Origin of the sequence: Cryobacterium sp. Sr8, from assembly GCF_004403225.1 — a bacterium.
GTDB classification, from domain to species: domain Bacteria; phylum Actinomycetota; class Actinomycetes; order Actinomycetales; family Microbacteriaceae; genus Cryobacterium; species Cryobacterium psychrotolerans.
Genome location: NZ_SOHO01000041.1, coordinates 56,599 through 114,269 on the forward strand (window position 1 = coordinate 56,599; position 57,671 = coordinate 114,269).

Below are 57,671 nucleotides of genomic sequence, written 5' to 3' on the forward strand. Positions count from 1 at the left end.
CTTTCACCCGGCCAGATGTGCAGCGGCTTCGCTGCGCCCTGGGCCTGCTGCAGCGAGGTGCGCTCCGGCAGCTGGGGGCTGAGCACGAGCGGGCCGAACATGTCGCGCAGTTCCTTGATCCGGAACTGGTGCTCCATGGACGCCGTGCGGGCACGGTTGACGATGATGCCCAGCGGCTGGAGGCGCGGGCTCAGACCGCGGCGGATCTCTTCGATTGCGCGCAGGGCGCGGTCGGCGGCGGCCACGGAGAACAGGCCGGGCTCGGTGACGACGGCGACGCGGTCACTGGCGGCCCAGGCCGTGCGGGTGAGGGCGTTGAGTGACGGGGCGCAGTCGATGAGCACGAGGTCGTACTCCTTTTCGACGGTCGACAACGCTTCTTCGAGCTTCCAGATATCGCGGATGCTGGGGTGCGGGCCGTCGAAGTTGATCGCCGAGGGACTGCCGATCATGACGTCGATCGTGCCCTGGCGGCCGCGCGTCCACCCGCTCGGGGCGATCGCGGCGCGCACGGTCTTCTCCTTGGGGGAGGCCAGCACGTCGGCGACGTTGAGGTGCCCGGCGACCTGGATGTCCATCCCGGTCGACACATCCGACTGGGGATCGAGATCCACGACGAGGGTGCGCACACCGCGGGCGAAGGCAGCAGAAGCCAGACCAAGGGTCACCGTGGTCTTTCCTACGCCTCCCTTGAGGGAGCTGACGCTGAGTACATGCACAATCGACAACGTTACCTTCACTAGTCTTAGAGAACCTAACCGTCAGCTGTGTGCCGCGCCACGCTCGAAAGGTCTGAATGTTCTCCAAAATCCTCGTTGCCAACCGTGGAGAGATCGCGATTCGCGCGTTCCGAGCGGCCTATGAACTCGGTGCCAAGACGGTGGCCGTGTACCCCTATGAGGACCGGAGCTCCCTGCACCGCCTGAAGGCCGATGAGGCGTACCAGATCGGCGAGCCCGGACACCCGGTGCGCGCGTACCTGGACGTGAGCGAGATCATCCGGGTGGCGAAGGAGAGCGGCGCCGACGCCATTTACCCCGGTTACGGTTTCCTTTCCGAGAACCCTGAACTGGCCGAGGCCGCCGCGGAGGCCGGGATCACGTTCATCGGCCCGGGCAAGAGCGTTCTGGAAATGGCCGGCAACAAGGTCACGGCCAAGGACTACGCGATCGCCGCCGGCGTGCCGGTGCTGCAGTCCACGCGTCCGTCCCTGGACGTGGACGAACTGATCGGCCAGGCGGCCGAGATCGGCTTTCCTTTGTTCGCGAAGGCCGTCGCCGGCGGCGGCGGGCGCGGGATGCGCCGGGTCGACTCCGCCAAGGACCTGCGGGGCTCCCTCGAGGAGGCGATGCGCGAGGCCAAGAGCGCGTTCGGCGACGCCACCATGTTCCTCGAGCAGGCGGTGCTCCGCCCCCGGCACATCGAGGTGCAGATCCTCGCGGACTCCACCGGTGAGACCGTGCACCTGTTCGAACGCGACTGCTCGGTGCAGCGCCGTCACCAGAAGGTGATCGAGATCGCGCCGGCGCCGAACCTCTCCGATGAGATCCGCGAGCGCCTCTACAAGGACGCCATCGCGTTCGCCAAATCGATCGGATACGTCAACGCCGGCACCGTCGAGTTCCTGCTGGACACCGTGGGGGAGCGCGCGGGCAAGCACGTGTTCATCGAGATGAACCCGCGGATCCAGGTCGAGCACACGGTCACCGAGGAGGTCACCGATGTGGACCTCGTTCAGTCGCAGATGCGGATCGCGGCCGGGCAGACCCTCGCCGAACTGGGCCTGACCCAGGACAAGATCCAGATGCGCGGGGTCGCCCTGCAGTGCCGGATCACGACCGAGGACCCCAATGCGGGTTTCCGCCCGGACACGGGAAAGATCACCACGTACCGGTCCCCGGGCGGTGCCGGCATCCGGATGGACGGCGGAACGATCAACCCCGGCGCCCAGATCAGCCCCCACTTCGACTCGATGCTCTCCAAGCTCACCTGCCGCGGCCGCGACTACGCCTCGGCCGTCACCCGCTCCAGGCGGGCGCTGGCGGAGTTCCGCATCCGCGGGGTCTCGACGAACATCCCGTTCCTGCAGGCCGTGCTCGACGACCCGGACTTCGCCGCCGGTGACCTGAGCACGTCCTTCATCGATGAGCGCCCGCACCTGCTGCGCGGCCGCCCGTCGAAGGACCGCGGCACGAAGATCATCAACTGGCTCGCCGACGTGACCGTCAACCAGCCCAACGGCGCCCCCACCACCGCCGTGCACCCGGCCGAGAAGCTGCCGCCGATCGATCTGACCCTTCCGGCTCCGGCAGGGTCGCGCCAGCGGCTGCTCGAACTCGGCCCGAAGGGGTTCGCGACCGCCCTGCGCGCGCAGACCGCCCTCGCGGTCACCGACACGACCTTCCGTGACGCGCACCAGTCCCTGCTCGCCACCCGGGTGCGCACGCGGGACCTGGTCGCCGCGGCGCCCTACGTGGCCCGGATGACCCCCGAGCTGCTCTCGGTCGAGGCCTGGGGCGGCGCGACCTACGACGTCGCCCTCCGGTTCCTCGGCGAAGACCCGTGGGAGCGCCTGGCGGCCCTGCGTGAGGCGCTGCCGAACATCAACATCCAGATGCTTCTCCGCGGCCGCAACACGGTGGGATACACGCCGTACCCGACCGAGGTGACGGATGCGTTCGTGCGCGAAGCGTCCGACACCGGAGTGGACATCTTCCGCATCTTCGACGCGTTGAACGACGTGAACCAGATGCGCCCGGCCATCGACGCGGTCCTGGCCACGGGCACCAGCCTGGCCGAGGTCGCCGTCTGCTACACCGGCGACCTGCTCGACCCCGCCGAGAACCTCTACACGCTGGACTACTACCTGCGCCTGGCCGAGCAGATCGTGGACTCCGGTGCGCATGTCCTGGCGATCAAGGACATGGCCGGGCTGCTGCGCCCCGCGGCGGCGGAAAAGCTCGTCACCGCGTTCCGGGACCGGTTCGACCTGCCGGTGCACGTGCACACCCACGACACCCCCGGCGGCCAGCTGGCCACGCTCCTCGCGGCATCCCGCGCCGGAGCGGACGCCGTCGACGTGGCCAGCGCCCCGTTGGCCGGCACGACCAGCCAGCCCTCCGCATCGTCCCTCGTCGCAGCGCTGGCGCACACGGAACGCGATACCGGCCTGTCGCTGCAGAACGTCTGCGACCTGGAGCCGTACTGGGAGGCCGTGCGGCACGTCTACCGGCCGTTCGAGTCCGGTCTGGCCTCGCCGACCGGGCGCGTGTACAAGCACGAGATCCCCGGCGGCCAGCTGTCCAACCTGCGCACCCAGGCGGTCGCGCTCGGCCTGGCCGACCACTTCGAACTGATCGAGGACATGTACGCCGCGGCGAACACCATCCTCGGCCGGGTGCCCAAGGTCACCCCGTCGTCCAAGGTCGTCGGCGACCTCGCGCTGTACCTCGCCGCGGTGCGCGCCGACCCGGCCGACTTCGAGCAGAACCCGGACAAGTACGACGTGCCCGACTCGGTCATCGGGTTCATGGCCGGCGAGCTGGGCGACCTGCCCGGCGGTTGGCCCGAGCCCTTCCGCAGCAAGGTGCTCGCCGGCAAGACCATCCGGATCGGGGTCACCGAGATCACCGCCGAGGAACGCGCCGCCCTGGCCGGTGACAGCCGCACCCGCCAGGCCATGCTCAACCAGCTGCTCTTCCCCGCGCCGACGCGCCAGTTCGAGCAGAGCCGTGAACTGTACGGCGACCTGTCCGTCATCGACACCGTCGACTACCTCTACGGGCTCAAGCAGGGCCACGAACACGTGATCGAGCTCGAGAAGGGCGTGCGCCTGTACGCCGGGCTCGAGGCCATCGGCGACGCGGACGACAAGGGCATGCGCACGGTCATGACCATCCTGAACGGGCAGCTCCGCCCGGTGTTCGTGCGCGACCGCAGCATCACGGTCGAGACGAAGGTGGCCGAGAAGGCGGATGCCAACCAGCCCGGCCAGGTTGCCGCCCCGTTCTCCGGCGTGGTCACCCTGCAGGTCGAAGAAGGCGCCCCGGTCAAGGCCGGCCAGAGCGTGGCATCCATCGAAGCCATGAAGATGGAGGCGGCGATCACCAGCCCCATCGACGGCTTCGTGGAGCGGGTGGCGATTCCCAGGACCCAGCAGGTCGATGCGGGCGATCTGCTCGTGGTGGTGCGCCCACGGTAGGATAGGTCCTCGATCCACCGACGAGGAGACTGGACTGTTGCCAGACACACGCAGGGACGACGAGAACGTCGGTCGGCGGCCCACGGCCAAGACGGGCGCCGACCCGGTCGCTCCGCCGACTGATGAGTATCACAGCGAGCTTCTGCCGCACACGGTCGAGAACCGGGCTTCGGCTCTCCCGGAGAGCCTGAGCATCCCGCTCGGCGTCGCGGACGCGCCGCGGCGGTCCGTGACGCGCACGGCGGCCCCTGCCCGGACGGGCAGGGACGCTGCGGCCGCCCGGGCCCCGCAGGCCGGCACCCGCAGCATCGAAATCAGCGTTCCGGTCACCCGGGGCGACGGTGCGGCCGAGGACCCGTCGGCCGGCCGCTCCGAGGTCCGCGGCGCCGGAGTCCCGGAGTCGGCGAACATGCTGACCTCCGACCGCCTGCTGGCGGTCAATCGCCAGACCAGGCGCCCGCCGCGCGGCGGCTTCAACCGGCTGGTCTACGACGCCACGCTGCACCTGGTGAACCTCGGCGACTCGGCCCGCGTGATCGCGCACGACGAAATGACCGAACGCATCCGCAAGGAGTTCGAGGGCGGCACGCGCTTCGTGCCGATCCTCACCCGCAAGGGCGGCGTCGGCAAGACCACAGTGACCACGCTGCTCGGGATGGCGCTGGCCGACGCGCGCGAAGACCGCATCATCGCCGTAGACGCGAACCCCGACCGCGGAACGCTCTCTGAGCGGGTCAGCAAACAGACCAGGTCGACGGTGCGCGACGTCGTGACCAGGGCCGCGTCGATCGGCAACTTCACGGATTTCTCCGCCCTCGTCTCCCGGGACGAGACCAGGCTCGACATCCTGGCGTCCGACACCGATCCGCTCCTCTCCGAGGCATTCGACGAAGACGACTACAACGTCGTCGCAGACCTCGCCGCCCGCTATTACTCGATGGTGCTCACCGACTGTGGCACCGGAATCGTGCATTCGGTCATGCGCGCCACCCTGCAGCGAGCGGACTCGGTCGTGATCGTCTCCGGCGGAAGCGTCGACGAGGCGCGGCTGGCCTCTGAGACCCTCACCTGGCTCGAAGCGAACGGCTACGGCGGACTCGTGCGGAACGCGATCGTCGCCCTGAACACCGCGACCCAGGGAACCAACCTGGTCAAACTGGAAGAGATCGAGTCGCACTTCCGGTCACGAGTGCGGGAAATCGTGCGTATCCCGTACGACCCGCAGCTGGCGGCCGGCAGCGTCGTTTCCTTCAAGGACCTGCGGCCGATCACGCAGCTGGCGGCGCGAACCCTCGCGGCGCTGGTCGTCGAGGGCCTGCCGGCCGACCGCAGCCGGTAACCCTGCCTCCGACCGAGACCTCGCCCCGATCATTGGAAGTTCCCTGTGCCTGAGCGCCAGATTCGTCTCCTGGGAGACCCGGTCCTCAAGACCGTCTCCGACCCGATAGTCATCGTCGACGACCGGGTCCGCGCCCTCGTCACCGACCTGCTCGACAATGTCCGGCTGCCGGGTCGAGCCGGGGTGGCGGCCTCGCAGATCGGGGTGAACCTGCGCGCGTTCAGCTACAACATTGACGGGGACATCGGCTATATTCTCAACCCGGCGATCGTCGAGCTGTCCGGCGAGCCGGAGCTGGTCGACGAAGGCTGCCTGTCCGTGCCCGGCCTCTGGTACCCGACGAAGCGGTATCCGTTCGCCCGCGTCGTCGGCACGGACCTCGAAGGTGACACGGTCGAGCTGTCGGGCACGGGAGTCATGGCGCAGGCGCTGCAGCACGAGACCGATCACCTCGACGGCCTGCTCTACCTCGACCGCCTGGACAAGGAGAACCGTCGCGCAGCGATGAAGGAAGTCCGCGCGTCCACCTGGTTCTAATCCAACAGGCCCGACCCCTTCTGAGGTCGAGCTTGTCGGGAACCGGGCCTGTCGGGACCCCGCTGATCAGTCCCTGATCGAGAAGCCCTCGGTGACCGGGGCGCCCTCGTAGAGGCCCTCGATCGTGTCCGCGAAGTCCTTGAGGATGAGGTCGCGCTTGATGCTGAGCTTCGGCGTGAGGTAGCCGTTGGCCTCGAGGAGTTCCGTCGGCAGCACGACGAACTTCCGGATCGATTCGGCCCGCGACACGTGCTCGTTGGCGTGATCGACGGCGCGCTGCACTTCGGCGAGTACCGCCTTGTTCACGGAGGCCTCGGCCAGGGACATCCCGGCGTCTTCCTTGTTGTTGTTGAGCCACACCGGGAGCATGTCCGGGTCGAGGGTGATCAGGGCGGCGATGAAGGGCTTGCGGTCGCCGACCACGACGACCTGCCCGATCAGCGAGTTCGCCCGGATCGGGTCTTCGAGCGCCGCCGGGGCGACGTTCTTGCCGCCGGCCGTGACGATGAGTTCCTTCTTCCGCCCGGTGATGGTGAGGAAGCCCTCCTCGTCGAAGGACCCGATGTCGCCGGTCTTGAGCCAGCCGTCCTCGAACGTCGCGCGTGTGGCGTCCGGGTTCTTCCAGTACTCCTTGAAGACGTTGACGCCCTTGACCTGGATTTCGCCGTCGTCCAGGGCTCGCACGGAGACGCCGGGCAGGGCCGGGCCCACGGTACCGATCTTGGACTTGGTGGCCAGGTTGACGGTGGCCGGAGCGGTCGTCTCGGTGAGGCCATAGCCCTCGAGGATGACGATGCCCAGGCTGTGGAAGAAGTGGCCGAGGTGCGCGCCGAGCGGCGCCGATCCGGACACCGCGTACTTGACGTTGCCGCCCATGACGGCGCGGAGCTTGCTGTAGACGAGCCGGTCGAAGAGGGCGAACTTGATCTTCATCATCAGGGGGATCGCCTGGCCGGACTGGAGGGCCTGCGAGTGTGCGACGGCCACTTCGGCGGCCGCGCGGAAGATCTTGCCCTTTCCGCCGGCTTCGGCCTTCTGCTCGGCCGAGTTGTAGACCTTCTCGAACACGCGAGGCACGGCGAGCAGGAAGGTGGGCTTGAAGCTGCCGAGCGCCGGGAGGAGCTGTTTGGTGTCGGGCTGGTGGCCAACGCGCACGCCCGCGTGAACGCAGAGCACCGAGATGAATCGCGCGAACACGTGTGCGGTGGTGATGAAGAGGAGGGTGGATGCACCCTTTTCGTCGGTGAGGACTTCCTTGAGCGCGACCGCGGAGTTGCGGCAGGTCTCGACGAAGTTGGAGTGCGTCAGCACGCAGCCCTTGGGTCGGCCGGTGGACCCAGAGGTGTAGATCAGGGTGGCGATGTCGCTTCCGACGGCGAGGCCGCGTCGGCGTTCGATCTCAGCGTCCGGGACAGCCGTTCCGCTCGCGGCGAGCTTGTCGAGGTCGCCGAGGCCGATCTGCCAGACGGTTGTGATGGTCGGCAGTTCCGGGTGGATCTCGTCGAAGCGCGCGAAGTGGTCCGCGGTTTCGAGGATGAGTGCCTGTGCGTCCGAGTCGCCGAGGATCCACTGGATCTGGGTGGGAGAGCTGGTTTCATAGACCGGGACGAGCACGGCCCCGGCGAACCAGGCGGCGAAGTCGACGAGCGTCCACTCGTACCGGGTCTTGCACATCAGGCCGATCTTGTCACCGGGCTCGATGCCCGCCGCGACGAAACCCTTGGCGAGGGCGACAACCTGGGCGTGGAATTCGATGGTGCTGACCGGAAGCCATTCGCCGTTCACGGGCAGCGAGAACAGAACCATGTTCGGCGTCGCCTTCAGGCGATCGACGAGCAGGTCCGTCACATTGGCTGCCGGATCGGCAGGAACAATGGCGGGAACGTCAAACTGTCTCACGGCGACTCCTTTGGGCCGGATGGGCGGGTGTTTCGCCCGGCGGGATGCTGATTTACTACACTCTATGGGGTACTGCCGCGTCTGCTCCGGATGCGGCGGTGCTCGTTTCCGTAACGCTCGCCGACGAAAGGTGCCCTCGTGCATGCCATTGGGATCGACATTGGCGGCACCAAGATCGCCGGCGCACTCGTCGACGAGGCGGGCACCATCATCCGCTCCGACCGGAGGCCGACGTCCGCCGGCGATCCGGCCGAAATCGAAGATGCCGTCGTGGCGATGATCAGGAACCTCGCCGAGGGTGAGGATGTCATCGCCGCCGGGGTCGCCGCTGCCGGGTTCATCGACGCGAGCCAGTCGACCGTCTACTACGCGCCGAACATCAACTGGCGCAACGAGCCCCTCCGCGAGAAGCTCGAAGCCCGGCTTGACCTGCCGATCATCATCGAGAACGATGCCAACGCGGCCGGCTGGGCCGAGTTCTGTTTCGGCGCCGGCCGCAATTACAGCGACATGGTCACCCTCACCATCGGCACGGGTGTCGGCGGCGCCATCGTCTCCCGCAACCAGTTGTTCCGCGGTGGCTTCGGCGTGGGCGCCGAGCTCGGTCACCTTCGACTCATCCCCGGCGGCCTGCCCTGCGGCTGTGGGGCCCACGGCTGCATCGAGCAATATGGTTCCGGCCGGGCCCTGCTGCGCATCGCCAATGAATTCGCGGATGCCGGGGGAATCGGCCTGGGCCTCGCCGCGGCCAGGGCGCGCGCGGGAACACTCACCGGCGTCGACGTGAGCGCGCTGATCCAGGCCGGCGACGGCGGGGCGCTGGCCGCGCTGCGACAGGTCGGCAGCGCGCTCGGCCAGGCCTGCGCGAGCCTGGCCGCGGTGCTGGACCCGCAGGTGTTCGTCTTCGGCGGGGGAGTGGCCGTCGCGGGCGAGCTTCTGCTCGAACCGATCCGCGCGGCCTACCTCGAACACCTGCCCGCTCGGGGCTACCACCCCGAGGCGGAGTTCACCACCGCCCAGCTGGTCAACGACGCGGGTGTGGTCGGCGCAGCCGACCTCGCGCGCAAGCACGTCATCGAGCAGTAGGCTTTCCAGCTCAGGGAGGAAACGAACAATGTTCTATTGGATCATGAAGAACATTGTGGTCGGTCCGATCCTTCTCGGCCTGTTCCGGCCGTGGATCGTCGGACTCGACAAGATCCCGAAGGAGGGCGGCGTCATCCTCGCCAGCAATCACCTCTCCTTCATCGACTCGGTCTTCCTGCCCCTCATCGTGCCGAGGAGGGTCGTGTTCCTGGCCAAGAGCGAATACTTCACCGGCAAGGGGCTCAGGGGCTGGGCGACGCGCACGTTCTTCAAGGCAACCGGCCAGCTTCCGATCGACAGGTCGGGCGGCAAGGCCTCCGAGGACTCCCTGAACACCGGGCTTCGCGTGCTCCGCTCGGGCGGCGTGCTCGGCATCTATCCCGAGGGCACCCGCAGCCCCGACGCGAAAATGTACCGGGGCCGCACGGGCGTGGCCCGCATGGTCCTCGAGGCGGGCGTCCCGGTGATCCCCGTCGCCATGATCGACACCGAGAAGGCGATGCCCACCGGCACCCGGATCCCCAAGGTGCGGCGCATCGGCATCATCATTGGCGACCCGCTCGATTTCAGCCGCTTCGAGGGGATGGAGGGTGACCGGTTCGTGCTGCGATCGATCACCGACGAGCTCATGTACGAGCTGCGCACGCTCAGCGACCAGGAGTACGTGGACGTCTACGCGACCAGCGTCAAAGAAAAGCGAGCAAACCTTTCGCGGTAAGCTTCCATAATCGGTTTCAGCGCTGATCCGACCTCCCCTCCTGACCCACGGCCCGCGAATTCATGCGCGCCACCAAGAGAAACTGGAATCGTCCCGTGGTAGACCCCACCGAACCCGTCGTCGTCGCAGATAAATCAGTGATCGCGGGCCTGGACTATTGGCGCACGCTTCCGATCAAGCAGCAGCCGACCTGGCCCGACGCCGAGGCCGTGGCCGCGGCATCCGCCGAACTGGCAACCCAACCGCCGCTCGTCTTCGCCGGCGAGGTCGACATCCTGCGCGACCGGCTGGCCCAGGCCGCCCGCGGTCAGGCCTTCCTGTTGCAGGGCGGCGACTGCGCCGAGACCTTCAGCGGCGCCACCGCCGAGCAGATCCGCAACCGGGTTAAGACCGTGCTGCAGATGGCCGTCGTGCTCACCTACGGCGCCTCCATGCCCGTCGTGAAGATGGGGCGGATGGCCGGACAATTCGCCAAGCCCCGCTCGAGCGACTTCGAGACGCGCGGCGACGTGACGCTGCCGGCCTACCGCGGCGACATCGTCAACGGCTACGACTTCACCCCGGAGTCCCGCGAGGCCGACCCGGCGCGCCTGGTGAAGGGGTACCACACGGCCGCCTCGACCCTGAACCTCATCCGTGCGTTCACCCAGGGTGGATTCGCCGACCTCCGCCAGGTGCACAGCTGGAACCAGGGCTTCGCGGCGAACCCGGCGAACCAGCGTTACGAGAAGCTGGCCAAGGAGATCGACCGGGCGATCAAGTTCATGATCGCCTGCGGCGCCGACTTCGAGGCGCTGCGGCGCACGGAGTTCTACACCAGCCACGAGGGCCTGCTGATGGACTACGAGCGGCCGATGACGCGCATCGACTCGCGGACTGGAACGCCGTACAACACCTCGGCGCACTTCGTCTGGATCGGGGAGCGCACCCGCGACCTCGACAGCGCCCACGTCGACTTCCTCTCCCGCGTGCGCAACCCGATCGGCGTCAAGCTCGGCCCGACGACCTCGATCGACGACATGATGCGCCTGATCGACGTCCTCGACCCCAATCGCGAGCCGGGCCGCCTGACCTTCATCACCCGGATGGGCGCCGGCAAGATCCGGGATGCCCTGCCGCCGCTGCTCGAGGCGGTCAAGGCCAGCGACGCGAACCCGCTCTGGGTCACCGACCCGATGCACGGCAACGGCGTGACCACGCCGACCGGCTACAAGACGCGCCGTTTCGACGACGTCGTCGACGAGGTCAAGGGCTTCTTCGAGGCTCACCGCGCGGTGGGAACGCACCCGGGTGGCATCCACGTGGAGCTGACCGGCGACGACGTCACCGAGTGCATGGGTGGGTCGGAGCACATCGACGAGGCCGCCCTGGCCACCCGCTACGAGTCGCTCTGCGACCCGCGCCTGAACCACATGCAGTCCCTGGAACTCGCGTTCCTCGTGGCCGAGGAGCTCGCCGTCCGCTAGCACCCCGTCTCGGTGCCGAGAGTCGCCGTTCCTACCCAGAGTCGCCATTGGAACGGCGATTCTCGGCAGGAACGGCGACTCTCGCTGCGTGCGGGGGTGCGTGCGGGGCTGCGGCGGGGTGCGTGCGGGGCGCGGTTTCTGCGCTTGTCCTCCACAGGCCCGGGCCGCGGGAAGTTATGCACAAGGGCCGGTCAGGGGTGGTTTCGGTCGGTAGGAATGTCGGTGGTTCGCCGTACCGTGGGGGTATGGAAACCTTCACAGCACCACCCGGTCGGGCAGTCCCGGCCGGCCCGAACCCGGGCGCGGACCCGGGAATGAACCCGGGCGCTGGCCCGGGTGTCGCCCCCGACCAGGGTCCGCCGTTGACACCGGCGGCGGTCCACCTGGAGGAACTCGGCGCGCTCATCGATGAGGTCACCGCCATCGACAAGGCGATGGCGGTGCAGGCCGCGGCGCGGGTGGTCGCGATCGACGCGGCGCGGGTCTGCAGCGAGCGGGAGCTCGGCGGGAGTGCGTTCAGTCCGGCGTTGACCCGCCGGTCGCTGGTGGCCGAGCTGGCCTGCGCGTTGCGGATCCCGGAGTCGACCGCTTCGGGCCTGCTGGAGAGCAGCAGCAGCCTGGTCCACGACCTGCCCGACACCCTGGCGGCCCTGGCCGCGGGGCGGATCGGCTACCGGCAGGCGATCATCCTCGTCAACGAAACCGCGGGACTTCCGGAGGCGGCGGCCCGGCAGCTGGAGCAGGAGGCGTTGCCGTCGGCCGGCCGGTTGACGGCGTCGCAGTTCGAGAGGAAGACCAGGAAGCTGCGGGAGCGGATCGATCCGGAGTCGATCACGGCCCAGCATGTGCGGAGCGTGGCCGACCGGGCGATACGGTTCGACCCGGCCCGCGACGGGATGGGCTGGCTCAGCGCCTACCTGCCGGCGTCGGACGCCCTCGGCATCTACGGCCAGGTGACCGACCGGGCGATCGCCCTGCGGGGGCCGGACGAGCCGCGCACGCTCACCCAGCTGCGCGCGGACGTGCTCCGCGACCTGCTCCTCCAGGCCGGCTGCACGGAGGCCGGCTGCACGGAGACGGCCGGGGCTGCCGGCAGCCTGAGCGGGCTGCGGCCGAACCTGATCGTGACGGTCCCGATGCTCACCCTCCTCGGTGTCACCGAGGAGCCGGGCAACCTCGACGGGTACGGGCCGATCGATCCGGACACGGCCAGGGCGTTGGCGGCGAAGTGTCCGAGCGCGGTGCGGATCCTGACCCACCCGGAGACCGGCGCGGTGCTCTCGGTCGGCCGGGACCGGTACACGATCCCCGCCTCGCTCCGCACGATGCTTCAGGTGCGTGACGGAACCTGCCGGCACCCCGGGTGCAGCCGGGCGGCCAGCCGCTCGGACATCGACCACGGCCTCGACTGGGCATTCGGCGGACGAACCGACCACAACAACCTCGCCCACCTCTGCCCCGCCAGCCACGCCCTCAAACACGAGGCCGGCTGGAAGGTCAGCCAGGCCGCCGATGGCACCGGCACCCTCACCTGGACCACCCCGACCGGCCACACCTACGTGACCGAATCGGAGACCATCATCGGCACCGCCATCAGCGCCGAACTCCGGCAGAAGGCCACGCGAGCCGACGAAGGAGCGAGCCGCGAAGGGTGAGTCGGCAGGATCGAGTGGGATGGAGCGGGCCCGAACTCGGCAAGCAGGCCTAGCGCGCCGGAGCTCGTGGGCAGGACAGGGCCGGACAGAGCGGGACGCAGCTAGCCCGCAAGGGGATTCGTCGCTGTGAGGAAGATCGTGCTGCCCTTGGGTGCGCTGGTTCCGACACCCGGCTTCACTGACTCGACCTTGACGAACGGAGCGATTGCATCCGCGGTGGGATTGTAGTCGAGCTTGAAGCCGAGGTCGGTGAGGATCTTCTTGCCCTCGCTCCACGGCTTGCCGATGACGTTCGGCACCTCGACCGGCTCCGGGCCGCGCGACGTGGTGAGCACGAGCACGTCGCCCACCCTGACGGGTCCGCTCTTGGCTGCGGAAATCTTGATCACGGCGTCCTTGGCGATCGTGTCGCTGTATCGCTGCTCTCCGGTCTCCGCGCCCAGCCCCTTGGCCTTGAGGATGGCGGTGGCATCGGGAACGGACTTGCCTGTGACATCGGGGATGGGGCCCAGGGAGACAACGAGGTTCACCGCGAGACCCTCGAAGTACGGGCCGCCCTTGGAGACGTCGCCTCCGTCGCTCTCGCGGCTGGCCGCGACGACCGTGCCCTGCTCGAGTGAGCTGTTGAAGACCTCGTCCGTGCTGCCCACCAGCGCCGCGAGGTCGGTGATCGCGGTCTCCGCCTCGTCCTGGCTCAGGCCGGCCAGGGCTGGGAGTGTGATCGGCTGGCGGCCCTTCGAGACGAGGACCGTCACGGCGCTGCCCTTGGCCAGACGTGCGCCGGCGCCGGGATTGGTGCTCGAGACGAGTCCCGCGGCAATCTCATTGTTGTACTCCTCGCCCGGCTTCGCGGTGAAGCCCAGCTCGGTCAACGCCGAGGCCGCCTTCTCCGGCGTCAGCGACGTGAGTTTCGGGACGGCGATCTGTGAGCCGGGACCGGAGCCGAAGTACCAGCCGGTTCCCCCGGCCAGGGCCGCGAGCAAAACGACGAGCGTGAACAGCCAGAAGCCTCGGCGCTTGCGCTTGTCGGCCTTCGTGGCCAGCATCGCGCTGCTGCTCGGCAAGGCGGTCGCCACAGCGGCGAGGGGCTGCGGTCCCAGGATCTGCGTGTCCGCGGTGGCCGAGGCGTCGCCGAAGCCACCCGGGAACATCATGGTGGGCGCCATGCCGGTGCCCGCGGATGCGGGGCGGACCAGCTTTTCCACCTCGAGCAGCTGGTCGAGCATGACGCGCGCGTCCCTCGGCCGCTGCTCAGGGTCGCGGGCCGTCGCCCAGAGCACGAGTTCGTCGAGTTCGCGGGGGACCGAGGGCACCTTGGCACTCGGCATGGGCACGGTGTCGTTCGCGTGCTGGTACGCGATCTGCATCGGGGCTTCGCCCACGTACGGCTGCTCGCCCGTGAGCATCTCGTAGGTCATGATGCCCAGCGCGTAGATGTCGCTGCGGGCGTCGGCGATTCCGCGGGTGACGAGTTCGGGGGAGAGGTAGGCGATGGTGCCGAGCAGGGCCTGCCCGGTCGCGGTGTTGTTGTTCGCGGCGCGGGCGAGTCCGAAGTCGCCGATCTTGATCCGGCCGTCGTCGGCGAGGAGTACGTTCTCCGGCTTGAGGTCGCGGTGCACGATCCCGGCCTTGTGCGCCGCGGCCAGGCCGCCGAGCACGGCCTCCAGGATGTCCATGGTCTGCTCCGGCGTGAGCCGCCCGTAATCCTTGATCAGGTCGCGCAGGGTAATGCCGGGGAGGTACTCCATGACCAGGTAGGCCATGTCGGCATCCTGCCCCTGGTCGTAGACGTTGACCACGTTGGGGTGCGCGAGGCGGGCGGCGGAACGCGCCTCCTGCACGAAGCGTGCCTTGAAGCTGTTGTCGTCGGCGAGGTGGCCGTGCATGATCTTGATGGCCACACGCCGTTCGAGACGGAGGTCCGTCGCGAGGTATACCGTCGCCATGCCGCCGCGCGCGATCCGCGAGCGCACCTGATAGCGGCCATCGATCAGACGGCCGATCATCGGATCGGTTGGGCTATCACTCACCCGTCGAGTCTAGGGAACGCGGCCGCCAGAACCCCGATAAAACACCGTGAGCCGGGTGTTTGGGGGGCACGTCAGACCCTGGCGACAGGTCAGTCGAGCTCGGCGACCCAGAGGCGCGCGGAGACTTCCCACTTGGCGTAGTGGTTCGGGTAGGCCGAGACCTGCACGGCCTGGGCGGCCTGGGTGACCGTCAAGGACTCCCACCCGGAAATATCGAGCAGCCCGCGGGTCACGCCGCGGTTGGGGTTGTCGGTACCGCCGAAGAAGGCGCGGCTGGCGCGCACCGGATCGAGCACCTGCGCGGCCGTTCCCCAGCCGGCGCTGGGCCGCTGCTGGAAGAGCCCGAGCGAGTCGCGGTCGCCGTGCTGCACGTTGCGCAGCCCCGACTCCTGGGCGGCGGCGGCCAGCGCGATCACGAGGCCGCGGTCGCTGACGCCGGCCCTGCGGCCGACCGCGACGATGATCTCGGCGTTCACGCGCATCTCGGCCGTCAACCGGGTGATGGTGGGGATCTTCAGGACCTGCCCGGGGTAGATGATGCTGGACCAGCCAAGGCCGTTGGCGTCGAGGATGGCCTGCACCGGCACCCGGGCGGTGGCGGCGACGGTGCTGATCGTGTCGCCGCGGGCGATCGTGTAGCTGGACGGCGCAGGACCGGGGGCCGCCGCCGCCGGCCGGGCGGCGGTGGTCGGCACGGGCACGGGCGCCGGGGCCGGAGTCGTCGCGGCCGCGGCGGAGCTCGCAGCGGGGGCACCGTGGGGCAGCACGATCGCCTGGCCGGGGAAGATGATGCTCGCTCGGCCCAGGCCGTTCGCGCTGAGTACAGCGGCGGTCGACAGGCCGTGGGCGGCCGCGATGCCGCTGATCGTGTCACCGACCTTCACCTTGTAGCGCGTGATCTCCGCTGCAACGGGCTTCTTGGCGGGGACGGCGGTCGGGGCAGCTGCGTGGGTGGTCAGGGTGAGTTTCTGGCCGGGAAAGATCATCGACGACCAGCCGAGGCCGTTCAGCGCGAGCACGGATGCCGTCGACAGGCCGAACCGCCCGCCGATGCTGCTGACGGTGTCGCCTTCGACCACGACGTACTGGGCGGGGACGGCCTTGGCCGGTGCGCTGGCAGCGACGGCGCCCGGGCTCGGCGCCGGGACGGCGGCCGGGAGGGTGCTCTTGACCTTCGGCGGTTTCTTCACGATCGTCGCGGCATCGGCCGGCGACGCGAGATTCAGCGTCATCGCGATCGTGCTGATGATCACGATCGGGATGCTCGCGAACAGGCCGCGGGAACGGCAGGCCGCCAGGAAGCCGGGCCGGCGGGGCGTGTCGCCCGGCGCGGCATCCCCTGCGGGGATACTCTGCGACTCAGCCGACATGGCACTCCCGTTCCTGTGTTGCGTATGCCCCCAACGCTGGCATAGATAGGTATCAGAGTCAATCAACGTGACGGGTGTGGTTTGAGTAAACTCGTGGGATTTCATTCGCGCGGATGTTTGTCGCTCCCGGTGTTTCATGGCAGGCTTGATCCGTGACCGACTCGATTTCAGAGCAGCAGTGGCTGACCATTCCCGACCTCGTCAACCTGCTCGGTCAGAGCCAGAGCCGCGTGCGGCAGTTGATTGACGACAAGCAACTGCTGGCGGTGCGCCGCGACGGCAAGCTGCAGGTTCCCGCTCTCTTCATCCGGGACGGTGCGCCCGTGCCCGAACTCCGCGGCACGCTGATCGTGCTCTCCGATGACGGCTTCACCGACGAGCAGGCAATGGAGTGGCTGCTCGAGGTTGACGACAGCCTCAGCGCCGAGCCCATCGTCGCGCTGCGAGCCGGTCGTAAGGCCGAGGTGCGACGGGTCGCCCAGGCACTCGCCTAGCGTCCCCGAGCGACAGCCTTTCCCGCAGGGCGGGGCGGCAGTACACTTCCGTCATGTCGGCTCAGGCGGACGCCTACGGTGAGGCGCTGGAACGAGCGAAGGCGCACGCCATGGACTGGCTCAGTTCGGTCCCCGAGCGCCCGGTCGGTCCCCGGATCGGCGTCGGCGAGCTGGCGGCACGGCTGTCGATGGCCCTGCAGGACCAGCCCATGGACCCGGCCGACGTCATCGATGAACTTGCGGCGGTCGCCGAGCCCGGTCTGATGGCCATGCCGTCCGGCCGTTTCTTCGGCTGGGTGATCGGCGGAACCCTGCCGGCAGCCATGGCCGCCGACTGGCTGGTGAGCGCGTGGGACCAGAACGCGGCCTTGCGGTTCGCGACACCGGCGACCGCCGCCTTCGAGGAAGCCGCCGGCGCCTGGCTGATCGAGCTCCTGGGCCTGCCCTACGACGCGGACGTGGGCTTCACAACGGGAGCCACGATGTCGAACTTCGTCGGCCTCGCGTCCGGCCGGCAGTACCTTCTGCGCCGGGCCGGGTGGGACCTCGACGCCCAGGGACTGTTCGGTGCGCCGCGCATCACGGTCTATGTCGGCCGGGAGCGTCACGAGGTCATCGACCTTGTACTCCGCTACCTGGGCCTGGGCGCGCCCGTCGAAATCGCGGTGGACGAGCAGGGCCGACTGCGCGCGGACGCGCTGGCCGAGGCGATGGACCGCCGAACCGGCCCGGCCATCGTCTGTCTGCAGGCCGGCAACGTGCATTCCGGATCGTTCGACCCGATCGGTCAGGCCACGGCCATCGCCCACGGGCACGACGCCTGGGTGCACGTCGATGGCGCCTTCGGACTCTGGGCGGCCGCGAGCCCGCTCTACCGCGAGCACCTGTCCGGACTGGAGACCGCGGACTCCTGGGCGACGGACGCGCACAAGACCCTCAACGTGCCTTACGACTGCGGCCTTGCGATCGTCTCCCGGCCTGCCGTTGTGCGCTCGGTCTTCGGGGTCCGCACGGCCTACCTGGTCGCGGACGAGAACGGCCCGGGCGATCCGTTCGAGAAGGTCCCTGAGCTGTCCCGCCGTGCGCGCGGGATCCCGGTCTGGGCGGCCCTGCGTTCGCTCGGCCGGTCCGGAACGGTGGCGCTGGTGGAGCGGCTCGCGGAGCACGCCCGGGCGCTGGCGGCCGGCATGGCCCGGATACCGGGAGCCGAAGTTCTCAACGACGTCGTCTTCACCCAGGTCTGCGTGAGTTTCGGCGACGACGACAGAACCCGCCGGGTGACGGAGCGGCTGCTGGCGGAGGGAACCACCTGGATGTCCGGGTCCCGCTGGCACGACCGGGATGTGCTGCGGATCTCGGTGAGCAACTGGTCCACGGATGCCGCCGACGTCGAGCTGTGCCTCGCGGCAGTCGAGCGCGCAGCGAGTGCCGTGCCCCGGTAGGGCCGCTCGGTCGCATCAGCACGCGCCCAGGCCTGGTGGGCGCTCGGACCTGGTGGACGCTAGAACGCGCGGCGCGTGACCCTCTCAACCAGGGAGCGGAGCTGCTCCCTGGCGTCCTCACCGATCGGCGAATCCTCCAACGCCAGCACGGCCTCCGCCACGTTGGCTTCGATCAGGGCCTCGACCCGGTCGACGGCTCCGCTGGCCAGGATCACGCGCTGCAGGGCGGCGATCCGCGCTTCGTCGAGGGTGGGGTCACCGAGCTGCTCGTCCAGGTCGTGGCGCGTCGCGTCGGAGAGCCCCTGGCGCGCGAGCGCCACGAGAACGGTGCGCTTGCCCTCGCGGAGGTCGTCGCCACTGGGCTTGCCGGTGACGGCGGAGTCGCCGAACACGCCCAGCAGGTCGTCCCGGAGCTGATAGGCGATTCCGAGCGGCAGGCCGAAGGCCCGGAGCGTATCGAGCTGGGCCGGGCTCGCACCCGCCAGGGCCGCACCGATGACGAGCGGCGCCTGCACACTGTACTTCGCGGACTTGTAGACGATGACGCGCAGGGCCCGGTCCAGCAGCTCGGCCTCCGGCTGGGTCAGCCAGGCGCGTTCCTCGAGGATGTCGAGGTACTGGCCGGCGGTGACCTCGGTGCGCATCCGGTTGAACTCGGCGCGGGCGAGGCGGGCGGCAGTCTGGTCGGGGGCGGCGTCGAGGCCCTCGTCCAGGAGCTCGTCGCTCCAGCCGAGCAGCAGATCCCCGAGCAGGATCCCGGCGGCGCGACCGAACTCGCTCCGGCTTCCGGCCCAGGCGTTCTCGCCGTGCATGCCCTCGAACAGCTTGTGCGCGGATGCCGAGCCCCGGCGGGTGTCCGAATTGTCGATGATGTCGTCGTGGACGAGCGCCGCGGCATGGAAGATCTCGAGCGCGGCGGCCGCGGAAATGATGGGGGAGAGGTCCTGGGCACTCGACCCGGCGCCCTGCCAGCCGGAGTAGCAGAAGAGCGCCCTGAAACGCTTGCCACCGCTGAGAAACTGCCGTGAGAAAGCGACCAGGGGAGTGAGATCAGGGCTGATGGCGGCGACAATTGGAACACGCGTGCTGAGGAATTCGTCGATGCGGACCTGAACCTGTTCGACAAGACGATTGCTATCAGCCACGTGCCTAGCCTAGCCATCCCAGCTGGACTAGAATCAGTACCTAACCCGCTCGATCCCGAAATTGGAGGGGAATGAGATGCCGCTTTCTGAGCAAGAGCAGCGACTCCTCGAAGAGATGGAGCGCAGCCTCTATCACAATGACGTTGACTTCGTGTCAACGGCAGGGGTGACGCGGCTTCGACCCGACTACCGGTCGGTTGTAGTGGGTGTCCTCCTCGCGGTCGCCGGGATCGGCGCACTCATCGCCGGCGTGGCCCTGCAGCAACTGTGGCTCGGGGTGCTCGGATTCATCATCATGTTCGCTGGCGTCCTGCTTGCCATCACACCGGGGAAGGGCGTCCGCGGCAGTACCGGCGGAGCATCCGCCGGTCGCCCGGGATCCGGACCGCGTCAGCGCGCCGGTGCCAACCAGGGATTCATGGACCGCCTGAACGAACGCTGGGACCGCCGCCAGGACGACCAGCGCTGAAGCACGCGAGCTGAGTCGCGCGCGCTGAACCAGCCTCGCTCCCGGGTCCTCCACCGTCCCTCCACAAACGTGGCGGCAACCGCCGCACCGATCCCATCACAGGGCCGATCCACTGATCGGCCCTTTTTTCTTGCCCGAAAACGGGCTTCGGCTCCCGAAAACCGCCCCGACGGTCCCTGGACGCGCAAAATCCCTCCACCTGCCCCTGCCCCGCGGACTGGGGGGCTTTCGGGGTAAATCGGATCAGAAATCGTGCATTTCTGCCTAGATGTGGTGGATAGTGGAGTAAAGTGGAGCCATACTCGGAACACGGCCGGTCGAGAAAGGGGGGATGCATGTTTCTCGGAACGTATGCCCCCAAACTCGACGACAAAGGCCGCATCATCCTGCCGGCGAAGTTCCGGGACGAACTCTCCACCGGCATCGTGATGACGCGGGGCCAGGAGAACTGCCTGTACGTCTTCAGCTCCCGTGAGTTCGAGGACCTGCACGAGAAGATCCGCCAGGCGCCCATCACGAGCAAGCAGGGCCGCGACTTCCTCCGCGTCTTCCTCTCCGGCGCCAGCGCCGAGACGCCGGACAAGCAGAACCGGGTGACCATCCCCGCAAACCTCCGCGCCTACGCGGGACTCGACCGCGAGCTCACCGTCATCGGTGCCGGCAGCCGAGTCGAAATCTGGGACAGCGAGGCCTGGGAGACCTACCTCGCCGAACAAGAGACCTCATTCGCCAACACGACGGAGGAGGTGATTCCGGGACTCTTCTAGCCCCTGGCGCCTGACTCCCAGCCGTTCATGCCTGACACACTTCCCCGGTGCCAGGAAAGAATGGATGGGGATCAGGCACCAGGAACCAGGACCCGGCAAGAACTATGGCCATCAACGACATCCACACCCCAGTCCTGCTCGAGCGCTGCATCGAGCTGCTCGCGCCCGCGCTGCAGAAGCCCGGCGCCGTGCTCGTCGACGCCACCCTCGGCATGGGCGGCCACGCCGAAGCGCTGCTCCAGCGTTTTCCCGGGCTGATCCTCGTCGGGCTCGACCGCGACCTCGACGCCCTCGCGATCGCCGAGGAGCGGCTGAAGCCCTTCCGCGGCCGCGTGCACCTCGTGCACACCGTCTACGACGGCATCCTGGACGCACTCGAAGGCCTCGGCATCGACGAGGTGGACGGCATCCTGTTCGACCTCGGCGTCTCCTCGCTCCAGATCGACCGGGTCGAACGCGGCTTCTCCTATTCAAAGGATGCGCCGCTCGATATGCGCATGGACAGCACCTCCGACCTCACCGCCCAGCGCATCATCGCCGAGTACAGCGAGGCGGAGCTGCGACGCATCTTCCAGGAATACGGCGAAGAGAAGCTGTCGGCCCGCTACGCGAAGGCCATCGTCGACGCCCGTGAAAAGACCCCCTTCGAGCGCTCGGGCCAGCTGGTCGACGTCATCACCGCGGTCACCCCGGTCGCCGTGCAGCGCATGGGCCACCCGGCCAAGCGGGTCTTCCAGGCGCTCCGCATCGAAGTCAACCAGGAACTCGCCGTTCTCGAACGCGCCATCCCGGCCGCCCTTGAAGCCGTCACGGTCGGCGGCCGCATCGTCGTCATGGCCTACCAGTCGCTCGAGGACCGGATCGTGAAAAAGGTGTTCGCCAAGGCGTCCAGTTCGAGCGCGCCGGCCGGGCTGCCGGTCGAGCTGCCGGAACACAAGCCGGTCTTCACACTGCTGATCCGAGGCTCCGAACAAGCCACCGATGAAGAAAAGGCGCTGAACCCGCGCGCAACATCCGTGCGGCTCCGTGCCGCCGAACGACTGAGGAGGGTCGAATGAGCGACAATCTCGCCCGTGTGTTCCGGCCGAACGGCCCGGACTCGTGGGCCCAGGCCCTCCCGGCGGCGCGCAGCCACATCGAGGCCGTCGCGCCGCGCGCCGAGCGTCGGGCCCGGCCCCGGATCGTCTACGCCCTGACCGCGGGCGCCGGCATGGCCGCGATCGTGATCACCCAGCTCCTGCTCAGTGTGGGAATCTCCCAGGGCGCCTACGAGATCTCGACCCTCCAGGCGAGCCAGGTCGAGCTCGGACGAACCGCCGAAAGCCTGAGCGAGGACCTCGTCAAGGTGTCATCGCCGCAGAACCTGGCCGCGAACGCTGCGGCCCTCGGCATGGTCAGCAACTCCACCCCCGCCTACCTTCGACTGTCGGACGGGGCCGTGCTCGGCGCACCCGTCTCGGCCACCGGCACGCCCGCCGACGTCCGGAGCGGCGCGTCCGGCCTCGTACCGAACGCTCTCCTCGCCGGCGTCCCCCTCGTGACGGACCTGCCTCCGGCCGGGGCCCAGGGCACCGGCATCGGCCCCGCGGGCACCCACGGCCGCTCGGCGGACGCGCGGGCAGCTCACGCTCCCGCTCCCGCCGCTCCCGCCACTCCGCCCAGCGGACTTCCGTCCCCGTCTACTCGCTGAGTCAACGCGCTAACGCGGCCCCGGCCGCAGTGAGGATGTGACGATGCCGCTGAACACCGGGGCTCGCCAGACCATCTCGGGCCGGCGTCGCATGGCCGTCACCGTCGTCGTGCTCTTCGCGGTCGTCGGCGTCTTCGTTGTGCGGCTCATCGACATCCAGGTGGTGCGGGCCGACACCCTCAGCGCCGACTCGCTCGGCAACCGCTCCGTCGAACAGACCGTCTACGGCTCCCGCGGCGACATCCTCTCCTCCGACGGCGACGTGCTCGCCGGCACCGTCATGCGCTACGACATCACGATCTCCCCCCGGAACGCGGGGGAGTTCACCCGCACAACGGACGCCGGGACCGTCACGGTCACCGTCGCTCAGGCCGCAGCCGAGATCGGGGCCGTGACCGGGCAGACCGGGGATGAGATCCTCGGGATCATCTCCGAGGCCCTGGCCGGCGACAAGGACTCCGACTTCGCCTACGTGGACAGGAAGGTCGACGTCGAGGTGTTCCGCGAGGTCGGCGAGCTCGACATCCCCTGGATCTACTTCAAGAAGAACCCGAGCCGGGTGTACCCGAACGGCGCCGTCGCCGGGAACGTGGTCGGTTTCGTCTCCTCTGACGGTGAAGCCCAGGCGGGCCTCGAGGTCGGAGAGAACTCCTGCCTTGCGAGCACCAACGGCGTGGAGACGTACGAGAAGGGCGCCGACGGGGTGCGCATCCCGGGCAGCACTGTCACCGCGGAGCAGGTCGTCGACGGCGGGGACGTCGTCACCACCATCGACAGGGACCTGCAGTGGTTCGTCCAGCAGGTGCTCGCCGAGCAGGCGCAGGCGACCGGCGCCGCCTGGGGCACGGTCGTCGTGCAGGAGGTCAAGACCGGCAGGCTCCTTGCCGTGGCCGACTACCCGAGTGTCGACCCCAACAACGTGAGCGGCACGAAAAACCCGAAGAACCGCGGCTCGCGGGCCTTCACCGACTCCTTCGAACCGGGGTCGACGTTCAAGACGCTCACCTCGGCATCCGTTCTCGACTCCGGCAAGGCCACGATCAAGACGCACGTCGTCGCGCCGTACCGATACCGGCCCGGCAACGGCGCCAACGTGAACGACAGCCACCGGCACGAGGATGAGAAACTCACCCTGACCGGCGTGATGATCGAGTCGTCGAACACCGGGATGTCGAAGTTCGGGGAGCTCCTCAGCGATCAGGAGCGCTATGACTATATGAAGAAGTTCGGGGTCGGCAGCCCGACCGAAACCGGCTTCCCCCGTGAAGACTCCGGCATCCTGCACCCGTACCAGAAATGGGACCCCCAAACCGCGTACGCGACGATGTTCGGCCAGGGCCTGACCACGACGGCGCTCCAGGTCGCGAGCATGTACCAGACCATCGCCAACGACGGCGTGAGGATGCCCGTGACGCTGGTCGAGGGATGCCGACAGGCCGACGACAGCGTGCGGGACAAGCCCAGCTCGACCGGGAGGCAGGTCATCTCCGCCGCCGCCGCCCACGACACCTCGGACGTGCTCGAGATGGTTTACGCGAATAGTTGGGTGGCTTCCAAGTGGGAGATTCCCGGCTATCGGGTGGCCGCGAAAACCGGCACGGCCCAGATGCCGAACGGCAAGGGCGGCTACTCCAGGGGCTACCTGGTTTCGGTCTCCGGCTTCGCCCCGGCGGATGCGCCGCAGTTCGTCGTGTCGGTGAGCCTCGCGGATCCTGTTAAAATGAATACGTCTGCCGCCTCGGCTCCGATCTTCCAGAAGGTCATGAGCCAGGCGTTGAAGCAGTACCGGGCAGTCCCGTCGGGCACTCCAGCACCCGAACTCCCTGCCAATTGGTAAGAAAGTGAGCCCCGTGACCGAACTGTCGCCCTCGGCGCTCCGTCCTCAGCATCCCATCTCCCGCTCCCTGTCCGGCCTGGTCGACGACTTCGGGCTCGAGCTGCGCGGTGACATCGACGGACTCGAAGTCACCGGCGTGAGCCTGAGCTCCCGCACCGTCCAGCCCGGCGACCTGTACGTCGGCGTGCCCGGCCAAAACAGCCACGGCGCATCCTTTGCCCAGGGCGCCCGTGAAGCCGGCGCCGTAGCCATCCTCACCGACGCCGCCGGCGCGGTCATCGCGGCAGGAAGCGGCCTGCCCGTGCTCGTGACCCCGGATGCCCGGGCCGCGCTCGGCTCCGTCGCCGCGTGGATCTACCGCACCGCCGAGAACCCCGCAACGCTCTTCGCGGTCACCGGGACCAACGGCAAGACCAGCGTCGTCTACCTGCTCTTCGCGATCCTGAACCAGCTCGGAATCGTCGCCGGCCTCACCTCGACCGCCGAACGGCGGATCGGTGACCTCGCCGTGACCAGCGCGTTGACAACCCCCGAAGCCAGCGAGTTGCACGCCCTGCTCGCCAGGATGCGCGAGGCCGAGGTGCGCGCCGTCGCGATCGAAGTCTCCGCCCAGGCGCTCAGCCGCCACCGGATCGACGGGCTCGTCTTCGACGTCGCCGGGTTCACCAACCTGAGCCACGACCACCTCGACGACTACGAGGTCATGGAGGACTACTTCCAGGCCAAGTTCGCACTCTTCGAGCCCGACCGGTCCCGTCGCGCCGTGGTGACGGTCGACTCCGACTGGGGCCGGCGCATCGTCCACGACTGCCGCATCCCGGTGACGACCCTCACCACGAGGCCGGACATCGACGCCGACTGGCGCATGTTCGTGATCGAGGAAACGGCCCTGTACACGCAGTTCGCGCTGGAAGGCCCGGAGGGTCGTCGCCTGGAAACCCGCGTGCCCCTGCTCGGCTGGTACATGGCCGCCAACGCGGCCCTGGCCATCGTGATGCTCGTCGAATCCGGCTACGACCTCGAAGCCATCGCGCACACGCTGGACCGGGACGGCGGCATCGCCGCGTACATCCCCGGGCGCGCGGAGCGCATCTCCGGCGACCGCGGCCCGCTCGTCTACATCGACTACGGGCACACCCCCGACGCCTTCCTCAACACCCTCGACGCGATCCGGAAGACCACCGATGGCCGGCTGATCATGGTGTTCGGCGCCGACGGCGATCGCGACACCACCAAACGTGCCGACATGGGCGCCATCGCCGCCCGCGGCGCGGACGTCGTCGTCGTGACCGACTTCCACCCGCGCTTCGAAGACCCGGCCGCCATCCGCGCCACCCTGCTCGAGGCGGCACGAGCCGCGGTTCCTGACGGGGAGTTCCACGAGGTCCCCGACCCCCGGGCGGCCTTCCGCGCCGCACTGGCCCTCGCGAAGGAGGGCGACGTCATCCTCTACGCCGGCCCCGGCCACGAGGACTACCACGAGGTCGCCGGCGTCAAGATCCCCTACTCCGCGCGGGAAGACTCCCGCCAGGCGCTGCGCGACGCCGGGTGGCTCTGATGATCGCCCTCAGCCTGGCCGAGATCGCCCGGGCCGTCTCGGGTGAGCTTCGCCTCGACGGCAGCACGCTCACCGCCGGATCGGTCATCACCGGGCCCGTGCACACCGACTCCCGCGGCGTGGAGCCCGGTGCGATCTTCGTCGCCAAACCCGGCGAGGTCACCGACGGACATCTCTTCGCGCCCACCGCGGTGGAGCGGGGGGCCGACCTCCTGATCGTCGAGCGGCACCTGAACCTGCCCGTCGCCCAGGTCATCGTGCCGGATGTCGTCGTCGCGCTCGGCGCGCTGGCCGCCGAGGTGGTGACCCGCGTCCGCGCGCATGGCCGGCTGAAGATCATCGGCGTGACCGGCTCCAACGGCAAGACCACGACGAAGAACCTCCTGCGTGCGGTACTCGAGCGGGTCGGCCCGACCGTCGCGGCGCGCGGATCCTTCAACAACTGGGTCGGCGCACCGATGACCATGCTCGACCTCAGCGAAGACACCAGGTTCCTCGTCGTCGAGATGGGCGCCAGCGGCACCGGATCCATCGCACGGCTCACGCGGCTGGCCCGGCCCGACATCGGCATCGTGCTGAACGTCGGCCTCGCCCACGCCGGCGAATTCGGCGGCATCGAGGCGACCTGCGACACCAAGACCGAAATGGTCACCGACCTGGTCGAGACGGATGTCGCCGTGCTCAATGCCGACGACCCTCGCGTCGCCGGCATGGCCGCGAAGACCCGCGCCGAGGTCGTCTGGTTCGGCCAGGGCGACGCGGCCGCGGTGCGCGCGAGCGACGTGCAGGCCACCAGGAGCGGCACCACGTTCGTGCTCCGCCTGGCCTCCGGTGAGAGCCGGACCGTGTCCTTCCGGGTGCTGGGCGAGCACCACGTGACGAACGCGCTGGCCGCGGCAGCCGCCGCCGAGCGACTCGGAGTGGGAATCGACGACATCGTGGCGGGCCTCGAATCCGTGGCCAGGGCCGAACGCTGGCGGATGGAAGTCCTCGGCGGACGTGACGGCGTGACGATCATCAACGACGCGTACAACGCCAGCCCCGACTCGATGACCGCCGCACTCAAAACTCTCGCCCAGATCAGGGAGCCCGGCATGCGCACGGTTGCGGTGCTCGGCGAGATGGCCGAACTCGGCGAACTGTCGGGGGAGGAGCACGACCGGATCGGACTGCTCGCGGTCAGGCTGAACATCTCCCAGCTCATCGTCGTCGGCGCCGCCGCACGCCGGATGCACATCAGCACCATCAACGAAGGCTCGTGGGACGGCGAGTCGGCATTCGTCGACACGCCCGACGCGGCCTACGAATTGTTGCGCGACTCACTCCAACCGGGGGACACTGTGCTCGTGAAGTCTTCGAACTCCGCGGGCCTGCGCTTTCTGGGCGATCGATTGGGAGACCTGTTTTCATGAGAGCGCTACTGATCGCCGGAGCTATGTCGCTCGCGTTCACCCTCTTCCTCACCCCCCTGTTCATTCGCTTGTTCAAGAAGCTGGGCTGGGGACAGTTCATCCGCGACGACGGTCCGAAGAGCCACCACGCCAAGCGCGGCACGGCCACCATGGGCGGCATCATCGTCATCCTGGGCGTGCTGATCAGCTACTTCTCGGCCAAGCTGATGGTCGGGGAACCGATCACCGCCTCGCCGCTGCTCGTGCTGTTCATGATGGTGGGCCTCGGCCTGGTCGGCTTCGTCGACGATTTCCTCAAGACGCGCAACCAGAGGAGCCTCGGGCTCGGCGGCTGGGCGAAGATCACCGGCCAGGTGCTCGTGGCCGGCGTGTTCGCCTACCTGTCGCTGCAATTCCCCAACCGCCAGGGGCTGACCCCGGCGTCCACCCACATCTCGTTCATCCGCGACACGCCGCTGGACTTCATGGCCCTCGGTGCGATCGTCGGCACCGCGCTCTTCGTGCTCTGGATCTGCCTCATCGTCGCGGCCACCTCCAACAGCGTCAACGTGACCGACGGCCTCGACGGCCTGGCGACCGGTTCCTCGATCCTCGCGATCGGCTCCTTCGTCGTGATCGGCTTCTGGCAGTTCAACCAGTCCTGCTTCGGCGGCGCCGACGCGGCCGACCAGTACCGGTGCTACGAGATCCGCGACCCGCTCGACCTGGCCGTCGTCTCCGCCGCGATCGTCGGCGGCCTGATCGGCTTCCTCTGGTGGAACACCTCCCCGGCCAAGATCTTCCTCGGCGACACCGGTTCGCTCGCGATAGGCGGCGCCATCGCGGCCCTGGCCGTGCTCAGCCGCACCGAGCTGCTGCTGATCCTGATCGGCGGCCTGTTCGTGATCGAATCCGGGTCCGTGATCGTGCAGCGCGTCTTCTTCAAGCTCACCCGCGGCAAGCGCATCTTCCTGATGAGCCCGATCCACCACCATTTCGAGCTCAAGGGCTGGGCCGAGGTGACCGTCGTCGTGCGCTTCTGGATCATCGGCGGGCTGCTCGTGGCCGCAGGCGTCGGCTCGTTCTACCTCGAATGGCTGGCGCGCTAGTGCCGCAAGGCCCCGCCCTCCCTGATCCTGACCACTCCGATCCCGCCGATCCGGTGCGTCACAGGCTCGATGCGCTGACCAGCTGGCACGCCGACTGGGCCGGGCTGCGCGTGGCCGTCTACGGCCTCGGTGTCACCGGCTTCGCGGCCGCGGACACGCTCGCCGAACTCGGCGCCGACGTGCTCGTGGTGGCCGGAGCGGCGCCCGACGAGCGCGCCAGGCTCCTGGACGTGCTCGGCGTCGCGCTGGTGCAGGCCGAACTCGACACCCCGCCTGCCGAACTCCTCGAGCACCGGCCGGAGCTCATCGTCGTGTCGCCCGGCTTCCATCCCGACCATGCGCTGCTGCTCTGGGCAGCGGAAACGGGCATCCCGGTCTGGGGCGACATCGAACTGGCCTGGCGCCTGCGCGACAAGGTGGGCGCTCCCGCCGAGTGGATCCTCGTCACCGGCACCAACGGCAAGACCACGACCGTTCAACTCACCGCGACCATGCTCGCCGCGGCCGGCCTCCGCGCCGCGCCGTGCGGGAACATCGGTGTGCCCGTGCTCGACGCCATCCGGGACCCGCGGGGCTGGGACGTTCTCGTCGTCGAGCTCTCCAGCTACCAGCTGCACCACCTGCCGCGCACCGGACCGGGCGCCCTGGTGCCATGGGCGAGCGTGTGCCTCAACATCGCGGACGACCACCTCGACTGGCACGGCTCCGCGGCCGCGTACCGCGACGCGAAGGCGAAGGTCTACGCGAACACCCGGGTCGCCTGCGTGTACAACAAGGCCGACGACGCCACCCTCGCCATGGTCGAGGACGCCGATGTGCAGGAGGGTGCGCGGGCGATCGGCTTCGGCCTGGGCGTGCCCGGGCCCAGCGACGTCGGCATCGTCGAGGGGATCCTCTGCGACCGCGCCTTCCTCGAGGACCGCTTCGACCGTGCGGTGGAGCTGACCACGGTGACCGCGCTGGCCGCCGCCGGGCTGGATGCGCCGCACGTCGTCGCCAACATCCTGGCCGCCAGCGCCCTGGCCCGCTCATTCGGGGTTTCCCCGGAGACGATCGGCGCGGCCCTGGGGGCCTTCCGCCTCGACGCGCACCGGATCGAGCTCGTCGCCACGGCGGGAAGCATTCGCTGGATCGATGACTCCAAGGCGACCAACGCGCACGCCGCCGACGCCTCGCTGCGGGCCTTCGACTCCGTTGTCTGGCTCGTCGGCGGACTGCTCAAGGGCGTCGACGTGGACGAGCTGGTCAGCAGCCACGTTGCGCGTCTGCGGGCCGCCATCATCATCGGTGTCGACCGGGTCGCCCTGCGTGAGGCATTCGCGCGACACGCGCCCGAACTGCCGGTCATCGAGATCGACGCGGTTGACACTGGACAGGTCATGCCGAACGCTGTCCGGGTGGCGGCGGACCTGGCCGAGGCCGGCGACGTCGTGCTCCTGGCCCCGGCGGCCGCCTCGATGGACCAGTTCGCCGACTATGCGGAGCGTGGACGATTGTTTGCGAGAGCCGTTCGAGACCACGTGGGAGGCGAGCCGGATGACGAATCCACCCAGGGCCCGGGCGCCTAGAGCCGACCGATCGCAGCAGCCGCAACGGCAGCCGCAGCAGTCCCAGCCGCAGCAGTACGTGCAGCAGCTCAGCCAGCACCAGCGCAATCAGCAGCGGCAGCAGGCTGGGCGACCGGCCTCCGCGCCGCCCGAGCCGGCCACGGCCGGGGCCAGCGCGCGGATCACCCTGGGCCGGGTCTTCCGGGCCGAGTCCGCGAACTACCTGCTCCTGCTCGGCACGACCCTGTTCCTCGTCATCTTCGGCCTGGTCATGGTGCTCTCCTCTTCGTCGGTGGATTCGTACCTCGAAAACGCCGGGTTCTTCGGCGGGCTCCTGCGCCAGGGCATCTTCGCCCTGCTCGGACTGCCGATGATGCTTCTCGTCAGCCGGCTTTCGGTGAAATTCTGGCAGCGCGTCGCCTGGCCGGCCCTGCTCGTCGCCTGCTTCCTGCAGGGCCTCGTCGTGTTCACCCCCCTCGGTTACGAGATTGCCGGCAACACGAACTGGCTCACCCTCGGCGGCTTCCAGTTCCAGCCCTCCGAGGTGATCAAGGTGGCCCTGGTCATCTGGCTCGGCGTGATCCTCGGCAAGAAAGAGGGCAAGCTCGACGACTGGCGGCATGTGCTCATCCCGGTCTTCGGCGTCGGCGGCGGAGCCGTGCTCCTGGTGCTCATCGGCGGCGACCTCGGCACGGTCATGATCATGGCCGGCATCCTCTTCGGCGCCCTGTTCTTCGCGGGCGTGCGGTTGCGCCTGCTCGTGCTGCCCCTCCTGGCCGGAGCCGTCGTCGCCGTCGTGGTGGCGCTGTCCAGCTCGAACCGGATGACCCGGATCCTCAGCTTCATGGGCTCCGGGTGTGACGAGCAGCAGGGCGCGATCTCCGCCGCCTGCTGGCAGCCGCTGCACGGCACCTGGGCGCTGGCCAACGGCGGCATCCTCGGCGTCGGCCTCGGCAACTCGAAGGCCAAATGGTCGTGGCTGCCCGCGGCGGACAACGACTACATCTTCGCGATCATCGGTGAGGAACTCGGCCTCATCGGGGCGATCGTCGTGCTCGGGATGTTCATCCTCCTGGCCTTCGCTTTCCTGCGGATCATGCGCGCGAGCACCAGCCTGCAGGTGAAGGTCAGCACGGCGGCCGTTCTCGTCTGGATCATCGGCCAGGCCCTGGTCAACATCGGTGTCGTGCTCGGGGTCTTCCCCGTGCTGGGCGTCCCGCTCCCGCTCATCTCCGCCGGCGGCACCGCCCTGCTCACCACCCTGCTCGCCATCGGAGTTGTGCTCTCCTTTGCCCGAGGCGACCACACGGAGGCAGAAGCCCAGTGACCACGTACCTCCTCGCCGGCGGCGGCACCGCCGGCCACGTCAACCCGCTGCTCGCCGTCGCCGACGCGATTCACCAGAGCGAGCCGGATGCCACGGTGCTCGTGCTCGGCACGAGCGAGGGCCTCGAGTCCCGCCTCGTGCCGGCCCGGGGCTATGAACTCGTCATTGTTCCGCGGCTGCCCTTTCCCCGGCGCCCGAACCGGCAGGCGCTGACCTTCCTGCCGCGACTGGGTCGAGCCGTGCGCCAGGTCGCCGACGTGATCGGGTCCCGAAACGTCGACGTGGTCGTCGGATTCGGCGGTTACGTCTCCACACCGGCCTACCTCGCCGCCCGGCGTGCCGGCGTGCCCATCGTCATTCACGAGGCCAACGCCCGGCCGGGCCTCGCGAACAAGCTCGGCGCGCGCTACACCCACCATGTCGGGGTGGCGTTCCCCGGCACACCGATCCGGCACGCCCACTTCGTCGGGATGCCCCTCCGCCCCGAAATCGAGCACCTCGACCGGCCCGCGGTGAGGCCGGAAGCGCTGGCGTTCTTCGGTCTCTCCGCGGACCGGCCCACCCTGCTCGTCACCGGCGGCTCCCTGGGCGCCCGGAGCCTGAACAGCACGGTCCTGGACTCGGCGGAGGCGCTGATCGGCGCCGGCTGGCAGGTGCTGCACATCACGGGGGAGAAGTCCGAGGTCGGCGACCCGCAGCTGGACCACTACCGCATGGTCCGCTATTGCGACCGGATGGATCTCGCCCTCTCCGCCGCGGACTTCGCCGTGTCCCGCGCGGGATCGGCGACGGTCAGCGAACTGGCCGCTCTCGGCATCCCGGCGGTCTACGTGCCGTACCCGGTCGGCAACGGAGAGCAGCGATTCAACGCCGCCGACGTGGTCCGCGCCGGCGGCGGGATCCTCGTCGACGACGCGGATTTCCAGCCGTACTGGGTGCTCCGCGAACTCGTGCCCGTGCTGGCGGACTCGGAACGCGTGCAGGCCATGGGCCGGGCCGCGGCATCCGTGGGCGTGCTGGACGGGTCGGCCCGCATGCTCGAGCTGATCCGCCGCGCCCGGTGACCCCTGGCCCCGTGACCCGCGAGACCGTGCCGACCCGAGCCAATCCGTCATTCGGCGCCGGCGGCGCGTAACGTTGACCCAGCACCTGTTTGTCACCCGGCACCCGCCGACCCACCGAGAAGAGCCCAGACCGTGATTGAACCCGACCTCACCCTCACCGTTCCCGACGAGCTCGGCGCGGTGCACTTCGTGGGCATCGGCGGCTCCGGCATGAGCGGAATCGCCCGCCTGTTCCTGGCCGCGGGTCACACCGTCACCGGCTCCGACCTGCGCGAATCCGACAACGTGCTCGCCCTGCGCGAGCTGGGCGCACGCATCAGTATCGGGCACGACGCAGCGAACCTGGGCGACGCCGACACGCTCGTCGTCACCGGCGCCCTCTGGCAGGACAACCCGGAATACGTGCTCGCCCGCGAGCGGGGCATCCCGGTCCTGCACCGCTCCCAGGCCCTGGCCTGGCTGATCAGGTCACACCGGCTGGTCAGCGTGGCCGGCGCACACGGCAAGACCACCTCCACCGGAATGATCGTCACCGGCCTGCTCGGACTCGGCCAGGACCCGAGCTTCGTCAACGGCGGCGTGATCGAATCGCTGGGCGTCAGCGCGGCCAGCGGCGCCGACGACCTCTTCGTCGTCGAGGCCGACGAGTCGGACGGCTCGTTCCTGCTCTACGACACCGCCGTCGCGCTGATCACGAACGTCGACCCCGACCACCTCGACCACTACGGGTCGCTCGAGGCCTTCGAGGCCGCCTTCGTCGAATTCGCCCGCAACGCCTCCGAGCTCGTGGTCATCTCCTCCGACGATCCCGGCGCGGTGCACGTGACGACCAGGCTGGCCGACAAGAAGCTGATCACGTTCGGTGAGGACGCCGGCTCGGACGTCCGGGTACATACCATCGGCACCGTCGGCCCCGTGAGCTTCACCGTGCACTGGGCGGGCCGGGACTACTCCACCACTCTTCGGGTTCCCGGCAAGCACAACGCCATCAACGCGGCGGGCGCCTTCGCCGTGCTCGTCGGCCTGGGCTTAGACCCGGCGGCGTCCCTCGAAGCCATTTCCGCGTTCGGCGGCACCCAGCGCCGGTTCGAGCTGCACGGAACGGTTCGGGGTGTGAGCGTCTACGACGACTACGCCCACCACCCCACCGAGGTGGCTGCCGCGCTCTCCGCCGCCCGCACCGTCGTCGGCCCCGGGCGCATCATCGCCGTGCACCAGCCCCACCTCTACAGCCGCACCCGGATGTTCGCCCAGGAATTCGCCGACACGCTCGAAAAGCTCGCCGACCAGACCATCGTGCTCGACGTCTACGGCGCCCGCGAAGACCCGGAGCCCGGCGTGACCGGAGCGCTCGTGTCCGGGCGCTTCCGCGACCCGGCCCACGTCGCCTTCATCCCGGACTGGCAGGACGCCGCCGACTACGTCGCCTCGATCGCCCGGGAGGGCGACTTCGTCGTCACGCTCGGCTGCGGCGACGTCTACCGGATCGTGCCGCAGCTGCTCGAGTCCCTCGGCCGGGCGCGCGAATGACGCGCGACCGGGCATGAAGCGGCCCCAGGGCTTCGAACACCGCCCCGCGCCACTCCCGCCGGCCGTTCCGGGCCGCCCGGCGCGCCCCGGGGCATCCGGGTCGAAATCCACGCCGAAAGCCACGCCGAAATCAGCGGAGCCCTCTTCCCGGGACGCCGCGCAGACGGAGCCGATCAGAACCCAGCCGGGCGAACCGGCCGTGCCCGCCCCTGCCTTGCTCGCCCCTGCCTTGCTCGCCCCCGTGTTCCCGCTGCGGCGAACCGATGAGGCCGGGGAGACGGCGAACCCGCAGCCCGCCCCTGGACTCAGCCCCGGATTCACCCCCGTCCTCACCCCGGCCGCTGCGCGCAGCCGCTTGCGTGGCGCCCGGCGCGCGCGGAAGCAGTACGAACGCGAGGAGGTGCGCCGGTTCACCGGGCGCTCCCGGCGTCGGCGCACGACCTGGCTGGTCTCCCTCGGCACGCTCGCCGCGCTCATTGCCTTCGTCGTCGCCGGCGCCTACTCGCCCCTGATGGCCCTGCGCACGATCGAGGTCGTCGGGGCGAACCGGGTCCCCGCCGACCAGGTGCGGGCGGCACTGGAAGGCCAGCTCGGCACCCCGCTGCCCCTCGTCGACCTCACCGCCGTCCGAGACGACCTCTCCCGGTTCCGGCTCATTCGAAGCTACGCCGTCGAAAGCCGCCCGCCCGGCACGATCGTCGTGCGCATCGTCGAACGCGAACCGATCGGCGTCATCCCGTCCGACTCGGGCTTCGATCTCGTCGACGCGGCCGGAGTCGTGATCGAGAGCGGCGACGAGCCCCAGGACGGCTACCCGGCCATCACGGCCGAGGTCGGCAGCCCGGGCTTCACGGCCGCCGCGGCCGTCGTCGAGTCCTTGCCGGCCGGCATCCGCACCCAGCTCACGACGGTCGCTGCCGCCACGAAGGACGACGTCACCCTGACCCTGGACGGCGGGGCTCGCGTCGTGTGGGGGAGTGTCGAGGAGTCCGACTACAAGGCGGTCGTGCTCGGCGCGCTGATGGTCGAGCACCCGGTCGGCGAGGTGGATGAATACGATGTGTCCTCACCCGACAGTGCAGTCCTCCGCTGACTGGTCGCTGCCCCGTCAATGCTCCGTGGCTGACTCGTCTGCCGACCCGTCGCTGACCCGTCACTGACCCGTCACTGACCCGCCGCGGCGCGCCGGCCCGGCGGCCGTCTCGAGGCAATTGTGACCGATTCTTCGCGACACGCGGGGCGCGTCCCCGGACGTGGCCTGCGCGCGCTTACCTTCGGAATTAGGAATTGCATACTCAGCATAACTTTAAGCCTCCACTAGAGGTTTAGGGTTCCACCCGGAGGCCGGACGTGTCAAACAATCAGAACTATCTAGCCGTAATCAAGGTTGTCGGTATCGGCGGTGGCGGTGTCAATGCCGTCAACCGCATGATCGAACTTGGCCTCCGCGGAGTCGAGTTCATTGCCATCAACACGGATGCCCAGGCGCTGCTGATGAGCGACGCCGACGTGAAGCTCGACGTCGGCCGTGACCTCACCCGCGGCCTCGGCGCCGGAGCAGACCCCGAGGTAGGCCGTCGCGCTGCCGAGGACCACGCCGAGGAAATCGAAGAGGCCCTTGCCGGGGCGGACATGGTCTTCGTCACGGCCGGAGAGGGTGGCGGAACCGGCACCGGTGGCGCCCCCGTCGTCGCCCGCATCGCCAAATCCATCGGCGCACTCACCATCGGTGTCGTCACGAAACCGTTCGGCTTCGAGGGCAAGCGGCGCCAGGCCCAGGCCGAGACCGGCGTCGCCTCGCTCAAGAACGAGGTCGACACGCTCATCGTCGTGCCGAACGACCGCCTGCTGGAAATCAGCGACCGCGGCATCAGCATGCTCGAGGCCTTCGCGACCGCCGACCAGGTTCTCCTTGCCGGCGTGCAGGGCATCACCGACCTGATCACCACCCCCGGCCTGATCAACCTCGACTTCGCCGACGTCAAGTCGGTCATGCAGGGTGCCGGCTCGGCACTGATGGGCATCGGCTCGGCCCGCGGCGCCGACCGTGCGATCAAGGCGGCCGAGCTGGCTGTCGCCTCCCCGCTGCTCGAAGCATCCATCGACGGCGCGCACGGCGTGCTCCTCTCGATCCAGGGTGGCTCCAACCTCGGTATCTTCGAGATCAACGACGCCGCGCGCCTCGTGCAGGAAGCCGTGCACCCCGAAGCCAACATCATCTTCGGTGCCGTCATCGACGACACCCTGGGCGACGAGGTGCGGGTCACCGTCATCGCGGCCGGCTTCGACGGCGGAGAGCCGGGCGCCAAGCCGGTCGAGGTCCGCCGTGCCGACCTGGTAGCCGCGGGCATCGCCGCCGGCAGCGCCTCGAGCGGGGCGTCGACCACAGGCGCACTGTCCTCCGGTTCGGGGCAGTCCGGCTCTGGACAGTCCGGTTCGGGACAGTCCGGAACGGGACAGTCCGGCTCTGGACAGTCCGGTTCGGGACAGTACGGAACGGGACAGTCCGGTTCTGGTCAGTCCGGTTCGGGACAGTACGTCGAGGAGCACACCGGTTCGTCGGTCTGGTCCAGCGGCGAGTCGGCACCGGGCGGGGCAGTCGCGGCCGACCCGGCGTTCGAAGACGAGGCCGACGACCTCGACATCCCCGATTTCCTCAAGTAGCGAGAGCCGGGACGAGTAGCGAGAGCCGGGGCGGGGCGGTCGACCATGAGTGAGCCTGTGATTCCAGTGCCGGCTCCGTTGGCCGACCGTCTCGCCGCCGTGTGCGCCGGTGTCGCCGACGCCGCGGCGGCGGCCGGACGGTCCTCGGACGAGATCACGACGATTGTCGTGACCAAGTTCCACCCGGCTTCCCTGATCGAAGAACTGGCCGCCCTGGGCGTGCGGGATTTCGGGGAAAGCCGGCACCAGGAGGCCCAGGCGAAGTCCGCCGAACTGGCGCACCTGGGCCTCACCTGGCACTTCGTCGGCCAGGTGCAGGGCAAGAAGGCGAGGCAGGTACGGGCCTACGCCGACGTGATCCATTCCCTGGACCGCGAGTCGCTGGCTGCCGCCCTGGCGTCGGAAGAATCCACCGTGGACTGCTTCGTCCAGGTCAACCTCACCGAGGATCCGGCGCGCGGCGGAGTGGCCCCCGCGCTGCTCGAACCGCTCGTGGGTCGGGTCCTCGAGACCCCGGGCATCCGTCTGCTGGGACTGATGGCCGTCGCGCCGCTCGGGGCGGAACCACGCCGGTCCTACGCTCGCGTGCGCGAGCTGGGGGACCAGGTTCGGCGATTGGCCCCGGAGGCGCGATTCCTCTCGATGGGGATGTCCTCGGACTACGTCGACGCGATAGTCGAAGGGGCGACACACCTACGAATTGGCACCGCAATCACCGGGAAACGCCCGGAGCACGGTTAATCTCAAAGATGAAGCATCACCAACACGGAGGTCGAGATGTCCAACCCGCTCAAGAAAACCATGGTCTACCTGGGTCTGGCAGACGAAGAGCTGGAGTATGAGGCGCCGGCCGCGGCCAACGTCTCTGCCGTTCCCACCCCGTCTTCGCAGAACACCAGCGGTCAGAACCCGGCCGGGCGCGCCCCGGTGACGCCCCTGCGCAAGACCTCCACCCCCAAGAATGTGGCTGCATCCGAAATGAATGAAATCCTCACCGTTCACCCGCGCCAGTACCGCGATGCCCAGGTGATCGCCGAATCCTTCCGCGACGGCATCCCCGTCATCATCAACCTGTCCCAGATGAGCGACGCTGACGCCCGCCGCCTGATCGACTTCGCGAGCGGACTCTCCCAGGGCCTGTACGGCAAGATCGAGCGGGTCACGGCCAAGGTCTTCCTGCTGTCACCGTCGCATGTCGTCGTCTCCGGCGACCACGACGATGAGGGAGCCGACGCCGAGGCGTCCTTCTTCGCGCAGTCGTAGTCCCGACGCCCCGTAGTATCGAAGAGTGTTATCCCTGCTGGCCGGCATCGCCTACTTCCTTCTCCTGCTCTATTTCTTCGTTCTCTGGGGTCGGTTCATCGTCGACCTCGTGCGCGGCGTCAACCGGGGCTGGCGCCCCCACGGCTTCCTCCTCGTGCTCGTGGAACTCGTCTACACACTCACTGACCCGCCGCTGAAGTTCTTCCGCCGCGTGGTGCCGTCCCTGCGCGTCGGGCCGATCGCCTTCGACTTCGGCTGGAGCCTCACCATGCTCTGCACGATCATCGGAATGACGATTGCGGCGTGGCTGCGCGGAATCGGATAAGCCCCCCAACTGCGGGATGTATCCTTGACCAGTGACGCTGCTAGCGTTACCTGAACGTTTTCTTTTCAATTCACAACCTAGTTCTAAGGGTGGAAAGCCATGGCGCTAACTCCGGAAGATGTAGTCAACAAGCGGTTCCAGTCGACCAAGTTCCGTGAGGGATACGACCAGGACGAGGTCGATGACTTCCTCGATGAGGTCGTCGTCGAACTGCGCCGCCTCACCAAGGAAAACGAGGAGCTCCGGGCTCAGCTCGGAACCGACGGGGCCGCAGCGCCCACCAAGGTCGCCGAGACCGTGGCCGAAGCCGCACCGGAGCCGGTTGCCGTGCCCGAGCCGGTCAAGGCAGCCGTCGTTCCCGTCGCTTCCCCCGTGGTCGATTCGACCGACGAGACGGCCGGCACCACGAACCTGCTCCAGCTGGCTCGCCGCCTGCACGAGGAGCACGTCAAGGAAGGCGCCGAGAAGCGCGACGCCCTGATCGCCGAGGGCCACGCCACGGCCGCCCGCGTGATCGCCGAGTCCGAGGCGAAGCAGCGCGCCCAGATCAACGTCCTCGAGAAGGAGCGTTCCACGCTCGAGAGCAAGATCGAAGAGCTGCGCACGTTCGAGCGCGAGTACCGCCAGAAGCTGAAGAGCTACATTGAGGGCCAGTTGCGCGACCTCGACGCCACCTCGCCGGTTGGTGCCGGAGTCGGCAGCGACGCAGGCAACGCTCCGAAGTCGAGCTTCCAGGGCTTTGGCGCGTAGCTCAACAGCAAAGGTCAGCTTCCGCGCCCTACTCGTCCTGGCCGTTGTTGCGCTGGGCGTGTACGCGCTTGATCAAATCAGCAAGTTCCTCGTTGTCACCAACCTGACCGAGGGTGATGTTGTCCGGGTTCTGGACGATGTGCTGCAACTGCACTTCGTCCGGAACCCGGGCGCTGCATTTTCCCTCGCCAGCGGCATGACCTGGATTTTCTCCATCATCGCCACCGGCGTCGTCGTCTTCATCGTCTGGTTCGCCGGCCGCATCCGTTCGGTCGCCTGGTCGGTCGTCTTCGGACTGCTGCTCGGCGGAGTCCTCGGAAACCTGACCGACCGTCTGCTCCGTGAGCCCGGCTTCGGGGTGGGACACGTCGTCGACTTCATCTCGACCCCGTGGATGATCCCGGCCATCTACAACGTGGCGGACATGTCCATCGTCGTCAGCATGGGAATCTTCATGATCCTGACCATCCGGGGCATCGGCCTCGACGGTGTGCGCACGCCCGCCGCGGCGGGTAAGGACGCACCCGCAAAGGATTCCTCGTCGAAGGCGGATTCCACCGCCGACGGTCTCGTCGGTCCAGCTCCCACAGAGAGTGCACCCTAGCCACCACGATGGAAACCCGCTCACTTCCCCTCCCGGACGGTCTCGACGGCGTCCGCGTCGACGCCGGCATCGCCCGCCTCCTCGGTTTCCCGCGCACCTTCGCGGCCGAGGTCGCCGAGGGCGGCGGCGTGACCCTCGACGGCGTCACGGTCGGCAAGTCCGACCGGCTGCGTGCCGGCGGCTGGCTCGAGGTCAGCTGGCAGCCCAAGGAGGCCGTCCGGATCGTGCCGATCCCGGTGCCCGACCTGACGATCGTGCACGACGACGAGAGCATCGTCGTCGTCAACAAACCGGTCGGCGTCGCCGCCCATCCGAGCGTCGGCTGGACCGGGCCGACGGTGCTCGGCGCGCTCTCCGCCGCCGGGTACCGGATCGCCACCTCCGGCGCGGCCGAGCGCGCGGGCATCGTACATCGCCTCGACGTCGGCACGAGCGGCCTGATGGTCGTCGCCAAGTCGGAGGCGGCCTACACGGCGCTGAAGCGCGCCTTCCACGACCGCGAGGTGGAGAAGATCTACCACGCCGTCGTGCAGGGCCACCCCGACCCGCTCAGCGGCACGATCGAAGGCCCGATCGGGCGCCACCCGCGCTCCGACTGGAAATTCGCCGTGGTCGAGGGCGGCAAGCATTCGGTGACGCACTACGAGACGCTCGAGGCCTTCCCTTCCGCGTCGCTGCTCGAGGTGCACCTGGAGACGGGCCGCACCCACCAGATCCGGGTGCACATGGCCGCTCAGCGGCATCCGTGCGTCGGCGACGCCATGTACGGGGCCGACCCGTCCATTTCGGCCAGGCTCGGGCTCACCCGGCAGTGGCTGCACGCCACCCAGCTGGCCTTCTCCCACCCCGACTCCCGGGAATGGGTCACGTTCACCGCGCCCTACCCGGACGACCTGGCCCACGCCCTCTCTGTCCTCCGTGGCGATTAGGCTGGACAACCACCACCACCCACGAATTCGGAGCAGTTTTGGCGCCTCAGGGTAATTCGGGAGGCGCGAACGACTCGTTCGTGCACCTCCACGTGCACAGCGAGTACTCGATGCTCGACGGCGCCGCGCGGGTGAAACCGCTGATCGAGGCGGCCGTGGAGCAGGGGATGCCCGCGGTCGCGATCACCGACCACGGCAACGTCTTCGGCGCCTTCGATTTCTGGCGCACGGCCACCGAGGCGGGGATCAAGCCGATCATCGGGACCGAGGCGTACATCACGCCGGGCACCGACCGGCGCGACAAGACCCGGGTGAAGTGGGGCACCGGCGCCCAGAACCGTGACGACGTCGGCGGCAGCGGCGCGTACACGCACATGACCCTGCTCTCGGAGAACACGGAGGGCATGCACAACCTGTTCCGGCTCTCCTCGCGGGCGTCGCTCGAGGGGTATTACTTCAAACCCCGCATGGACCGGGAGATGCTCAGCCAGCATTCCGCCGGCCTCATCGGCACCACCGGCTGCGCCGGCGGCGAGGTGCAGACCCGGCTCCGTCTCGGGCAGTACGAGGAGGCGAAGAAGGCGGCGTCGGACTACCGCGACATCTTCGGACGCGAGAATTTCTTCTGCGAAATCATGGACCACGGCATTGACGTGGAGCGGCGCACCATGAGTGACCTGCTGCGGCTCGCCAAGGAGCTCGACCTGCCGCTCGTGGCCACGAACGACCTGCACTACACCCACGCCCATGACGCGACCGCCCACGCGGCGCTGCTCTGCGTGCAGTCCGCGTCGACCCTCGACGACCCCAACCGGTTCAAGTTCGACTCCGACGAGTTCTACCTCAAGACCGCCGCGCAGATGCGGCACATCTTCCGGGACAACCCGGAGGCCTGCGACAACACCCTGCTGATCGCCGAACGCTGCGACGTGAAGTTCAACACCCAGGCCAACTACATGCCGCGCTTCCCCGTGCCGGAGGGGGAGGACGAGCAGAGCTGGTTCATCAAGGAAACCGAGGTGGGGCTGCACCAGCGCTACCCGGCCGGCATCCCGGACAACGTGCGCAAGCAGGCCGACTACGAGGTCGGCGTCATCCTGCAGATGGGCTTCCCCGGCTACTTCCTCGTCGTGGCGGACTTCATCACCTGGTCGCGGAAGAACGGCATCCGGGTGGGCCCCGGCCGCGGCTCCGGCGCCGGCTCGATGGTCGCCTACGCGATGGGCATCACCGACCTCGACCCGCTGCGCCACGGCCTCATCTTCGAGCGGTTCCTCAACCCCGACCGCGTCTCCATGCCCGACTTCGACGTCGACTTCGACGAGCGCCGCCGCGGCGAGGTCATCCGCTACGTCACCGAGAAGTACGGCGACGAGCGGGTGGCGCAGATCGTCACCTACGGCACGATCAAGGCCAAGCAGGCGCTCAAGGACTCCTCACGGGTGCTCGGCTTCCCGTTCGGGATGGGCGACAAGCTCACCAAGGCGATGCCGCCGGCGATCATGGGCAAGGACGTGCCGCTGACGGGCATGTTCGACAAGGACCACCCCCGCTACCGGGAGGCCGGCGACTTCCGGGCCGTGATCGAGTCCGACCCGGAGGCCCGTACCGTCTTCGACACGGCCCTCGGCCTGGAGAACCTCAAGCGCCAGTGGGGCGTGCACGCGGCCGGCGTGATCATGTCCTCCGACCCTTTGATCGACATCATCCCGATCATGAAGCGTGAGGTCGACGGCCAGGTCGTCACCCAGTTCGACTACCCGGCCTGCGAGGCCCTCGGGCTGATCAAGATGGACTTCCTCGGGCTGCGCAACCTGACCATCATCGACGACACCCTCGACAACATCGAGGTGAACCGCGGCCACCGCCCCATCCTCGAGGACCTCGAGCTCGACGACACGCTCGCCTACGAGCTGCTCGCCCGCGGCGACACGCTCGGCGTCTTCCAGCTCGACGGCGGGCCGATGCGTTCGCTCCTGCGGCTGATGAAACCCGACAATTTCGAGGACATCTCCGCCGTCATCGCGCTGTACCGGCCGGGCCCGATGGGCGCGAACTCGCACACCAACTACGCGCTGCGGAAGACCGGCCAGCAGGAGATCGTGCCGATCCACAAGGAGCTCGAAGAGGCCCTCGTCGATGTGATCGGCAACACCTACGGCCTGATCGTCTACCAGGAGCAGGTGATGTCGATCGCCCAGAAGCTGGCCGGCTTCTCCCTCGGCCAGGCCGACCTGCTGCGGCGCGCGATGGGCAAGAAGAAGAAATCCGAGCTGGACAAGCAGTTCGAGGGCTTCTCCGCCGGCATGACGGCCAACGGGTACTCGATGGATGCCGTGAACACGGTCTGGAACATCCTGCTCCCGTTCTCCGACTACGCGTTCAACAAGGCGCACTCCGCCGCCTACGGTGTGCTGTCCTACTGGACGGCGTACCTCAAGGCGCACTACCCGGCCGAGTACATGGCCGCCCTGCTCACCAGCGTCGGCGACGCCAGGGACAAGCTCGCGCTCTACCTCAACGAGTGCCGCCGGATGGGCATCCAGGTGCTTCCGCCGGACGTGAACGAGTCCATCGGCTTCTTCGCGGCCGTGGGCACCGACATCCGTTTCGGGCTGGGGGCTGTGCGGAACGTGGGCTTCAACGTCGTCGACGCCATCCGCGGCGCCCGCGACGAGAAGGGCCGTTTCGAGTCGTTCCACGACTTCCTGCGCAAGGTACCGCTCCCGGTGGCCAACAAGCGCACCATCGAGTCGCTGGTCAAGGCCGGCGCGTTCGACTCGCTCGGCGCCACCCGGCGGGCCATGGTCGAGATCCACGAGGGCGCCGTCGAATCGGCCGTGAAGATCAAACGCGACGAAGTGCACGGCATGGTCGGCTTCGACTTCGACAGCCTCTTCGACGACCCGCAGGACACCGAGCAGGTGCCGGAGCGCCCCGAGTGGAGCAAGAAGGAGAAGCTTGCCTTCGAGCGCGACATGCTCGGCCTGTACGTGTCCGACCATCCGCTCGCGGGGCTCGAGATCCCGCTGGCCAAGCACGCCAGCACGACGATCGCCGACCTGATTGCGTCCGAGGCGACCCAGGACGGCGACACCGTCACCGTGGCCGGGCTGATCACGAGCGTGCAGCACCGCACGGCGAAGAAATCCGGCAACCAGTACGGCATGATCCAGGTCGAGGACTTCGGCGGCGAGATCACCGTCATGTTCATGGGTAAGGCCTACCTCGAGTTCACGGCCGACCTCGTCAGCGACTCGATCGTCGTCGTGCGCGGGCGGGTGAGCCTGCGTGACGACGGGATGAACCTGCATGCGTTCAGCCTGCTCAGCCCCGACCTCGGACAGGGCTTCGAGAGCGGACCCCTGGCGATCACCCTGACCGAGGCGCGGGCGACCGCCGACACGGTCAGGGCGCTCGGCGAGGTGCTCACCCGGCACGGCGGCGACTCCGAGGTGCGCCTCAAGCTGGTCAAGGGAGCCTCCGCCCGGGTCTTCGAGCTGCCGCACCAGGTGAAGGTGAGTGCCGACCTGTTCGGCGAGCTGAAGAGCCTCCTCGGCCCCTACTGCCTGAGCTGACCCCTCCCCTCCTCGCCCCTCCTTACCCCGCTCCCTACCCCGCGAACCTGCAGTTGTGCACGTTATTCGGGGGTCTTAGCGCGCACAACAGCGGTTTCGCGGGATGGGGTTTTGGATAGGATTTGTGGATGAGGATGGCTGAGCCGATGAACATGGGTGAGCCGGTGTACACGGCCGCGATCGGCGTCGGGCGGGCGCTGTTCAGCTCCCTGCGGCTGAAGCCGAAGGTCACCGGGCTGCGCAACCTTCCGGATGCCGGGGGCGCCGTGCTGGCGATCACCCACTTCGGCTACCTCGACTTCGCCCTTGTCGAGTGGATGCTGTGGCACAAGAACCGCCGGCGGATCCGCTTCCTGGCCAAAGAGGCCGTGTTCAAGCAGCCGCTTGCGGGCGCCGTGCTGCGCTCGATGGGCCACATCCCCGTCGACATGAAGGCCGGCGCGGACGCGTATGCGCTGGCGGTCGCCTCCCTGAAATCGGGGGAGTTGCTCGGCGTGTTCCCGGAGGGCGGGGTCAACGCCTCGTTCACGGTGCGCGCCTTGAAGACCGGGACCGTGCGGATGGCGGCGGAGGCCGGCGTCCCCGTGATCCCGGTCGCCGTCTGGGGCGGCCACCGCGTGCTGACCAAGAACCACCAGCCCTCGCTGCGGGAGGCCTTCGCCACGCCGATCCGCTACGCGATCGGCGAACCGATCCGGGTCGACCCGGCGGCCGACCCGACGGAGCAGACCCTGCGCCTGCACGACACGCTGCAGCGGCTCGTCGACTCGCTGCAGACCGACTACCCCGTAGACGGAGCCGGCCAGTGGTGGCAGCCGGAACACCTCGGCGGCACCGCACCCACTCCCGAGGAGGCCGCGGTGGCCGAGGCGGAGCGCCGGCGTCGCCGCGAGGAGCGCGAGCACTAGGCGCGCCTCGACCGTGACAGTTGCGGTCGAGTTCGACCGGCACACCAGGCAATCTCGACCGCAACCGTCGAAGTCGGCGGGTCGAAGGCCGGCTAGACCCGGTCGCCGGGCACCCGGTAGGTGCGCTCGTGGTAGAGCAGGGCCTGGTCGTCCTCACCCATGCCGCCCTCTTCGATCTGCACCACGACCACCGCATTGTTGTGCACCTGGACCCGCTCGATGATGCGCCCCACCATCCACGACGTCACGTCCCTCAGCACCGGGAGGCCGTAGGGGCCGCGGTACCAGTGGTCGCCGTCGAAGCGCTGCTCGTTCGGGCCGGACAGCTTCTCGGCGACCGAGCGATTGCGCACGCCGAGCATGTGGATGACGACGCGGTCATTCTCCATGATCGCCGGCCAGGCGCTGGCCGAACGGGCCATGTTGAACGTCGCCAGGGGCGGGACGGCGGAGAGCGAGGCGAGGGAGGTGGCGGTGAAGCCGACCGGCGTGCCGTCGGTGCGAGCGGAGGTGATCACGGCGACGCCCGAGGCGTGGCGCCGGAACGCGTGCTTGAAGGCGGCCAGGTCGACGGGAGCGTGCGGGTCGCCCTCGAGGGGAGGGATGGCGGCAGGCGGCCGCGGTGGCGGGGGTGAGGTCGTGTCGTTCATACTGCTGCTTCAATCTCCTGGGTGACCACCCTATTCCCGGGCACCGATGGTTCAAGGATAGGGCGGATATGCTGGAGCGCGATGATCCAGACGATTGACCTCCGAGGAACCCGGCCGACGCCGGCCGAACTGCTGGCCGCCGTGCCGCGCGCGCTCACCGACGTGGCGTCCGCCAGCGACATCGCGGCCGACCTGATCGCCGACGTCCGGGCCAGGGGAGAAGCGGCGCTGCTCGACCAGGCAGAGCGCCTCGACCGGGTGCGCCCGGCCCAGGTGCGGGTGCCTGCTGCCCACATCAGTGAGGCGCTGGCCGGGCTCGACCCGCAGGTTCGCACGGCCGTCGAAGAGACCATCACCCGGGTGCGCCGGGCGAGCGCCGCCCAGGTGCCGCCGCGGGTGACGACCGTGATCGCCGAGGGCGCGGAGATCACCCAGCGCTGGCAGCCGGTCGCCCGCGTCGGCCTGTACGTGCCCGGCGGCAAAGCCGTCTACCCGTCGAGCGTGGTCATGAACGTGGTCCCGGCCCAGGTGGCCGGCGTGACCTCGATCGCCCTCGCCTCACCCCCGCAGAGCGACTTCGATGGCCGCGTGCACCCCACCATCCTCGCCGTCGCGGGACTGCTCGGCGTCGAGGAGATCTACGCGATGGGCGGCGCCGGCGCTATCGGGGCGTTCGCGTACGGCGTGCCCGGCATCGGGCTCGACCCGGTGCAACTCGTCACCGGCCCGGGCAACGTCTACGTTGCCGCCGCCAAGAGACTGGTCCGCGGCCAGACCGGCATCGACGCGGAAGCAGGGCCCACCGACATCCTCGTCATCGCCGATGATGCCGCCGACCCCCGGCTCATCGCGGCCGACCTCGTCAGCCAGGCCGAACACGACGAACTCGCCGCCGCGGTGCTGGTCACGGATTCGCCGGCCCTGGCCGACGCCGTCGCCGCGCGGCTGGCCGAGCTCGCGGCATCCACGACCCACAGGGCCCGCGTGACCGCGGCCCTCGGCGGCCGACAGTCCGCGCTGGTCCTCGTCGACGATCTGTCAGCCGCGGCCGCGTTCAGCAACGCGTTCGGCCCGGAGCACCTCGAAATCCAGACCAGCGACCCGGATGCCGTGCTCGGCCTGATCGAGAACGCCGGCGCCATCTTCCTCGGCCCGCACTCGCCGGTCAGCCTGGGCGACTATGCGGCCGGATCCAACCACGTGCTGCCGACCGGAGGCCAGGCCCGGTTCGCGCCCGGACTCGGCGCCTACACCTTCCTCCGCCCGCAGCAGGTGGTGCGCTACAGCCGTGAGGCGCTCCGGGCGGTGTCCGGGCACATCCGGGCGCTCTCCGATGCCGAAGCGTTGCCGGCGCACGGGGACGCGGTAGCTGCGCGATTCCCGGGGGAGTGACACCCGGGCGGAGTAGCCGGCCGCCACCGTCGGCACGGTAGGCTGGCAGCACAATGTTCTGCCCGTTCTGTCGCCACCCCGACTCCCGAGTCATCGACTCGCGCACCAGCGACGACGGGCTTTCCATCCGCCGCCGGCGCCAGTGCCCGGAGTGCGGCCGCCGATTCAGCACCACCGAGACCGCCAGCCTGAACGTGATCAAGCGCAGCGGAGTCGTCGAGCCGTTCAGCCGCGAGAAGATCGTCTCCGGCGTGCGCAAGGCTTGCCAGGGCCGCCCGGTCACCGACTCTGACCTCGCGATGCTCGCGCAGAAGGTCGAGGAAACCGTGCGGCAGACCGGCGCGTCCCAACTCGACGCCAACGACATCGGCCTGGCCATCCTGCCGCCGCTGCGCGAGCTGGACGAGGTCGCCTACCTGCGGTTCGCGAGCGTCTACCAGGGCTTCGATTCGCTCGAGGACTTCGAGCAGGCCATCACCCAGCTGCGCCGCGAACACGACGGCCAGGCCTCGGACAAGGCCCCCCGGGCCGAGCTGTAGAGCCCGTGTACCCCCTCTTCTTCCGGCTCGTGCTCACCCGCATCGACCCCGAGCGCGCCCACCACCTCGCCTTCGACGTCATCCGGGTGCTGCCCGCCCTCGGAGTCGGGCGGTTCGTCCGGCGCTTCACCCGGCCGCGCACCGACCTCTCGGTGAGCGCCCTGGGCCTGACCTTCGACTCCCCGTTCGGTCTGGCCGCGGGCTTCGACAAGGACGGCAAGGCCGTCATCGGCCTCGGCCAGCTCGGTTTCGGCCACGTCGAGGTCGGGACCCTGACCGCGATCGCCCAGCCCGGGAACCCGAAGCCGCGACTGTTCCGACTCATTCCCGACCGCGCCGTGATCAACCGAATGGGTTTCAACAACGGGGGCGCGGCCGCCGCCGTGGCGCGCCTGACCCGGGTGCGTGCGACGCCCGGCCGGCCGGTGCTCGGCATCAACATCGGCAAGAGCCGGGTCACGGCGGTCGAGGACGCCACCGCCGACTACCTGGCCAGCGCAGCGGCCCTCGCCCCGCTCGCCGACTACCTCGTGGTGAATGTCAGTTCGCCGAACACGCCCGGCCTCCGCGGCCTGCAGGAACTCGACCAGCTCGCCCCGCTGCTGCGGGCAGTCCGCTCCGCGGCCGGCGCAACCCCGCTGCTGGTGAAGATCGCCCCCGACCTCAGCGACGAAGAGGTCACGCGCATCTCCGGGCTGGTCGTCGAGCTGGGCCTGGACGGCATCATCGCCACGAACACGACGATCTCGCGTGACGGGCTGAAGACGGATGCCGCCACCGTAGCCGCGGCCGGTGCCGGTGGCCTCTCCGGGGCGCCGCTGGCGGGGCGCTCCCTGGAGGTGCTTCGGCTCATCCGGGCCACGGTCCCCGCGGGCCTCTGCGTGATCTCCGTCGGCGGGGTCGAAACCGCCGAGCAGGTCGCCGAACGACTCGAGGCGGGCGCGACCCTGGTGCAGGGTTACACGGCCTTCCTCTACCGAGGTCCGCTCTGGGCGCGTCAGATCAACCGCGGCCTGGACCGACTGCTGCACCCCTGACCGACCCGGCCGTAGCGGCCGGACCAGCAGGCCGGACCAGCCTGCTAGACCAGCCTGTTAAAACAGGTCGTGTTCGGCGAGCTGGTCGGCCAGGCTCGAACCGTCGGGCCCGTAGACCCAGGGCGCGCCAGGACGGGCCTGGGGGGCATCCCTGGACCGGCCGCCGGCGAGCACCGCTTCGCTGGGGGAGAGCCGGCGGATCGCGACAGCGGCGACGCTCTCCGGGAAGTCCCGCTGGAATTCGCTGTAGATGGCCTCGTCGTGCTGGCCGTCGTCGCCGATCAGGATCCAGCGGATGTCGGGGAACTCCTGGGCCAGTCGGCGCAGGTTGGCCCGCTTGTGGTCTCGGCCGCTGCGGAACCAGCGGTCGTGCGTGGGCCCCCAGTCGGTGAGCAGGAGCGCGCCCGCCGGGTACAGGTTCCGCGAGAGGAAGCGGGTCAGCGTCGGGGCGACATTCCAGGCCCCGGTCGAGAGGTAGATGACCGGCGCGCCCGCGTGCGCCGCCGCGAGGCGGTCGAGGAGCACGGCCATGCCCGGCGTGGGAACCCGGGCGTGCTCGTCGAGAACGAATGTGTTCCAGGCCGCCAGGAGCGGGCGAGGCAGGGTCGTCACCATGACGGTGTCGTCGACGTCGGAGATGATTCCGAGGCGCACCGTGGGAGCGACGATGAACAAGGGCGCTTCGACCGGTGCCGAGTCATCCGTGTGCAACCGCGCCACGTGCCAGCCCGGCGCGAGCCGGGCTTCGACGACGGTGTCGACCACGCCGCCCCGGTCGGCCTGCACCCGGTGCGTTCCCCCGCCGATCTCGATCGTCACGGTCACGTCGTTGACGGGCACGCTGGTGAAGCTGCGCCAGCCGCGGATGCCCGAATCCCGTCCGTCGGTGCGGCGCCGGGGTTGCTTCGCCTGGCTCTCGGGATCAACGGGTTTGGCCAGGAGCACACGACAGAGGATGCGCACCCGCTCGGTCGTCCCGTAGCCGGCGTAGGGGATGATGATCGGCCGGTAGCCGCGGTTGCGCGCGTACCGCTCCCGCACGTCGTGCAGCCAGTCCTCGGCGCGGGCGGCCCTGTGCATGATGCTCGCTGGGGCGGTCATGCTCGGCGTTTCGGGGGACTCTGACACCTACCCAGTCTGTCATGCGCGCCGCGACACGAAGCCACAGTCGGTAACCCGTAGGATATGACGAGTCGTCGAGGAGGAAACGTGTCACTTAATGACATCATCGGGGAGGGATCAGCCGGCCAGGGCCAGCAGATCCGCACCGAACCCATGCAGCAGCGCAGTGCAGCCCGACTGTCTGCCCTGCTCGACGCCGCCGCAGCAGTGGTCGACGAGGTCGGCTTCGACCGGATTACGACCGCGATGGTCGCCGAACGGGCCGGGGCCTCGATCGGCACGGTATACCGCTACTACCCCGACCGGGTCGCCGTGCTGCACGCGCTGCGCGAGCGCGCCGTGCTGCGTTTCCGTCAGCGTTTCGTCGAGGAGATGAAGCTCACCCGTCCGGAAACCTGGTGGGATGCCGTCGATTGCGCCGTCACCGCGTTCGTCGGGCTCTACCGGTCCGAGGCTGGTTTCCGCATCCTGCACTTCGCCGACCGTGAGCGCACGGCGGAGGTCGACTCGGTCGACGTCGAATTGGGCTTCTTCGCCCGTCGCCTCGCGGGCATCCTCGCCGAGGAGTTCGGCCTGCCGGCCGGGCCCGACCTGAACTTCCGGCTGGAAATGACCGTCGAAATGGCGGACGCCCTCCTGTCGCGCGCGTTCGCCTCCGACCTGCAGGGCGACGAACGGATCATCGCCGAATGCCGTCGGATCATGCACGACTACCTCGTGGGCTACTACGGGCCGAGCGTCGGCTCGAACGCCCCGGTCCTCTCCCACCACTCCTGAGGCGGCCCCGCGCGCCGGGCCCGGCGGGATTTTCGTTTCTGTGCGGCCAATCCGATTTAAGACCGACTCCGAATACAGTGTGGTTGGGTTCGCCGCGCGCTGACCTGGTCCCCGCGAGGAATGAGCCACATCCATGATCGAGTTCCGCTCGGTAAGCAAGCAGTTCCCCGACGGCACCCTGGCCGTCGATGACTTCAGCCTCGTGCTGCCCTCCCACAAGACCACCGTCCTGGTCGGCTCCTCCGGCTCGGGGAAGACCACCCTGCTGCGGATGATCAACCGCATGGTCGATCCCACCAGCGGCGCCATCGAGATCGACGCGGTCGACATCGCCGGCCTGGAGCCGGTCAAGCTGCGCCGCAGCATCGGCTACGTGATGCAGAACTCGGGGCTGCTGCCGCACCGCACCGTCGTCGACAACGTCGCCACCGTGCCGCTGCTCCGCGGCGTGCCGAAGAAGCGGGCGAGAGCGGATGGCCTGGCCCTGCTCGACACGGTCGGCCTCGAACGTTCCCTGGCGGATCGCTACCCGAGCCAGCTTTCCGGCGGACAGCAGCAGCGCGTCGGTGTGGCGCGGGGCCTCGCCGTGAACCCCAACATCCTGCTCATGGACGAGCCATTCGGGGCCGTCGACCCGATCGTGCGTGCCGAACTCCAGCAGGAACTCATCCGGCTGCAGCGAGAGCTCGGCAAGACCGTGGTCTTCGTCACCCACGACGTGGAGGAGGCGTTCCTGCTCGGCGACCAGGTCGTCATCCTGCGCCAGGGCGGGCGGATCGCGCAAGTCGGCTCCCCGACGGAGATCCTGGCGAGCCCGGCCGACGACTTCGTAGCCAGCTTCGTCGGCGCCGATCGGGGCAAGCGCGCCCTGCACCTGGAGAGCCATGGCGGCCGCGACATCCTCGTCGACAGCGAGGGTCGGCTGGCCGGGGTGCTCACCGGCGGGTCACGTCCCGGCGAGGCCGACCCGGTTCCGGGTTCGGGTGCTTCGGCGCAGGGTGGGGATTCCCGGTGACCTGGATCTGGTCGAACCTCGACTTCATCTGGGACCGCACCCTTGATCACCTCGTGCTCAGCGTGCCGCCGATCATCCTGAGCTTCCTGATCGCGCTCCCGATCGGGTGGCTGGCGCACAGATTCCGCCTGGGCCGCGGCTTCATCCTGATCTCGGTGGGTCTGCTCTACGCCATCCCCTCGCTGCCGCTGTTCGTGGTTCTGCCGGCGATCGTCGGCACCAGCGGCCGGGACCCGCTCAACCTGGTCATCGCACTCACGATTTACGGCGTCGCCCTGATGGTGCGGGTGGTCGCCGACGGCCTGGCCTCGGTCGACCCCGATGTGCGCCTGTCGGCCACCGCCGTGGGCTTCTCCGGCTGGGCCCTGTTCTGGCAGGTGCAGCTGCCGCTGGCCGGGCCGGTGCTCCTCGCGGGCCTCCGTGTTGTGGCCGTGAGCACGGTGAGCCTGGCGACGGTCGGCGCGGTGATCGGGGTGCAGAGTCTCGGCAGCCTGTTTACCGACGGCTTCCAGCGCGGGATCGAAGCCGAGATCGTGGCCGGGATCGTGTGCACCGTCCTGCTCGCCCTGGCCTTCGATGGGGCGCTCGTCGCGCTGGGGCGCTTGCTGATGCCGTGGTCGCGCCCGGCACGTCCGACGCGCTCGTCGGCCCCGTTAACCCCCGGGCCGAAAGCCCTGGGCGCGGCCGTTCACGGCGGAGAGGCGGCCAAATGACTCTCTTCCTGGACGCGCTGAACTGGATCTTCGACCCGGCTAACTACGTCGGGGACGGCTCCATCCCCTCGCGCCTGCTCGAGCATCTGGTCTTCACCTTCGTCACCCTCCTGATGGCGTCGATGCTCGCCCTTCCGCTCGGCTTCCTGATTGGCCACACCGGACGCGGCCGGGGCCTGGCGGTGGCGGTGTCCGGCGGGCTGCGGGCCCTGCCGACGCTCGGCCTGCTCACCCTGGTGGCGCTGTGGGTCGGTATCGGACTCGAGGCACCGTATGTGGCGCTGACCGTGCTGGCCATTCCGCCGGTGCTGGCCGGCGCGTATACCGGATTCGAGGCGATCGACCGGGCCACCATCGACGCCGCGCGCTCGGTGGGCATGTCCGAGTGGCAGATCGTGCGCAAGGTGGAAATCCCCCTGGGGCTGCCGCTGCTGATCGGCGGCCTTCGCTCGGGAACGCTGCAGGTCGTCGCCACGGCCACCCTGGCCGCCTACGTCGCGGACTTCGGGCTCGGTCGCTTCCTGTTCTCCGGACTGAAGACCCGCGACTACGCCGAGATGCTGGGCGGCTCGATCCTCGTGATCCTGCTGGCCCTGGTCCTGGAGGGTATTTTCTCGGTCATCCACAGAGTCATCCTGCCGCGCGGCGTTGCCGCGGGTCGGCCCACAGAAGTCCGGGCCGGGTCAGTCAGACCTCGCCCGGGGATGGAATCCACCATCGCGAAAGGAAGAAAATAGATGTTCACAGTAAAAAGAGGCCGGCTCGCGCTAGTCAGTGCGGCCTGGGTTGGGGCCGTCGTAGCCCTCGCAGGGTGTGCGTCCGGCGACCCGCTGGACAGCGGGTCGGATAAGGCGTCCGGCGACAAGTTGATTGTCGGATCGCAGGACTATTACTCGAACGAGATCATCGCCGAGATCTACGCCCAGGCGCTCGAGGCCAACGACATCGCCGTCGACCGGGACTTTCGCATCGGCCAGCGCGAGGTCTACCTTCCCGACATCGAGGCGGGCAAGATCGACGTGTTCCCCGAGTACACCGGAAGCCTGCTGCAGGCCCTCGACAAGAACGCGGCCGGGGGCACGAGCGACGAGACCTACGCAACCCTCCAGGAAGCCCTGCCCGAGGGTCTCCGCGTGCTCGACAAAGCCGATGCCTCCGACCAGAATTCCTGGACCGTCACCCAGGCGTTCGCCGACAAGTATAACCTGACCGACATCGAGTCCTTGAAGAACGTCACGGAGCCGATCGTGGTGGGCGGCAACGCCGAGCTCGAGACCCGGCCCTACGGACCGACGGCGCTCAAGGAGAAGTACGGCATCGAAACCGCCGGCTTCAAGCCGATCGAGGATGGCGGAGGCCCGCTGACCGTCAAGGCCCTCGTCGACGGTGACATCCAGATCACCAACATCTACACGGCCAGCCCGAACATTAAGTCGGACAAGCTCGTTGCCCTGGCCGACCCGGACGGGCTCTTCTTCGCCGACAACGTCGTGCCGGTGGTCTCCGACAGGGTCACCGACAAGGCCGAGAAGGTTCTCAATACGGTCAGCGCGGCCCTGTCCGCCGAGGACCTGGTGAGCCTGAACGCCCAGAGCTTCAACGACCAGAAGAAGGCCGAAGACATCGCTGCCGCCTGGCTCAAGCAGGCAAAACTGTTCTAGCCACTTCCCTACGAATTCGACGGATATTCTCGCCCGCAGGCCGGTTTCCCGGGCCTCGACGCCAGGCCGTGTTGGAGCAGATGGCCGACGCTATCGCTTACACCATGATGACGTTTGGGGAGACCATCTCCGCCGTGAACGGCACGACCAAGGGCGACGGGTCCGGAACCGTGGATCTCGAATTCAAGGGCAGCAAGGCAGTCAAGTAAGCCGGTGCAGCGTCCGACGCGGTGGCAGGGGGAGGTCGCCTTCGGGCGGTCCCCCTTCCTGCCCCGGGGCAAGGGCCTGGTCGTCGGCGAGCATCTCGACGAGCAGCGCGACCGCGCTCTCTGCCGGTTGGCGATCGGGAACCAGGGCGGGGCCCTGCGCCAGGCCCGATCGCGCGGCGGACGAGGGGAGGGCCGGACAGATCTCCGAGTCGCTCGCTGTCTCCTAGGCTGGGGTCGTGACCGGGTCAATCCAGCGTGCGGTGTTGCCCCGATGGTGGGACCCCGCGCGCGCCTTCGTCGCCCTCTATGAGAGCAGTCCGTACGCCTTCTGGCTGGACGCCGGCGAGGGCGCCGAGACCGGCGTCAGCTACCTGGCGGAGGCCGCCCCGGGTTCCCGGTTCGTGACCGCCTCCGTTCCGGACGGGACCGTCACTGTCACCGTGGTGGGCGCCCCGGATCCGTCCGTGGAGCCGGCGCCGGCGATCACGTCGCCGGAAACGATCTTCGAGTTCCTCCGCGAGGACCTCGCGCGCCGCGCCGCCCTGGACGACACGACGGAACAGGGTTTCCGCCTGGGCTGGGTGGGCTGGCTCGGCTATGAGCTCGGGGCGCAGACGGTCGGGACGCCCGTGCACGTGTCCCGGTACCCGGATGCCGCCCTGCTGGAGGTCAACCGCGCCCTCGTCTTCGACCACGCGGCCCGCACGGTCACTGCCCTCATCCACGTGCCCTCCGGGAGCGCCGAGAAGGGCACGGTGGACGGCGCGGGGAGCGCGGAGGACTGGGCGCGGGCGGTCAGCGCGACCCTGCGTGCGTCGCCGGAGCCGGTGCCGGCCGATGCCGCTCGGCCGGTGCCGGTCGATGCCTCGCAACCGCTGGCGCACTGGCGACACGACGCGGAACGCTACGCGGAGTTGATCCTCCGCTGCCAGGCGTCCATCCGCGAGGGCGACGCCTACCAGCTCTGCCTGACCAACGAGATCAGGATCGACGCGCGGCCGGACCCGGTCGTGGCCTACCTCGCCCTGCGCGCCGGGAGTCCCAGCCACCACGGCGGCCTGCTGCGCTTCGGCGCCACCGCCCTGCTCAGTGCCTCGCCGGAGCAGTTCCTGGCCGTCACCCGCGACGGCCTGGTCACCACGAAGCCGATCAAGGGCACCAGCCCGCGCGGGGGCACCGCCGCGCTCGACGACGAGCTGCGCGCCGGGCTGGAATCGAGCGAGAAGGAGCGCGCCGAGAACCTGATGATCGTCGACCTCATGCGCAACGACCTCGGCCGGATCGCCAAGCTGGGGTCGGTCACCGTCTCCAGCCTGCTCGCCGTGGAGAGTTACGCGCACGTGCATCAGCTGGTCAGCACCGTTGAGGCCCGGCTCGCCCCTGGCCTGTCCTCGGTGGACGCGGTCGCCGCCTGTTTTCCCGCCGGGTCGATGACGGGCGCCCCGAAAATCAGCGCCATGACCCTCCTCGACGACCTCGAGGAGGGCCCGCGCGGCATTTATGCCGGCGCGTTCGGCTACGTCGGGCTGGACGGCGCGGTGGACCTGGCCATGGTCATCCGCAGCATCGTGCTCGACGGCGACGGAGCATCCATCGGCACAGGCGGGGGAATCACGGCCCTGTCCGTTCCGGCCTCCGAGATCGAGGAGACCCGGATCAAGGCCGCTGCCCTGCTCGACGCCCTCGGCGCCGGCACCGCGCCCACGCGACGCCGCCACCCCGGGATTGAGTAACCTAGAACCTGGCCCAGCCGTCGGCGGATGCCGGCGAGCCGCACGTCCCCAACACCGCACCGAATGAGAGCCACGTGGCACACGAGCAGCACACCGCACCGACCGGCGCCGAGAGCGGCCGCGAGACCGACGAAGACCTCTATGACTTCGCGGCCATCCAGGCGAAGTGGCAGCCGGTCTGGGAGGAACGGAAGCCCTTCCGCACGAGCGACCCGGACGACACCCGCCCGCGCAAGTACGTGCTCGACATGTTCCCCTACCCCTCCGGTGACCTGCACATGGGCCACGCCGAGGTGTACGCGCTGGGCGACATCGTCGCCCGGTACTGGCGCCAGCAGGGCTTCAACGTGCTGCACCCGATCGGCTGGGACTCCTTCGGCCTGCCGGCCGAGAACGCCGCCATCAAGCGCGGCATCGACCCCCGGGCCTGGACCTACGACAACATCGCCCAGCAGAAGAAGAGCATGAAGCTCTACGCGGCATCCTTCGACTGGGAGCGCGAGCTGCACACCAGCGACCCCGAGTATTACAAGTGGAACCAGTGGCTGTTCCTGCAGCTCTACAAGAAGGGCCTCGCCTACCGCAAGGACAGCTGGGTGAACTGGGACCCGGTGGACCAGACCGTGCTCGCCAACGAGCAGGTCCTGCCGGACGGCACGTCCGAGCGCAGCGGCGCCGTTGTCGTGAAGAAGAAGCTCACCCAGTGGTACTTCAAGATCACCGACTACGCCGACCGGCTGCTCGACGACCTCAACCAGCTCGAAGGCAGCTGGCCGGCCAAGGTGATCACCATGCAGCGCAACTGGATCGGCCGGTCGATCGGCGCCGACGTCGACTTCGTGATCGAGGGCCGTGACACCCCGATCAGCGTCTTCACGACCCGCCCCGACACCCTGTTCGGCGCCACCTTCATGGTCGTCGCCCCGGACTCCGACCTGGGCGCCGAGCTCGCCGCCGGCGCTTCGCCCGCCGTTCAGGAAGCCTTCCAGGGCTACCTCACCCAGGTGCAGAACAGCACCGAGATCGAGCGCCAGAGCACCGACCGGGAGAAGACCGGCGTGTTCCTCGAACGCTACGCGATCAACCCCGCCAACGGGGAGCGCCTGCCCATCTGGGCGGCCGACTACGTGCTCGCGGACTACGGGCACGGCGCGGTCATGGCCGTCCCCGCCCACGACCAGCGCGACCTGGACTTCGCCCGCGCCTTCGACCTGCCCGTGCGGGTCGTCGTCGACACCACCGCCCCGATCACCGGCACGATCCCGGTGATCACCGAGGCCATGCTCGACGGCAGCGAGGAACTCCCGCCTTTGGACCCCGCGGCCACGGGCATCGCGCTGACCGGGGAGGGCCGCCTGATCAACTCCGGCGCGCTCAACGGGCTGAGCAAGAACAACGCCGTCAAGCGGATGATCGAACAGCTCACCAGCGACGGCACCGGCCGGACGGCGAAGAACTATCGCATCCGCGACTGGCTGATCTCGCGCCAGCGCTACTGGGGCACCCCGATCCCGATCATCCATGGCGAGGACGGCTCCGAGATCCCGGTCCCCGAGGACCAGCTTCCCGTCCTCCTGCCCTCCAGCGAGGGCCTGGACCTCACGCCCAAGGGCACCTCGCCGCTCGGCGGGGCGACGGACTGGGTCAACGTGCGCAACCCGATCGACGGCACTCCCGCCCGCCGCGACGCGGACACGATGGACACCTTCGTCGACAGCTCCTGGTACTTCCTGCGCTTCCTGAACCCCAACGACGACACCCAGGCCTTCGACCCGAAGGAAGCCGAGAAGTGGGCGCCGGTCGACCAGTACGTCGGCGGCGTCGAGCACGCCATCCTGCACCTGCTGTACGCGCGCTTCATCACCAAGGTGCTCTTCGACCTGGGTCACGTCACCTTCACCGAACCGTTCACCTCGCTGCTGAACCAGGGCATGGTCGTGCTGGACGGCGCCAAGATGTCCAAGAGCAAGGGCAACCTCGTCTACTTCACAGAGGAGGTCGAGCGGCACGGCGTCGACGCCGTGCGCCTGACCATGGCCTTCGCCGGCCCGCCCGAGGACGACATCGACTGGGCGGATGTCTCGCCGGTCGGTTCGGCCAAGTTCCTCGCCCGCGCGTGGCGCATGGCCAG

49 protein-coding genes (2 of these 49 only partly in view) are annotated in these 57,671 nt (G+C 68.8%); 42 read left to right on the forward strand and 7 right to left on the reverse strand.

Annotated features, from left to right (window positions below):
- On the reverse strand, positions 1-719 hold the 5' portion of the coding sequence (locus E3T54_RS07605) for a ParA family protein (protein WP_092321699.1). It extends 94 nt beyond the left edge of the window; the window shows 719 of its 813 coding nt (coding positions 1-719); it begins with the start codon at positions 717-719; its stop codon lies beyond the left edge, outside the window.
- Between the two features lie 77 nt (positions 720-796).
- On the opposite strand from E3T54_RS07605, the gene E3T54_RS07610 reads away from it, so the two are divergent.
- From E3T54_RS07610 to def, 3 genes are read left to right on the forward strand one after another with little or no spacing between them, the layout of a single operon-like run.
- On the forward strand, positions 797-4,201 hold the full coding sequence (locus E3T54_RS07610; RefSeq protein WP_134475194.1) for a pyruvate carboxylase: 3,405 nt from the start codon (positions 797-799) through the stop codon (positions 4,199-4,201).
- 37 nt (positions 4,202-4,238) lie between these two features.
- On the forward strand, positions 4,239-5,540 hold the full coding sequence (locus E3T54_RS07615; RefSeq protein WP_241977116.1) for a MinD/ParA family protein: 1,302 nt from the start codon (positions 4,239-4,241) through the stop codon (positions 5,538-5,540).
- Between the two features lie 45 nt (positions 5,541-5,585).
- The gene (gene def / locus E3T54_RS07620) at positions 5,586-6,077 is read left to right on the forward strand and encodes a peptide deformylase (RefSeq protein ID WP_134475195.1); all 492 of its coding nucleotides are present in this window, start codon (positions 5,586-5,588) and stop codon (positions 6,075-6,077) included.
- Positions 6,078-6,143: 66 nt separating this feature from the next.
- On the opposite strand, the gene E3T54_RS07625 is transcribed toward def, so the two are convergent.
- A complete protein-coding gene (locus E3T54_RS07625; RefSeq protein ID WP_134475196.1) occupies positions 6,144-7,976 on the reverse strand; it encodes a long-chain fatty acid--CoA ligase in 1,833 nt (610 codons plus the stop codon).
- A gap of 138 nt (positions 7,977-8,114) precedes the next feature.
- Here E3T54_RS07625 and E3T54_RS07630 point away from each other — a divergent pair, with 138 nt between their 5' ends.
- The 4 genes from E3T54_RS07630 to E3T54_RS07645 all read left to right on the forward strand — a co-directional run bounded on the left by E3T54_RS07630 (position 8,115) and on the right by E3T54_RS07645 (position 12,901).
- A complete protein-coding gene (locus E3T54_RS07630; protein WP_092321467.1) occupies positions 8,115-9,062 on the forward strand; it encodes an ROK family glucokinase in 948 nt (315 codons plus the stop codon).
- A 28-nt stretch (positions 9,063-9,090) separates the two neighbouring features.
- Complete coding sequence (locus E3T54_RS07635; RefSeq protein WP_092321468.1) at positions 9,091-9,780, forward strand: 1-acyl-sn-glycerol-3-phosphate acyltransferase; 690 nt, start codon at positions 9,091-9,093, stop codon at positions 9,778-9,780.
- Positions 9,781-9,875: 95 nt separating this feature from the next.
- Positions 9,876-11,246, forward strand: a complete 1,371-nt coding sequence (locus E3T54_RS07640) for a class II 3-deoxy-7-phosphoheptulonate synthase (protein WP_370255138.1) — start codon at positions 9,876-9,878, stop codon at positions 11,244-11,246.
- A gap of 245 nt (positions 11,247-11,491) precedes the next feature.
- A complete protein-coding gene (locus tag E3T54_RS07645; RefSeq protein ID WP_134475198.1) occupies positions 11,492-12,901 on the forward strand; it encodes an HNH endonuclease signature motif containing protein in 1,410 nt (469 codons plus the stop codon).
- Positions 12,902-13,002: 101 nt separating this feature from the next.
- On the opposite strand, the gene pknB is transcribed toward E3T54_RS07645, so the two are convergent.
- Positions 13,003-14,931, reverse strand: a complete 1,929-nt coding sequence (pknB, locus tag E3T54_RS07650; RefSeq protein WP_134475199.1) for a Stk1 family PASTA domain-containing Ser/Thr kinase — start codon at positions 14,929-14,931, stop codon at positions 13,003-13,005.
- 89 nt (positions 14,932-15,020) lie between these two features.
- Positions 15,021-16,301, reverse strand: a complete 1,281-nt coding sequence (locus E3T54_RS07655) for a LysM peptidoglycan-binding domain-containing protein (RefSeq protein WP_241977117.1) — start codon at positions 16,299-16,301, stop codon at positions 15,021-15,023.
- A 152-nt stretch (positions 16,302-16,453) separates the two neighbouring features.
- Between E3T54_RS07655 and E3T54_RS07660 the strand changes: the two genes are divergently transcribed.
- Together E3T54_RS07660 and E3T54_RS07665 are read left to right on the forward strand one after the other, a co-directional pair.
- On the forward strand, positions 16,454-16,795 hold the full coding sequence (locus E3T54_RS07660; protein ID WP_092321530.1) for an Rv2175c family DNA-binding protein: 342 nt from the start codon (positions 16,454-16,456) through the stop codon (positions 16,793-16,795).
- Positions 16,796-16,848: 53 nt separating this feature from the next.
- The gene (locus tag E3T54_RS07665) at positions 16,849-18,237 is read left to right on the forward strand and encodes an aminotransferase class V-fold PLP-dependent enzyme (RefSeq protein WP_134475200.1); all 1,389 of its coding nucleotides are present in this window, start codon (positions 16,849-16,851) and stop codon (positions 18,235-18,237) included.
- A gap of 59 nt (positions 18,238-18,296) precedes the next feature.
- Here E3T54_RS07665 and E3T54_RS07670 read toward each other — a convergent pair whose 3' ends face one another.
- Entirely contained in the window at positions 18,297-19,382 is a 1,086-nt protein-coding gene (locus E3T54_RS07670; RefSeq protein WP_134475201.1) for a polyprenyl synthetase family protein, read from the reverse strand.
- Between the two features lie 76 nt (positions 19,383-19,458).
- Between E3T54_RS07670 and E3T54_RS07675 the strand changes: the two genes are divergently transcribed.
- The 22 genes from E3T54_RS07675 (at position 19,459) to E3T54_RS07780 (ending at position 44,692) form a co-directional block, all read left to right on the forward strand.
- Positions 19,459-19,851: a DUF3040 domain-containing protein gene (locus E3T54_RS07675; protein ID WP_092321533.1), complete on the forward strand. Its 393-nt coding sequence runs from the start codon at positions 19,459-19,461 to the stop codon at positions 19,849-19,851.
- 335 nt (positions 19,852-20,186) lie between these two features.
- A complete protein-coding gene (gene mraZ / locus E3T54_RS07680) occupies positions 20,187-20,618 on the forward strand; it encodes a division/cell wall cluster transcriptional repressor MraZ (RefSeq protein WP_092321534.1) in 432 nt (143 codons plus the stop codon).
- A 104-nt stretch (positions 20,619-20,722) separates the two neighbouring features.
- Entirely contained in the window at positions 20,723-21,676 is a 954-nt protein-coding gene (rsmH, locus tag E3T54_RS07685; RefSeq protein ID WP_092321535.1) for a 16S rRNA (cytosine(1402)-N(4))-methyltransferase RsmH, read from the forward strand.
- Positions 21,673-22,308, forward strand: coding sequence for a hypothetical protein (locus E3T54_RS07690; RefSeq protein WP_134475202.1), 636 nt, complete (start codon positions 21,673-21,675; stop codon positions 22,306-22,308). The genes rsmH and E3T54_RS07690 overlap by 4 nt, the downstream gene beginning before the upstream one ends.
- A 43-nt stretch (positions 22,309-22,351) precedes the next feature.
- The gene (locus tag E3T54_RS07695; RefSeq protein ID WP_134475203.1) at positions 22,352-24,145 is read left to right on the forward strand and encodes a penicillin-binding protein 2; all 1,794 of its coding nucleotides are present in this window, start codon (positions 22,352-22,354) and stop codon (positions 24,143-24,145) included.
- Positions 24,146-24,158: 13 nt separating this feature from the next.
- Positions 24,159-25,703 carry a Mur ligase family protein gene (locus E3T54_RS07700; RefSeq protein ID WP_134475204.1) on the forward strand — a complete coding sequence of 515 codons (1,545 nt, stop codon included), beginning with the start codon at positions 24,159-24,161 and terminating at the stop codon, positions 25,701-25,703.
- The gene (murF, locus tag E3T54_RS07705) at positions 25,703-27,115 is read left to right on the forward strand and encodes a UDP-N-acetylmuramoyl-tripeptide--D-alanyl-D-alanine ligase (RefSeq protein ID WP_134475205.1); all 1,413 of its coding nucleotides are present in this window, start codon (positions 25,703-25,705) and stop codon (positions 27,113-27,115) included. The genes E3T54_RS07700 and murF overlap by 1 nt, the downstream gene beginning before the upstream one ends.
- Complete coding sequence (gene mraY / locus E3T54_RS07710) at positions 27,112-28,203, forward strand: phospho-N-acetylmuramoyl-pentapeptide-transferase (protein WP_134475206.1); 1,092 nt, start codon at positions 27,112-27,114, stop codon at positions 28,201-28,203. The genes murF and mraY overlap by 4 nt, the downstream gene beginning before the upstream one ends.
- Positions 28,188-29,771, forward strand: a complete 1,584-nt coding sequence (murD, locus tag E3T54_RS07715; RefSeq protein ID WP_134475207.1) for a UDP-N-acetylmuramoyl-L-alanine--D-glutamate ligase — start codon at positions 28,188-28,190, stop codon at positions 29,769-29,771. Before mraY ends, murD begins: the two co-directional genes overlap by 16 nt.
- Positions 29,740-31,077 (forward strand): putative lipid II flippase FtsW, encoded by a 1,338-nt coding sequence (gene ftsW, locus E3T54_RS07720; RefSeq protein WP_134475208.1) that lies wholly within the window; start codon positions 29,740-29,742, stop codon positions 31,075-31,077. The genes murD and ftsW overlap by 32 nt, the downstream gene beginning before the upstream one ends.
- The gene (locus E3T54_RS07725; protein ID WP_092321543.1) at positions 31,074-32,141 is read left to right on the forward strand and encodes a glycosyltransferase; all 1,068 of its coding nucleotides are present in this window, start codon (positions 31,074-31,076) and stop codon (positions 32,139-32,141) included. The genes ftsW and E3T54_RS07725 overlap by 4 nt, the downstream gene beginning before the upstream one ends.
- A gap of 132 nt (positions 32,142-32,273) precedes the next feature.
- Positions 32,274-33,671, forward strand: a complete 1,398-nt coding sequence (murC, locus tag E3T54_RS07730; RefSeq protein ID WP_134475209.1) for a UDP-N-acetylmuramate--L-alanine ligase — start codon at positions 32,274-32,276, stop codon at positions 33,669-33,671.
- A gap of 199 nt (positions 33,672-33,870) precedes the next feature.
- Positions 33,871-34,764, forward strand: a complete 894-nt coding sequence (locus E3T54_RS07735) for an FtsQ-type POTRA domain-containing protein (RefSeq protein WP_166804863.1) — start codon at positions 33,871-33,873, stop codon at positions 34,762-34,764.
- A 257-nt stretch (positions 34,765-35,021) separates the two neighbouring features.
- Positions 35,022-36,335 (forward strand): cell division protein FtsZ, encoded by a 1,314-nt coding sequence (gene ftsZ, locus E3T54_RS07740; protein WP_174844401.1) that lies wholly within the window; start codon positions 35,022-35,024, stop codon positions 36,333-36,335.
- Positions 36,336-36,380: 45 nt separating this feature from the next.
- The gene (locus E3T54_RS07745; RefSeq protein ID WP_134475211.1) at positions 36,381-37,076 is read left to right on the forward strand and encodes a YggS family pyridoxal phosphate-dependent enzyme; all 696 of its coding nucleotides are present in this window, start codon (positions 36,381-36,383) and stop codon (positions 37,074-37,076) included.
- Between the two features lie 36 nt (positions 37,077-37,112).
- Positions 37,113-37,598 (forward strand): cell division protein SepF, encoded by a 486-nt coding sequence (locus E3T54_RS07750; protein ID WP_134475212.1) that lies wholly within the window; start codon positions 37,113-37,115, stop codon positions 37,596-37,598.
- Positions 37,599-37,623: 25 nt separating this feature from the next.
- Complete coding sequence (locus E3T54_RS07755) at positions 37,624-37,923, forward strand: YggT family protein (protein WP_092321548.1); 300 nt, start codon at positions 37,624-37,626, stop codon at positions 37,921-37,923.
- Between the two features lie 99 nt (positions 37,924-38,022).
- Positions 38,023-38,673, forward strand: coding sequence for a DivIVA domain-containing protein (locus tag E3T54_RS07760; protein ID WP_134475213.1), 651 nt, complete (start codon positions 38,023-38,025; stop codon positions 38,671-38,673).
- Positions 38,663-39,277, forward strand: a complete 615-nt coding sequence (lspA, locus tag E3T54_RS07765) for a signal peptidase II (protein WP_174844402.1) — start codon at positions 38,663-38,665, stop codon at positions 39,275-39,277. The genes E3T54_RS07760 and lspA overlap by 11 nt, the downstream gene beginning before the upstream one ends.
- Positions 39,278-39,285: 8 nt before the next feature.
- The gene (locus tag E3T54_RS07770; protein WP_134475215.1) at positions 39,286-40,206 is read left to right on the forward strand and encodes an RluA family pseudouridine synthase; all 921 of its coding nucleotides are present in this window, start codon (positions 39,286-39,288) and stop codon (positions 40,204-40,206) included.
- Between the two features lie 110 nt (positions 40,207-40,316).
- Entirely contained in the window at positions 40,317-43,784 is a 3,468-nt protein-coding gene (gene dnaE, locus E3T54_RS07775) for a DNA polymerase III subunit alpha (RefSeq protein WP_241977126.1), read from the forward strand.
- Between the two features lie 128 nt (positions 43,785-43,912).
- On the forward strand, positions 43,913-44,692 hold the full coding sequence (locus E3T54_RS07780) for a 1-acyl-sn-glycerol-3-phosphate acyltransferase (RefSeq protein WP_241977118.1): 780 nt from the start codon (positions 43,913-43,915) through the stop codon (positions 44,690-44,692).
- 92 nt (positions 44,693-44,784) lie between these two features.
- On the opposite strand, the gene E3T54_RS07785 is transcribed toward E3T54_RS07780, so the two are convergent.
- The gene (locus tag E3T54_RS07785) at positions 44,785-45,342 is read right to left on the reverse strand and encodes a flavin reductase family protein (RefSeq protein ID WP_092321554.1); all 558 of its coding nucleotides are present in this window, start codon (positions 45,340-45,342) and stop codon (positions 44,785-44,787) included.
- An 81-nt stretch (positions 45,343-45,423) separates the two neighbouring features.
- Between E3T54_RS07785 and hisD the strand changes: the two genes are divergently transcribed.
- The 3 genes from hisD to E3T54_RS07800 are packed head-to-tail and all read left to right on the forward strand — an operon-like array spanning position 45,424 to position 48,310.
- Positions 45,424-46,734 (forward strand): histidinol dehydrogenase, encoded by a 1,311-nt coding sequence (hisD, locus tag E3T54_RS07790; protein ID WP_134475217.1) that lies wholly within the window; start codon positions 45,424-45,426, stop codon positions 46,732-46,734.
- A 53-nt stretch (positions 46,735-46,787) separates the two neighbouring features.
- Positions 46,788-47,273, forward strand: a complete 486-nt coding sequence (gene nrdR, locus E3T54_RS07795; RefSeq protein WP_134475218.1) for a transcriptional regulator NrdR — start codon at positions 46,788-46,790, stop codon at positions 47,271-47,273.
- Between the two features lie 5 nt (positions 47,274-47,278).
- Entirely contained in the window at positions 47,279-48,310 is a 1,032-nt protein-coding gene (locus E3T54_RS07800; protein ID WP_134475219.1) for a quinone-dependent dihydroorotate dehydrogenase, read from the forward strand.
- Between the two features lie 57 nt (positions 48,311-48,367).
- On the opposite strand, the gene E3T54_RS07805 is transcribed toward E3T54_RS07800, so the two are convergent.
- Positions 48,368-49,411 (reverse strand): App1 family protein, encoded by a 1,044-nt coding sequence (locus E3T54_RS07805; protein ID WP_370255184.1) that lies wholly within the window; start codon positions 49,409-49,411, stop codon positions 48,368-48,370.
- Between the two features lie 108 nt (positions 49,412-49,519).
- On the opposite strand from E3T54_RS07805, the gene E3T54_RS07810 reads away from it, so the two are divergent.
- The 8 genes from E3T54_RS07810 to leuS all read left to right on the forward strand — a co-directional run.
- Positions 49,520-50,209 carry a TetR/AcrR family transcriptional regulator gene (locus tag E3T54_RS07810; RefSeq protein WP_134475220.1) on the forward strand — a complete coding sequence of 230 codons (690 nt, stop codon included), beginning with the start codon at positions 49,520-49,522 and terminating at the stop codon, positions 50,207-50,209.
- 133 nt (positions 50,210-50,342) lie between these two features.
- Positions 50,343-51,224: an ABC transporter ATP-binding protein gene (locus E3T54_RS07815; RefSeq protein WP_134475221.1), complete on the forward strand. Its 882-nt coding sequence runs from the start codon at positions 50,343-50,345 to the stop codon at positions 51,222-51,224.
- Complete coding sequence (locus E3T54_RS07820; RefSeq protein WP_092324583.1) at positions 51,221-51,937, forward strand: ABC transporter permease; 717 nt, start codon at positions 51,221-51,223, stop codon at positions 51,935-51,937. The genes E3T54_RS07815 and E3T54_RS07820 overlap by 4 nt, the downstream gene beginning before the upstream one ends.
- Positions 51,934-52,674, forward strand: a complete 741-nt coding sequence (locus E3T54_RS07825) for an ABC transporter permease (RefSeq protein WP_092324581.1) — start codon at positions 51,934-51,936, stop codon at positions 52,672-52,674. The genes E3T54_RS07820 and E3T54_RS07825 overlap by 4 nt, the downstream gene beginning before the upstream one ends.
- Positions 52,675-53,598 (forward strand): ABC transporter substrate-binding protein, encoded by a 924-nt coding sequence (locus E3T54_RS07830; protein ID WP_134475222.1) that lies wholly within the window; start codon positions 52,675-52,677, stop codon positions 53,596-53,598.
- 80 nt (positions 53,599-53,678) lie between these two features.
- Positions 53,679-53,807: a hypothetical protein gene (locus E3T54_RS17545; RefSeq protein ID WP_255452841.1), complete on the forward strand. Its 129-nt coding sequence runs from the start codon at positions 53,679-53,681 to the stop codon at positions 53,805-53,807.
- A 236-nt stretch (positions 53,808-54,043) separates the two neighbouring features.
- Positions 54,044-55,540, forward strand: coding sequence for an anthranilate synthase component I family protein (locus E3T54_RS07835; protein WP_134475223.1), 1,497 nt, complete (start codon positions 54,044-54,046; stop codon positions 55,538-55,540).
- 74 nt (positions 55,541-55,614) lie between these two features.
- A protein-coding gene (gene leuS / locus E3T54_RS07840) for a leucine--tRNA ligase (RefSeq protein WP_134475224.1) crosses the window boundary here: on the forward strand, positions 55,615-57,671 show its 5' portion. The gene runs 535 nt beyond the window's last position; 2,057 of the gene's 2,592 nt are visible here — the first part of the coding sequence; the start codon lies at positions 55,615-55,617; the stop codon falls past the right edge of the window.

Excerpts from the sequence above, each read along its gene's own strand:
- E3T54_RS07610 (WP_134475194.1), top strand. The coding sequence starts at position 797 with ATGTTCTCCAAAATCCTCGTTGCCAACCGTGGAGAGATCGCGATTCGC.
- E3T54_RS07635 (WP_092321468.1), top strand. The coding sequence starts at position 9,091 with ATGTTCTATTGGATCATGAAGAACATTGTGGTCGGTCCGATCCTTCTC.
- E3T54_RS07645 (WP_134475198.1), top strand. The coding sequence starts at position 11,492 with ATGGAAACCTTCACAGCACCACCCGGTCGGGCAGTCCCGGCCGGCCCG.
- E3T54_RS07655 (WP_241977117.1), bottom strand. The coding sequence starts at position 16,301 with ATGTCGGCTGAGTCGCAGAGTATCCCCGCAGGGGATGCCGCGCCGGGC.
- E3T54_RS07665 (WP_134475200.1), top strand. The coding sequence starts at position 16,849 with ATGTCGGCTCAGGCGGACGCCTACGGTGAGGCGCTGGAACGAGCGAAG.
- E3T54_RS07675 (WP_092321533.1), top strand. The coding sequence starts at position 19,459 with ATGCCGCTTTCTGAGCAAGAGCAGCGACTCCTCGAAGAGATGGAGCGC.
- mraZ (WP_092321534.1), top strand. The coding sequence starts at position 20,187 with ATGTTTCTCGGAACGTATGCCCCCAAACTCGACGACAAAGGCCGCATC.
- rsmH (WP_092321535.1), top strand. The coding sequence starts at position 20,723 with ATGGCCATCAACGACATCCACACCCCAGTCCTGCTCGAGCGCTGCATC.
- E3T54_RS07690 (WP_134475202.1), top strand. The coding sequence starts at position 21,673 with ATGAGCGACAATCTCGCCCGTGTGTTCCGGCCGAACGGCCCGGACTCG.
- E3T54_RS07695 (WP_134475203.1), top strand. The coding sequence starts at position 22,352 with ATGCCGCTGAACACCGGGGCTCGCCAGACCATCTCGGGCCGGCGTCGC.
- murF (WP_134475205.1), top strand. The coding sequence starts at position 25,703 with ATGATCGCCCTCAGCCTGGCCGAGATCGCCCGGGCCGTCTCGGGTGAG.
- mraY (WP_134475206.1), top strand. The coding sequence starts at position 27,112 with ATGAGAGCGCTACTGATCGCCGGAGCTATGTCGCTCGCGTTCACCCTC.
- murD (WP_134475207.1), top strand. The coding sequence starts at position 28,188 with ATGGCTGGCGCGCTAGTGCCGCAAGGCCCCGCCCTCCCTGATCCTGAC.
- ftsW (WP_134475208.1), top strand. The coding sequence starts at position 29,740 with ATGACGAATCCACCCAGGGCCCGGGCGCCTAGAGCCGACCGATCGCAG.
- E3T54_RS07745 (WP_134475211.1), top strand. The coding sequence starts at position 36,381 with ATGAGTGAGCCTGTGATTCCAGTGCCGGCTCCGTTGGCCGACCGTCTC.
- E3T54_RS07750 (WP_134475212.1), top strand. The coding sequence starts at position 37,113 with ATGTCCAACCCGCTCAAGAAAACCATGGTCTACCTGGGTCTGGCAGAC.
- E3T54_RS07760 (WP_134475213.1), top strand. The coding sequence starts at position 38,023 with ATGGCGCTAACTCCGGAAGATGTAGTCAACAAGCGGTTCCAGTCGACC.
- E3T54_RS07770 (WP_134475215.1), top strand. The coding sequence starts at position 39,286 with ATGGAAACCCGCTCACTTCCCCTCCCGGACGGTCTCGACGGCGTCCGC.
- dnaE (WP_241977126.1), top strand. The coding sequence starts at position 40,317 with ATGCTCGACGGCGCCGCGCGGGTGAAACCGCTGATCGAGGCGGCCGTG.
- E3T54_RS07780 (WP_241977118.1), top strand. The coding sequence starts at position 43,913 with ATGAGGATGGCTGAGCCGATGAACATGGGTGAGCCGGTGTACACGGCC.
- E3T54_RS07785 (WP_092321554.1), bottom strand. The coding sequence starts at position 45,342 with ATGAACGACACGACCTCACCCCCGCCACCGCGGCCGCCTGCCGCCATC.
- hisD (WP_134475217.1), top strand. The coding sequence starts at position 45,424 with ATGATCCAGACGATTGACCTCCGAGGAACCCGGCCGACGCCGGCCGAA.
- nrdR (WP_134475218.1), top strand. The coding sequence starts at position 46,788 with ATGTTCTGCCCGTTCTGTCGCCACCCCGACTCCCGAGTCATCGACTCG.
- E3T54_RS07805 (WP_370255184.1), bottom strand. The coding sequence starts at position 49,411 with ATGACCGCCCCAGCGAGCATCATGCACAGGGCCGCCCGCGCCGAGGAC.
- E3T54_RS07815 (WP_134475221.1), top strand. The coding sequence starts at position 50,343 with ATGATCGAGTTCCGCTCGGTAAGCAAGCAGTTCCCCGACGGCACCCTG.
- E3T54_RS07825 (WP_092324581.1), top strand. The coding sequence starts at position 51,934 with ATGACTCTCTTCCTGGACGCGCTGAACTGGATCTTCGACCCGGCTAAC.
- E3T54_RS07830 (WP_134475222.1), top strand. The coding sequence starts at position 52,675 with ATGTTCACAGTAAAAAGAGGCCGGCTCGCGCTAGTCAGTGCGGCCTGG.
- E3T54_RS17545 (WP_255452841.1), top strand. The coding sequence starts at position 53,679 with ATGGCCGACGCTATCGCTTACACCATGATGACGTTTGGGGAGACCATC.